Here is a 57,671-nt window from a genome sequence, read left to right as displayed (position 1 = left end):
GGCTCGGGCGGCGCGGCGTGGCCGCTTCGCGGTTGCCCGAGGAGACCACCCGGGCGCTGACCGACCTGGCGCGCTCATGTCACACCACCGTCAATACCGTGCTGCAGGCGGCGTGGGCGCAGCTGCTGATGGGGCTGACCGGCCACCATGACGTCACCTTCGGCACCGCGGTGTCCGGCCGGCCGACCGACGTGCCCGGCGCGGAAACGATGGTCGGCCTGTTGATCAACACGGTCCCGGTGCGCGCGACCATCACCCCGGCCACCAGCACCGTCGACCTGCTCGACCAACTGCGGAACGACCACAACCACACGCTGGAACACCAACACCTGGCGCTTACCGAGATGCACCGCGTCACGGGCCACGACCAGCTCTTCGACACCCTGTTCGTCTACGAGAACTACCCGATCGACACCGCCGCGTCGTTGGATGTCCGCGAACTGGCCATCACCGACGTCGCCACCCGCGAATCCACCCACTACCCGCTGACACTGCAGGCCATGCCGGGCGACGAATTGGGCCTGCGCATCGAATTCGACACCGACGTCTTCGACGCCGCCGGCATCGAAGCGCTGAGCGCGCGGTTGCAGCGGGTGCTGGTGGCCATGACCACCGATCCGGCGGCTCGGTTGTCGTCGACGGAGTTGCTCGATGCCGACGAGCACGCGCTCCTCGACGAGATCGGCAACCGCGCGGTATTGACCCAGCCCGCGACGCCGGTGTCGATTCCGGGACTGTTCGCCGCGCAGGCGGCGCGCACACCCGAGGCGGTGGCGGTCACCTTCGACGGCCACTCGAAGACATACCGCGATCTTGATCAGGCGTCAAACCGCCTGGCGCACTTGCTGATCGAACACGGCGTAGGACCCGGCCAGTGCGTGGCGCTGCTGTTCAACCGGTGCGCCGACGCGATCATCGCCATCCTGGCAACGCTGAAGGCGGGCGGGGCCTATTTGCCGATCGACCCGGCGCACCGGCCGACCCGTATCCAGTTCATGATGGCCGACGCCGCGCCGATCGCCGCGGTAACCACCACCGGGCTGGCCGACCGGCTGCGCGGGTACGACATCCCGGCCATCGCCACCGACGACCCCGCCGTTGACGCCTACCCGGACACGGGCCTCCCGCCACCCCGCCCCGACGACGTCGCCCACATCATCTACACCTCCGGCACCACGGGTGTCCCCAAGGGCGTCGCCGTCACCCACCACAACGTCACCCGGCTCTTCGACTCACTCGCCGTCGGCGTGGAGCCGGGGCCGGAACAGGTGTGGACGCAGTGCCACTCCTACGCCTTCGACTACTCGGTGTGGGAGATCTGGGGCGCCTTGCTGCACGGCGGCCGCCTGGTCGTGGTGCCCGAGGCGGTGGCGGCCGCACCGGACGACTTCCACGCCTTGCTCGTGGCTGAAAGGGTCAGCGTCTTGAGCCAGACCCCGTCGGCCGTGGCGACGCTCTCACCCGAGGGTCTGGGACCGGCGGCGTTGATGGTCGCAGCCGAGGCCTGCCCGGGCGACGTGGTGGACCGGTGGGCGCCCGGACGGGTGATGATCAACGGCTACGGCCCGACCGAGACCACGGTCTACGCCGCGATCAGCGCCCCGCTGACGGCGGGGTCGGCGGTGGTGCCGATCGGTACACCGGTGCCAGGGGCGGCCCTGTTCGTGCTGGACGGCTGGCTGCGGGCGGTGCCGTTCGGCATGGTCGGGGAGTTGTACGTGGCCGGCCGCGGCGTCGGGTGTGGCTATCTGCGCCGGACCGGGCTGACCGCGTCGCGGTTTGTGGCCTGTCCGTTCGGGGAGCCCGGAGCACGCATGTACCGCACCGGGGATCTGGTGCGGTGGGGCGCCGACGGGCAGCTGCAGTATCTCGGGCGCGCCGATGAACAGGTCAAGATCCGCGGATATCGCATCGAACTCGGTGAGATTCAGGCGGCGCTGGCCGCGCTGGACGGGGTGGAGCAGGCGGCGGTGATCGCCCGCGAGGACCGCCCGGGCGACAAACGATTGGTGGGTTACCTCACCGAGTCCGTCCCCGGGGCGGTGGACCCGGCCGCGATCCGTGCCCGGCTCGCCGAACGGCTACCGGCGTACATGGTCCCCGCCGCGGTGATGGTGGTTCCGGCACTGCCCCGCACGGTCAACGGCAAGCTCGACAGGCGCGCCCTGCCGGCACCCGAATACCGGGCCGGTCCTTACCGGGCCCCCGCCGACGTGGTCGAAGAGGTGCTGGCCGGCGTGTACGCCCAGATCCTGGGCCTGGAGCGGGTCGGGGTCGACGAGTCGTTCTTCGACCTGGGCGGCGATTCGCTGTCGGCGATGCGCCTGGTCACCGCGATCAACAAAACCCTGGATACCAACCTGGCGGTACGCACGATCTTCGACGCGCCGTCGGTGAGAAGCCTGAGCCAGCTGTTGGGTAGGGACGGCAGGCTGCTGGAAGCAGCCCCGGCCGTGAGCCCGGCCAGCGATCGGTGCTTCGCGTCCGTGCACGGTGGCGACACCGCCGAGCTGCGCGCCGTCGATCTCACGCTGGACAAGTTCATCGACGCCCCCACACTGTCGGACGCACCCGGCCTGCCCCGGGCCACGACCGAGCCGCGGACCGTCCTGCTCACCGGGGCCACCGGTTTCCTCGGCCGCTACCTGGTCCTGCAATGGCTCGAGCGAATGCAACTCGTCGATGGCACCCTGATCTGCCTGGTGCGCGGAACGTCCGCCGACGATGCGCGACGCCGGCTGGACAAGACCTTCGACAGCGGCGACCCAAAGCTGTTGCGGCACTACCAGGAAATGGCCGCCGATCATCTCGAGGTGGTCGCCGGCGACAAGGGCGAAGCCAACCTCGGCCTAAACCGGCAGACCTGGCAGCGGCTGGCCGACACCGTCGATCTGATCGTCGATGCCGCCGCGCTGGTCAATGCGGTCCTGTCGTACCGAGAGCTGTTCGGGCCGAACGTCATGGGCACCGCCGAGCTGATCCGGATCGCACTCACCACCAAGATCAAGCCCTACGCCTACGTGTCGACGTCGGACGTCGGCCGCCAGATCGAGCGGTCGCTGTTCACCGAGGACGCCGACATCCGGGTCATCAGCCCGATCCGCACCGTGGACGGAAGCCTGGCCAACGGCTACGGCAACAGCAAGTGGGCCGGCGAGGTGCTGCTGCGCGAAGCGCACGACCTGTGCCGGCTGCCGGTCTCGGTCTTCCGCTCCGGCATGATCCTGGCCGACACCACCTACGCGGGGCAGCTCAACCTGCCGGACACCGTCACCCGCATGATGCTGAGCATCCTGGCCACCGGCGTCGCGCCCGCCTCGTTCTTCCAGCTCGACCCCGACGGCAATCGGCAACGCGCACACTTCGACGGGCTGCCCGTCGGCTTTATCGCCGAGGCGATCGCCACGCTGGGCGCCCAGGCCGGCCGGGATTCTTCGAGTGGCTTCCAGACCTACCACGTGATGAACCCGCACGACGACGGCATCGGGCCCGACGAGTACGTCGACTGGCTGATCGAGGCGGGCCATCCCATCCGGCGCATCGACGACTTCGGGGAGTGGTTGCAGCGGTTCGAGGCCGCCCTGCGTGCCCTGCCGGATCGACAGCGCCGGTACTCGGTGCTGCAGATGTTGCTGTTGCGCAACGCTACTCAACTGCAGCCCCCCGAGCCGAGCCGCGGGTCCTACGCCCCGACCGAGGTGTTCCGCGCCGCGGTCCGGGAAGCGAAGATCGGCACCGACCAGGACATCGCGGACATTCCGCACGTGACGGCGCCGATCATCATCAAGTACGCCACCGACCTGCAACTGCTCGGACTGCTGGGTGCGGACCGGGTCGGAGCCGACGACTCGCGCCGAGATGCGGGTCGGCGTAAGCCGTTGGTGGCCGGTCCGCGGCCCGCAGTGGTCCCGCTGTCGTTCGCCCAAAGCCGGCTGTGGTTCCTCAACCGCTTCGAGGGCGGGGTTGCGACCTACAACATGCCGATCGCTTTTCGGATGAACGGGCCCCTGAACGTCGCGGCCCTGGAATCGGCCCTCGACGATGTCGTCGCCCGCCACGAATCGCTGCGCACTATATTTCCCGACATCGACGGTGTGCCGTTTCAGCAGGTGATGCCGCCCAAGGCGGGCATGTGGCGAGGCGGGGGCCCGGCGGTCACGCCTTTGCCGGAGCAGGATGTCGCCGCCCACGTGATCACGCTGGCGGGTCACCGGTTCGATTTGTCGGCGGAGATCCCGATCCGTGCGCAGATCTACTCCGTCGGGCCCGAGCGTCATGTGGTGACAATCGTGTTGCACCACATCGCTTTTGACGGATGGTCGTTCGCGCCGATGGTCAGGGACATCGCCGAGGCGTACCGGGCGCGGGCGCGGGGGGAGGCCCCGCGGTGGACACCGTTGCCGGTGCAGTACGCGGATTACACGCTCTGGCAATCGGACTTGTTGGGCGCTGAGTCCGATCCGGACAGCGTCATCGCGGGCCAGTTGCGGTACTGGCGGCAAGAACTGGCCGATCTGCCGGTAGTGGCGTCGCTGCCGACGGATCGGGCCCGCTCGCCGGAGCCCAGTTTCCGCGGTGATGCGATCGACGTGGCCATCGACCCGCGAACCTGGGCGGGCGTCAAAGGCGTTGCAGCAGAGCATAATACGACGGCATCGATGGTGCTCCAAGCGGTGGTGGCGGTGCTGTTGCACCGAGTCGGCGTCGGTGAGGACGTGGTGATGGGCACGCCGATCGCCGGACGGTTGGATCAGGCGCTCGACGACCTGGTCGGGTTCTTCGTCAACACCTGGGTGTTGCGGGTGGGGGTCACTTCTGCGCACCGGTTCAGCGATGTGCTCCAACAGGTGCGCCATAAGGCCCTGGATGCCTACGGCAATCAGGATGTCCCGTTCGAGCGGCTGGTCGAGCAACTGAATCCCGCGCGATCCACGGCACACCATCCACTGTTTCAGGTGTTCATGGCCTTTCAGAACAATGTGCGCCCCGAGGCGTTGTCGTTCGACGAGCTCAGTGTCGAGCCGCTGACGGCGGCGACAGGCACCGCCAAATTCGACCTGGAATTCGAGTTCAGCGAAGTGCCGACCGACGACCCGGCGGCGCCGATGGCCACCGGTGTGGTGACGTATGCGACCGATCTGTTCGACCGGGCCACCGTCGAGCGGTTGGTCGCCTGGCTTGGGCGCCTGATCGAGGCGGTGGTGGCGGACGCGTCGGTGGTGGTGGGGGACGTCCCGCTGCTCGATCGCCGCGAGCGGGACCTGGTGCTGTCGCAGTGGTCTGGCGCCGGCGTGGGAACGCCCGTGGAGGTGGCGCCGCACTTGTTGGCCGCGGCGGTGGCGGCCCGCCCCGACGCGGTGGCGGTGGTGGACGGCGCCCGTGAGGTGTCGTATCGAGAACTGGATGAGTGGTCGACGCGGTTGGCGCGGATGCTGATCGAGGCCGGGGTGGGTCCCGAGCATGCCGTCGGCGTGGCGATGGATCGGTGTCTGGAGCTGGTGGTGGCCTGGTGGGCGGTGGTCAAGGCCGGCGGGGCGTATGTGCCGGTGGATCGGGCCTATCCAGTCGAACGGGTCGCCACGATGCTGGACACGGTCGACGCGGAGTGGGTGTTGACGTGTGGCGCCGACACCGTTGCCGGGGCCGGGGCGCGCCCGGTGCTGCGCGTCGACGGGCTGGACCTGAGCGGGCGCTGCGCGGACGCGATCACCGACGCCGAGCGGCTGGCGCCGTTGGGGGTGGGCAACACCGCGTACGTGATGTTCACGTCGGGGTCCACCGGTGCACCCAAAGGGGTCGCCGTCAGCCACGCCGGTCTGCTGGCGGCGGCGCTCGGCGAGGGCGTCGGCTTAGGAACGGATTCGCGGCTGCTGATGGTGGCCTCGCCGACATTCGATGTTTCGGTCGGCGAGTTGTTGGCGGCGGTGAGGTCGCAGGCGGCGCTGGTGGTGGCGGGCAGGGACGCCTACGCGGGGGAGGCGTTGACCACGTTGCTGCAACGCCAGCAGGTCAATGCGGCGGTATTCACCCCGACGGTGCTGTCGTCGCTGGATCCGAACCGGCTGACGGGCGTGGACACGCTGATCACCATCGGGGAGGCCCTGCCGGCCGAGTTGGCGGCCACCTGGGCGCCGGGCCGGCGGATGTTCAACACCTACGGCCCCACCGAGACCACGATCTGGGTCACCTGCACCGCGCCGCTGTCGGCGGGCCAGCCGGTGGGCATCGGCGCCCCGCTGCCTGGAGCGTGCGCGGCGGTTCTCGATGCCCGGCTGAACCCGGTGCCCAGGGGAGTGGTCGGCGAGTTGTACGTGAGCGGGCCGGTGCTCGCGCACGGCTATCTGGGCCGGGTCGACCTGACCGCGGAACGGTTCGTCGCGAACCCCTATGGCGCTGCCGGCGCGCGGATGTACCGCACCGGTGATCTGGTGCGCTGGACGCCGGACGGAGCCCTGGACTACGTGGGCCGCGCCGATTCCCAGGTCAAATTGCGCGGACAGCGCATCGAACTGGGCGAGATCGAAAACACCCTGCTGTCATGCCCGCAGGTCACCCAGGCGGCCGCAACCGTGCACCACACCAAGACCGGAGCGCACCTCGTCGCCTACCTCACCCTCGAGCGCAGCGCCGGAGCCGACCATGACGCCGAAACCGTCGAAGAGTGGCAGCACGTCTGGGACGAGCTGTACGGCGCCGAGGGCGGCGAGTCCGTGTTCGGCATGGATTTTCGGAGTTGGAACAGCAGCTACACCGGGGATCCGATTCCGCTCGAGGAGATGGTGGAGTGGCGCTCGGCAACGGTGGATCGGATCGGCGCCCTGCGGCCGCGAAGAGTGCTGGAGATCGGCGCGGGCTCAGGGTTGGTGCTTTCGCAGATCGCCCCGCACTGTGAGCACTACGTTGCCACCGACACCTCGCCGACGGCCATCGAATACCTGGCCCGCTCGCTGGAGAGGTTGCAGATCCCTTGGCGCGACCGGGTCCAGCTGCTGACCCAACCCGCCCATGTGGTCGAGGGCCTGCCGCCCGGCTACTTCGACACCGTCGTTCTCAACTCGGTCATCCAGTACTTCCCCAATCGGCAATACCTGGCCGAGGTCATCGACAACGCCATGGACCTGCTGGCTCCCGGCGGGGCCCTCTTCCTCGGCGACGTCCGCAACCACACCCTGCAAGCCGCCTTCCAAACCGCGGTCGCGCTGACCCGCACCGACAGCACGGACACCGCCGAGATCCGCCAGTGGGTTCAGCGCGCCATGCTCAGCGAATCCGAATTGCTCTTAGCCCCAGAGTTTTTCCTTACCTGGGCCGCCGACCGCCCATCGGTGGCCGGGCTCGACATCGAAGTCAAACGCGGGCTCGCCGACAACGAAGTGAACCGGTACCGCTACGACGTTGTCATCCATAAGACCCCGACGCAGGCGCGCTCGCTGGCGACGGTGCCCACCTGGACGTGGGCCCAATGCGCGGGGCTGGACGGATTGCGCGCCCAATTGACGACGCAACGTCCCGCCACGATCCGCGTCGCCGAAATCCCCCATACCGGAGTGATCGCCGACGTCCACGTCGAACAGGCCCTCGCGGCCGGGCTACCGCTGGCCGACGCGCTCGCCCAAGCCATCTCGCCCCCCGATACCGCCACTCCCGAGCAATTGCACCGCGCCGGTGAAGCCGCCGGATATCACGTCGCGGTGACCTGGGGCGCCCAACCCGGCACCCTCGATGCCGTCTTCATCGGCCGCGAGCCGCACCGCCGGCACGCCCCACCGGTGACCGACCTCTATCTGCCGGACACCCGGGCCCGCCTGAACACCCCCCACTCCAACGAACCCCGCACCAACACCAACGTCAGCGCGGTGCGTCAGCGCCTGAGTGCACGGTTGCCCGACTACATGGTGCCGTCCCAGATCGTCGTGCTCGAGCGATTCCCGTTGACCTCCTCGGGCAAGATCGACCGAAAGGCGCTGCCCGCGCCGGTGTTTGCCGCCACACCCTTCCAGGCACCGCACACCCCGACGGAGAAGATCGTGGCCAGCGTCTACGCCCAGGTGCTGGGGCTCGATCGGGTCGGGGTCGATGAGTCGTTCTTCGACCTGGGCGGCGATTCGCTGTCGGCGATGCGCCTGATCGACTCGATCAACAAGGCCCTGGATACCGACCTGGCGGTGCGCACGGTTTTCGACGCCCCGTCCGTCAGAAGCCTGAGCGAGCGGTTGGATCGACACGACAGTCCGGCCGGCGATCTGCTCTTTGCAGCCGTGCACGGAAGTGACAGCACCGAGGTGCGCGCCGGCGATCTGAGGCTGGACAAGTTCATCGACGCCCCGACGCTGTCGGCGGCCCCGAGCCTGCCCCGGGCCACGACCGAGCCGCGGACCGTCCTGCTCACCGGGGCCACCGGTTTCCTCGGCCGCTACCTGGCTCTGCAATGGCTCGAGCGAATGCAACTCGTCGACGGCACCCTGATCTGCCTGGTGCGCGCGAAATCCGCCGACGATGCGCGACGCCGGCTGGACAAGACCTTCGACAGCGGCGACCCAAAGCTGTTGCGCCATTACGAGAAATTGGCCGCCGATCATCTCGAGGTCATCGCCGGCGACAAGGGCGAAGCCAACCTCGGCCTGGACCGGCAGACCTGGCAGCGGCTGGCCGACACCGTCGACCTGATCGTCGATCCCGCCGCGCTGGTCAACACCGTGTTGCCCTACCGCGAATTCTTCGGGCCGAACGTCATGGGCACCGCCGAGCTGATCCGGATCGCACTCACCACCAAGATCAAGCCCTACGCCTACGTGTCCACGAGCGCCGTGGGCTACCAGATCGAGCGGTCGCTGTTCACCGAGGACGCCGACATCCGGGTCATCAGCCGCACCCGCGGAATCGACCGCAGCTACGGCAACGGATACCCCAACAGCAAGTGGGCCGGCGAGGTGCTGCTGCGCGAGGCCCACGACCTGTGCGGCCTGCCGGTCGCGGTGTTTCGTTGCGACGTCATCCTGGCCGACACCGCGTATGCGGGCCAGCTCAATCTGCCGGACGTCTTCACCCGCACGGCGTTGAGCATCCTGGCCACCGGCGTCGCGCCCGCCTCGTTCTTCCAGCTCGACGCCGACGGCAATCGGCAACGCGCACACTTCGACGGGCTGCCCGTCGGTTTCGTCGCCGAGGCGATCGCCACGCTGGGCGCCCGGGCGGTCGAAGGATTTCAGACCTACCACGTGATGAACCCGCACGACGACGGCATCGGGCTCGATGAGTACGTCGACTGGCTGATCGAGGCAGGCCATCCCATCCAGCGCGTCGACGACTTCGGGGAGTGGCTGCAGCGGTTCGAGGCCGCCCTGCGCGCCCTGCCGGACCGACAGCGCCGGCACTCGGTCCAGGACGTGTTGCAGTTCGTGTTACAGGCGGCCGAGCAGTTGCAGCCCCCCGAGCCGAGCCGCGGGTCCTACGCGCCGACCGAGGTGTTCCGCGCCGCGGTCCGGGAAGCGAAAATCGGCCCCGACCATGATATTCCGCACGTGACGGCGCCGATCATCACCAAGTACGCCACCGACCTACAACTGCTCGGACTCCTCTAGCGCGTCCCCGCCCGTCAGCGAATTCCCTTGACTTCCAGGGGCTTTCGCGCCGACGCGATCACATAATCCGAGAAGCCGGTCGATCGTTCCCACAGCGATACACCGCGACAGTGCGCGCGATCGTCTTCCGTCACTTCCACAACCACTTCATTCATCTTTTTCTTCGCCTGAATGCGCTGCCGGGTGTACTTGGCCATGCCCGGGTACACGTCTTCCCGGATCGATTCCACCCGGATATCCCCGAATCCCGCGGCAGCCAGCCGGCCCGAGTATTCCTCGCGGTCGTAGTAATTGGCTTTCGGAATGTGTCCGTACTTTCGGCCGAACGCGGTCGTCAGGCCTGATTTCTTGCCAGGTTTGGGAAGCATATCGGTGAGCGCAATGGTTCCTCCGGGCTTGAGGACCCGAAACGCTTCGCGGATGAATTGGTCGCGTGTGTCGAAGTGGAATGCGCATTCCAGGGCCAAGACTTTTTCGAACGACACGTCGGGAAAGTCCATTGCAGTCGCGGAGCCGCGCCGGATATCGATTTGTTCCCCCAGCCCGCGCTTGGCGACGCGGTCTCGGCCCATGTCGACGTGGACCGGGGTGATGTCGATGCCCGTGATGTGTGAAACCTTGAAGCGCTCGAGAAGAACAAAGTCCTGCTCCCCGAAACCGATGCCGACGTCGAGGACTCTGTCGCCTGGTTTCAACCCGGCCCGCGTTCCCAAGAGTTCGACCATCGCGACGCAGGCGTCCGGATAGGTGCGGGCGGCTTTCCAGTAACCGAGGTTGAGCCACAGCGGCTTGGAGTTATCGACGTAACCCTCATTCATGAAATCGATGACGTCGTCGCCGATCATCGTGTAATAAGCAGCGGCGTCTTTTTGTCGCATCAGGCCACAGGCCTGGGAAACTGTCCGGAACGCCCGGTGGATCGCAGAGGAATTTCCGCGCATTGTCTTCCCTTCGGGAAACCGGCAATTCATGGTAGCGCGGGCCTCGGCACGGCAACCCGGATCTAGCACTTCTGTGGCCACGGATTGCGCGTAAAACTCGGTCGATCGGTGCGGCCATGGTCCATGATGATCTACGTGGACAACAGCGCCCACGACATCGCGAACATGCCGCGGGGCGGGCCGAACGCCTCCTGGCTGGACCGTCGGTTGCAGACCGACCGATTGGAATACCTCGACCGCGACGATGTCGACGATCTGAAGCAAAAGGTCGTCCACGCGCTCGACCGCGCGGGGCGGCGACGGTTCTTGGGCGCTCATGAGAAGTTGGCCAGGATCGTTCTTGCTGAGCTGGCCGATGTGCCCTCTCCGAAAATCCTCGAGCTGGGGGCCGGCCTCGGCGGGCTGTCGAGCAAGCTGCTCGAGATGCACCCCGCCGCACACGTGACGGTCACCGACGTCGACCCCACGTTCGTGGCCGCCGTCGCCGCCGGGGACCTCGGCACTCATCCACGGGCCACGGTGCGGGAGATGGACGCGACCGCGATCGACGCCCCGGACGGGCAGTACGACCTGGCGGTCTTCGCGATGTCGTTACATCACCTGCCGCCCGCGCGGGCCGCCCGGGTGTTCGCCGAAGGGACCCGGGTCGCGAACAAGTTGTTGATCATCGACCTCCGCCGGCCCGCGGCGGCGCTGCACTCGGTGGTGTTGGCGGCGACGTGGCCCTTTACCCGGGTGAGCCCGCTGGCACACGACGGTTTCATCAGCCAGCTACGCACCTACAGCCCGTCGGCGCTCAGCGCGCTCGCCCATTCCGCCGACCCGTCGATCACCGTCGAATTCCCCAACCAACGCTTGGGCCCGACGGTGGCGGTTGCCAGCCGCGGTTTTGGCCCGGGCTAGCTTTCCAGTTCCCGCTTCAGGTTGGCCAATACCTCGCCCTGAATCCTCTTCAACCCCAACGGCGCAAAGGTTTTCTCGAAGAAGCCCTTGACGCCGCCCGCACCGGTCCAGGTGGTCTTCACGGTGACGCTGGACCCGGGTCCGGCGGGGGCCACCGTCCAGTTGATGATCATCGACGAGTTGGCGTCCTTCTCGATGACGGAATGGCCGGCGACGTCGACGTTGACCTGCACGTCGCGGACGCGAGATTTGGTGGCCTGCAGCTTCCATTTGGCGACGGTGCCCGCGCCCTGGCCGCCCTGTAACACCTGGTAATCGCTGTACTGGGGGGACAGAATCCTCGGGCGCACCTGCTGATAGTCCGCGACGGCCGCGAGGGCGGCGGCCGGCTCGGCGTTGACCAAAATTGTGCTGGCAGCACTCACCTGTCCCAAAACAACTCCTGAAGCTATGCGGCCCACGCGCGGGTGCACGGGCTGTGGTCGAAGACTAGGGTATATGTGGTGCCTGTCCCTGGATCTGCACTCTCGGCGCACAAGTCGGGCGTTGACCGGTTGATGGCGAGTTATCGATCCATCCCCGCAACGTCCGTTGTCAGGCTCGCCAAGCCGACCTCAAACCTGTTCCGCGCCCGCACTAAACGCGACGCCCCCGGCCTGGACACGTCGGGGCTGACCGGAGTGCTGAGCGTCGATCCCGAAGCCCGCACCGCCGATGTGGCCGGCATGTGCACCTATGAGGATCTGGTGGCCGCGACGCTGCCTTACGGCCTTTCGCCACTGGTCGTCCCGCAATTGAAGACGATCACGCTCGGCGGTGCGGTCAGCGGCTTGGGCATCGAGTCGGCATCGTTTCGCAATGGCCTGCCGCATGAATCGGTGCTGGAGATGGACATCCTGACCGGCGCCGGCGAGTTGCTCACCGCGTCGCGCACCCAGCATCCCGACCTGTTCCGCGCCTTCCCCAATTCCTATGGGACGCTGGGGTATTCAACGCGGCTGCGGATCGAGCTGGAGCCAATCGCGCCGTTTGTCGCGTTGCGGCACGTCCGGTTCCGCTCGCTGCCTGCGCTGATCGCGGCGATGGAACGCATCATCGATACCGGCGGGCAGGGCGGCACGCCGGTCGACTATCTCGACGGTGTGGTGTTCAGCGCCGACGAGAGCTACCTGTGCGTGGGCCGGCGAACCACCACCCCGGGGCCGGTCAGCGACTACACCGGAAACAGCATCTACTACCAGTCGATCCGGCACGACTCCCCCGGGGTGGAAGCCACCAAAGACGACCGGCTGACGATGCACGATTACTTCTGGCGCTGGGACACCGACTGGTTCTGGTGCTCGCGCGCGTTCGGTGTGCAAAACCCCCGGCTGCGGCGCTGGTGGCCGCGCCGCTACCGGCGCAGCAGCGTCTACTCGAAGCTGGTCGCCATGGACCAGCGCTTCGGCGTCGCCGACCGGATCGAGAAACGCCATGGGCGTCCCTCGCGTGAGCGGGTGGTCCAGGATGTCGAGGTGCCGGTCGAACGGACCTGCGAGTTCCTGGAGTGGTTCCTGCAGAACGTGCCCATCACCCCCATCTGGCTGTGTCCGCTACGGCTGCGCGATCACGGGGGCTGGCCGCTGTATCCGATGCGGCCGGACCACACCTACGTCAACGTCGGCTTCTGGTCTTCCGTGCCGGCGGGGGCCACGGAAGGCGCCACCAACCGGTCGATCGAAGCGAAGGTGAGCGAGCTCGACGGGCACAAGTCGCTGTATTCCGACTCCTATTACGCCCGCGAGGAATTCGACGAATTGTACGGCGGCGAGGCCTACAACACGGTCAAGAAAACCTACGATCCCGATTCCCGGCTACTCGACCTCTACGCAAAGGCGGTGCAACGGCGATGACTTCTATTAGCGAAACCAAGGAACCCCGCGGCGCCACGGCCGGAAAACTCAGCATGGCGGAGATCCTGGAGATCTTCGCCGCGACCGGGCGCCACCCGCTGAAGTTCACCGCCTACGACGGCAGCACCGCCGGCAGCAAGGACGCGGAACTGGGCCTGGATCTTCGGACCCCGCGCGGCGCCACCTACCTGGCCACCGCTCCCGGTGAACTAGGTCTGGCCCGCGCATACGTGGCGGGCGACCTGGACCTGTACGGCGTGCACCCCGGTGACCCCTACCAGCTGCTCAAGACGCTGACCGACCGCGTCCAATTCAAGCGGCCGCCGGCGCGAGTGCTCGCCAACGTGGTGCGCTCGATGGGGCTGGAGCGGCTGGTCCCGGTCCCCCCGCCGCCGCAGGAAACGCCGCCCCGGTGGCGGCGGATCGCCGACGGGCTGATGCACACCAAGACCCGCGACGCCGAGGCCATCCACCATCACTACGACGTCTCCAACACCTTCTACGAATGGGTGCTCGGCCCGTCGATGACCTACACGTGCGCGGTCTACCCCAACGCCGACGCGACGCTGGAGGAAGCCCAGGAGAACAAGTACCGGCTGGTCTTCGAGAAGTTGCGGCTGCAGCAAGGGGATCGGTTGCTGGACGTCGGCTGCGGTTGGGGCGGCATGGTGCGGTTCGCCGCGCGACGCGGCGTCCGGGTGATCGGCGCCACCCTGTCGGGCGAGCAGGCGCAGTGGGCGCAACGGGCGATCCAGGATGAGGGTCTCGAGGACCTGGCCGAAGTCCGGCATTCGGACTACCGCGACATCCGCGAGGCCGGGTTCGACGCGGTGTCCTCGATCGGGTTGACCGAGCACATCGGCGTCAAGAACTACCCGGCCTACTTCGGGTTCCTGAAGTCGAAGCTGCGCACCGGCGGGCTGCTGCTGAACCACTGCATCACCCGCCACGACAACAAGTCGACCTCCTTCGCGGGCGGTTTCACCGACCGGTATGTCTTCCCGGACGGGGAGTTGACCGGCTCGGGCCGCATCATCACCGAGGTCCAGGACGTCGGCTTCGAGGTGCTGCACGAGGAGAACTTCCGGCATCACTACGCGATGACGCTGCGCGACTGGTGCCACAACCTGGTCGAGCACTGGGACGAAGCGGTCGACGAGGTCGGCTTGGCCACGGCCAAGGTGTGGGGCCTGTACATGGCGGCCTCGCGGGTCGCCTTCGAGCAGAACAACCTGCAACTGCACCACGTGCTGGCGGCCAACGTCGACGCACAGGGCGGCGACCACCTGCCGCTGCGGCCCTGGTGGACGCCCTAGTTCTCTGGCGCCGACCCGCCGCGCCCGAGTCCGCCGCCCTTGCGATCGCCGCTAGCTCTCTGGCGCCGACCCGCCGCGCCCGGCTCCGCCGCCCTTGCGATCGCCGCTAGCCCTCCGGCAGTCGAGCTCAGGCGTTATCGATCCGGCGGGCGCCGAGCTCGTTCTGTAGCAGCTCGAGCGCGGCCTCCTCGGGGTCGCGGCGCGGCGCCGACGACTCCGTGTGGCCGGCTTCGGCGAGCATGTGTTCCTCTTCGTCGCGCTGCGCCACGTCGGGCGGGGGCTCTGCGGCCCTGGGGGTCGGCGCGGCCGACTCGACCGGCGCCGCCGCGCCCACCTCGCAACGCACCCGCCAGTTGACGCCCAGCGCATCTTTGAGCGCTTCGGCGATGACGTCGGCGTTGCGCTGTTCGCACAGCCGCTTGGCCAGCGGCGCCGACGAATGCGTCAGCACCAGCGTGTTCTCCTCGATCGCGCGGACGGTGGCGCCCGCCAGCATCACCTCGGTGGTGCGGCTGCGCTGGCGCACCTTGTCGCGCACCGTTGGCCACATGGTCCGCACGGCGGCCGCGTTGAGTTCACCGGGCGTGGCCGGTTCGGCGATCGGCGCTGCGGCCGGTTCGGGCACGGGGGGCGACGGGACCGGTTCGGGGACCGCCTCCGGCTTGGGAACGGGCGGAGCGGACCTTGGCGGGGCGGGCTCCTTGGGCGGCGGCGGCTGCTTGCGTGGCCGCGCCGGCTGGGTTGCCGCGGGCGGGTGCGCGGCCGCCGCCTCGGCGGCGGGAATGGACATGTCCAGCCGCGTCTCGATCCGTTCGACGCGCTGCAGCAGCGCCGACTCGGTGTCGCTGGCCGAGGGCAGCAGCAGCCGTGCACAAACCACTTCGAGCAACAGGCGCGGGGCAGTCGCGCCGCGCATCTCGCCCAGCCCCGCCTGCACGGCCTCGGCGTAGCGGGTCAGGGTGGCCGACCCGAGGCGGGCGGCCTGGTCGCGCATCCGGTCGAGCACATCCTCCGGGGCGTCCACCACGCCGCGGCTGACAGCGTCGGGAACCGCCTGCAGCACGATGAGGTCGCGGAACCGCTCCAGCAGGTCGGTGGCGAAGCGCCGCGGGTCGTGGCCCGCATCGATCACCGACTCCACCGCGCCGAACAGCGCCTCGGCGTCCGACGCGGCGAGGGCGTCCACCGCGTCGTCGATCAGCGCGACGTCGGTGGCGCCCAACAGCCCGAGCGCCCGCGGATACGTGACATGGTCTTCCTCGGCGCCCGCCAGCAGCTGGTCGAGCACCGACAGCGTGTCGCGTGGTGACCCGCCGCCGGCTCGGATCACCAGCGGGAACACCGCGTCGTCGACGGCGACGCCCTCCTGCTCGCAGATCCGCCCGATCAACGCCCGCATGGTCTTCGGGGGCAGCAGCCGGAACGGGTAGTGGTGGGTGCGCGACCGGATCGTCGGCAGCACCTTCTCCGGTTCGGTGGTGGCGAAGATGAAGATGAGGTGCTCGGGCGGCTCCTCCACGATCTTGAGCAGCGCGTTGAATCCCGCGGTGGTCACCATGTGCGCCTCGTCGATGATGAACACCCGATAGCGGGACTGCGCCGGCGCGTAGAACGCGCGGTCCCGCAGCTCGCGGGTGTCGTCCACGCCGCCGTGGCTGGCGGCGTCCAGCTCCACCACGTCGATGCTGCCGGGGGCGTTCGGGGCCAGCGCCGTGCACGAGTCGCATACCCCGCACGGATTGGCCGTCGGCCCCTGGGCGCAGTTCAACGACCGCGCCAGGATCCGCGCCGACGAGGTTTTTCCGCAGCCGCGCGGCCCGGAGAACAGATAGGCGTGGTTGATCCGGCCCGCTTCCAGGGCGATCGACAGCGGTTCGGTGACGTGCTCCTGCCCCACCACCTCGGCGAAGGTTGCCGGTCGATACTTGCGGTAGAGGGCCACGGTCAGCAGGCTACCGGCGCGCGCTGACTGGAGCCCGGCGGGCGTGTCGTCGCCGTCAGCTCACACTGGACGCGGCGGAGACGAGCAACGACTCCGTGGCCGCCAGCAGCGCGCACGTGGCCAGCCCGTCGACCGCGTCGCGCAGGTCCGGCAGCGACGGGAACGTGGGCGCGATCCGGATGTTCTTGTCGTCCGGGTCTTTTCGGTACGGGAACGACGCGCCCGCCTCGGTCACGGCGATGCCCGCGTCCTTGGCCAGCGCCACGGTCCGGCGCGCCGTACCGGGCAACACGTCGAGGCTGATGAAGTAACCCCCCTGCGGTTCGGTCCACGAGGCGATCTTGGAGTCACTCAGCCGCTTGTCCAAAATGTCCAGCGCCAACTCGAATTTCGGCGCCAGGATCTGCTGGTGACGCAGCATGTGCAGGCGTACCCCGTCGGCATCGCGGAAGAAGCGCAGGTGCCGCAGCTGGTTGACCTTGTCCGGGCCGATCGACTTCTTCCCCGCGTACTGCAGGTACCACGCGATGTTGCCCAGCGATCCGCCCAGGAAGCTCACGCCGGCGCCGGCGAAGGTGATCTTCGAGGTCGAGGCTAAGACGTAGGGCCGGTTCGGGTTGCCGGCAGCGGCGGCCAGCCCCAGCACATCGATCTGGTGCGGGAAGTCATGCGTCAACGTGTGCACGGCGTACGCGTTGTCCCAAAACAGCCGGAAGTCCGGCGCCGCCGTCCGCATCTGGACCAGCCGGCGCACCGTTTCCCAGGAGTAGGTGATTCCGGTGGGGTTGCCGAATACCGGCACCGTCCACATGCCCTTGATGGCGGGGTCGACGTCGACCAGCTCCTCGATCAGGTCGACGTCGGGACCGTCGGCCGTCATCGGGACGGGAATCATCTCGATGCCCATCGTCTCGGTGATGGCGAAGTGCCGGTCATAGCCGGGAACGGGGCACAGGAATTTGACGCTCGCCTCGTCCTTCCAGGGGCGCTGCGAGTCGACGCCGCCGTACAACATCGAGAAGGCGACCAGGTCGTGCATCAGCTCCAGGCTGGAGTTGTTGCCGGCGATCAGGTGGGACACTCCGATGCCGAGCAGCTCTCCGAAGATGGCCCGCAGCTCGGGCAGGCCGTGCAGGCCACCGTAGTTGCGGGTGTCGGTGCCCTCGCCGTCGCGATAGTCGTCACCGGGCAGACTCAGCAACCGGTTGGACAGATCGAGCTGCTCGGGCGCCGGTTTGCCGCGGGTGAGGTCGAGGGCCAACTTCTTGGCCTGCAGATCCGCGTAGTCCTGCTGGTTGCGGGCGTGTAGAGCCGCTAACTCTTCAGGTCTGAGGGAATCGAAAGACACCATGGGCCCCTTCGCCTTGAACGCTGGAACACTAGTGGCGATCGCAAGCGCGGCGGAGCCGGGCGAAGCGGGTCGCCACTCATCGGACATAGGGGACCCCGCGCACCCGACAGAGCCCATTGACCCTTGCTGCCTTCCGGCCCTGGGGGAGTTCACAGGATAGACGCCGCGCGGGGTCCACGGCGAGTCTAATACCCGGCGCGAACTAGTCGACGTGCGACTCCAGGGCCAAGGCGGCCTCGGTTACCATGGCCACGGAGGATTCGCCTAGTGGCCTATGGCGCTCGCCTGGAACGCGGGTTGGGTTAACAGCCCTCGCGGGTTCAAATCCCGCATCCTCCGCAATAGGTCCGCCACGCGGGCAGCACGAATTGGTCTGGAATCGGGTCGGCCGCCTTTAGGCTGGCCTGAGCTGAGCCAACCAGCATGAGGAGGCTTATGGGGCGCAAGGTCGCCATCCCGTGGCACGCGTCGTTCTCGATCGCTGCCGGCGTCCTCTACTTCTTTTTCGTGTTGCCCCGTTGGCCGGAGCTGACGGGTGACACCACGCATTCGATGGGGACGGCGCTTCGGATCGCGACGGGAGCGCTGTTCGCCCTGGCCGCGCTGCCCGTGGTGTTCAACCTGTTGCGGGTGCGCAAGCCGGAGTTGGGGACGCCGCAGCTGGCCCTGACCCTCAGGGTCGCCTCGATCGTGGCCCATGTGCTGGCCGGCGTGCTCATCATCGGCACGGCGATCAGCGAGATCTGGCTGAGCCTGGACGCCGCCGGGCGGTATCTGTTCGCGATCTATGGCGCGGCGGCCGCGATCGGATTACTCGGGTTCTTCGCGTTCTACCTGTCGTTCGTCGCCGAGTTGCCGCCGCCACCGCCGAAACCGATCAAGGCGAAGAAACCCAAGAAGCGTCGGTTGCGCAAGGCCGGGGAGGAAGACGGCGAACCCGCCGACGATGCGGAGACCGACGAGGCGGAAGCCGACGAGGCGGAGGCCGAGGAAACCGAGTCAGAGGCCGACGAGGCCGAGGCCGACGAGTCGGAGGAAACCGAGGCGGTCACGGCCGAGTCTGCCGAAGAGACGGCCGAGGTGGCCGCGGCCCCCGAGGCGGCAGAAGAACCCGCCCAGGAGGCCGAGGAGACCGAAGCGGCCGAGCCCAAGCTGCGCAACCGCCGCCCGACGGGCAAGGGGTCGCACCGGATGCGGCGCCGGCGCACCAGGGGCGGCGTCGCCGTCGAAGAAGCCCTCGACGAGGAATAGTCAGTCGCGCCGCCGCAGGCGCTCCACGTATGCGGCGATCCGTTGCAGGGTCCCGCCCGCTCCCCACATCTGGCGGACCTCGTCGTCGACACCCCGGCCGTCGCGGATCCGCGCCATCGTCGGGGCCCGCAGCTGCGTCTTGGTCTGCCGATAGGCGTCGGCCGGGATGTCGCCGAGATCCGACGCCTCCGCCACGGCCGCCTCGAGGAGATCGTCCTCGACCACGCGATGGGCCAGCCCGCGGGCAACGGCCTCGGCACCGCGATAGGTGCGCCCACCCAACAGCACCTCCTCGGCGCGATCGCCGCAGGCATAGCGCATGACCTCCAGCGCGGCGACCGGAAAGGGCACGCCGACGCGCACCTCCGCCGCCCCGATCTGCGCCTCGGGACCGATGAGGCGGCGGTCGCAGGCGCACGCGAGCACGCATCCGCCCGCGATGGCGGCGCCGTTGATGGCGGCGACGGTCGGGCCCGGGTAGGCGAACATCGCCTCGAACGCCGCCGACAGAGCGGGGACCAGCCGATCGGTGTAGTCGGCGCCGCCCTCCACCACGCGGTTGAGGTCGACCCCGGCGCTGAACGCCCGGCCGCCGCCGGTGACGACCAGCGCGCCGGCCTTCGAGCGCTCCAAATCGCGCACCGCCAAGGTCAGCTCGTCGAGCAGCTCGACGTCCTGGGCGTTGACCGGACCCGACGACAGGGTCAGCACCTGCACGGTTCCCACAGTCTTGATGTCGATCATGGTCACATCCTCGATCAGCGGCTCACGGCCGCGATGACGACCGGAATGTCGGTGTTCTCGTCGGTGTGATAGCTCGCGCACACGCGGTGGTAGCCGTCGGCGATCTGTAACGGGGCACCGGTCGGGAAGTCACCGCGCACCAGCAGGATGGGTGACAGCGGTTGGTCCTTCTCGATCTTGGTCAGGTCGGCCGCGACGTGGGGATTGTCGACCGATAACAGGCCCAGCCGCGCCGCCCGGAGAATGTCTTTGGCCTTGCGGTGCGTGACGGTGCCGGCCTTCAGTTTCTTGATCGCCTTCTTGACGGTCGCCGAGTCCGCCAGCATGGTGAGGTAGTCCGCCGCCGCCGGAAAGTCATGGGCCTCAGGCTTTTCCAGCCACTTCACGCTCAGCATCGCGCGCTCCCTTCGCCTGCGCCCGCCCCGACGCAGCCTACCGGCTCGATGCCGCGAAATTTGGGATCGGTAGCGAATCGGCCGGTCTCTACTTGCGCCATGGCGACGCCATCGGGGCGGCGCATGAAGGAAGGAAACCTCAAGTGAAACGTCTTCTCGCGGCTGCGATTGGGACACTGGGCGCCGCATCGGTGCTGGTGGGGTGTTCCAGCGGCGGCCACACGGCCGGCCCGGCATCGAGCACCGCACCCAGCGTCGCCAACGGCGGCGGGGCGCAGGTCAAGGTTGGCGGCACTGACCTGGCGGGCCTGGACCCGGCCTCGGTGACCTGCGTGCGGACCGGCGGCAAGATCGACATCGGCAGTGGCTCCAGCGGCGGACGGCAGGCGCTGGCCGTCGTCATGACCGACGAGGCCACCCCCAAGGTCGAGTCGCTGGCAATGGTCGTCGACGGCAACGCCCTGTCGGTCAGCAACAACATGGGCGCGAAGGTCGGCTCTGCCAACGTGGCGGTGGACGGCAAGTCCTACACCATCACGGGCCAGGCGCAGGGCGCCGACCTGAAGAACCCGATGGCCGGCATGATCAGCAAGGACTTCAGCATCAAGGTGACCTGCGGCTGATCGGTTGCGGACCGGGCGGCGGACGTTCCTGGATCAGCGTCCGCCGCTCGCCGCTTTCCCCGCCCGGGCGGTGCCGGCGGACTTATGATGCAGCCGTGTCGATCCCCGACGAGTTGGACAACGCGCGCCGCCTGGCGTACGCGGCCGACGAAGCCGGGGCGCGCGATCTGCTGCTGTCCTTGATACCGCGCATCGAGCGGGAAGACCGGGACGATCTGATGCTGGAAGTCCTCGCGCAGCTCGGCGAAATCTACCTTGAGCGCGGCGCGAATGACGGCGTGCGCGAATCCATCCGGCGCATTCAAGACTGCGTGGCGATCTACGCGAGCATGCCCGCCGATGCCGGAACCACAGACATGATCCGACGGTACTCGCGCCGGGCCCAGTTTCTGCAAACCGGCCTGGCCGCGGCGATCGGCGATCACGAGGGCGCGGCCGCGGCGCTGGCGGTGCTAAATGACGACGCGGACGTTCCCGCCCTGGCCGACGAACACACCCGCCTGCGCATCCACGCGCTGGTGTGGTGCGCGACCGCACTGTGCGACGACGACCTGCATGCCCGGTCGGTCCCGTTGTGGGAGAACGCTATTGGTGCGATGGCAGACTACGGCGGGAGCGGCGATGCCGCCGACCACCTTCGGGTCGTCGCCGGCATCGGGTATGGCAGGTTCTGCGTTCAAACGGGCCGGCTGCCGGAAGCAGACCCCTGGCTGCGACGCGCGGAAGCACGGGCACAGGCCAACGGCTGGGAACTGGCCACGGCGCAAGCACGATTGGAGCGGGCGGCGGCGTGCTGGGCGGCCAACGACCACGCCGGCACCGAGCAACTGGTGTCGGAGGCCTATCCCGTCATCGCCCGCCACGCCCGGGCCCACGAAGTCGCCCGTTGCTGGCTGTATATGGGGCTCACCCGGCTGGGCGCCGGCGCCCTGGAAGCCGCCGACGAATGCTGGGAGCATGCGGAGCGGCACTGGCGCGAATTGGGCAAGCCGCTTCATCTACACCGTATCTTGTTGCAGCGCAGCTGGATAGCGATCTTCTGGAGCCGCTTCGCCGAAGCGGTCGAGCTGATCGCCGAGGCCCGGGAACTGCTCGACTCGTCGCCGCGCAGCAGCTGGCTGCAGTACGCGCTGCTCGACAATCATCTCGGCACGGTGTGGCGCGCGGACGCGTTGGCGGACCTCGGCTTCGACAGCTCGGGCGATCCCGACGAGACGCTGCAGGAGACCGAGGCTCGACAGGCGGAGGGACTCGGCATCCTCCATGGCGAGATCGGCACCGACGAATACTGGCGCGGCATGACCAAGCTGCAGCAGGCCGCCGAGCTCAAGGTCGCCGCCGCCCTGGCGGTCGACTCGGTGCGGTACTCCATCGCCGACGCCGACGCGAGATCACGCTGGGCCGCCGGCATTTCGGCCCCCGTCCTGGCCGGCGCCTTCGCCGTCGCCTGGGAATGGGAGAACACCGAACTGATCAGTCAGCTGGTCGAATATCACAGCGCCCGAGGGACTTTCGGTACTGGTTTGCAGCGGCCACAAACCGGCGAATGGGCGTCCACGGCCACCGCCCCCGTCCCCCTCGACGCCGACCCGGAGCCGGTCCCCGCGCTGGCCGCGGCCGGCTCGCCGGCCCCCGGCGGCCCATCGCTGACCCGGCTCGGACCGTTGCCGCCGTTGCGGATGCAGCCGGACACCGAGCCGATCCTGAGCCACTATCGGGCGCTGGCATTCCAGCGCTACGGCCGTGACGTCACCGCGACCGAGCCCGCCTGGTCGACCTGGCCGTGAGCGACACCGACCGGGCCACCCTGATCCTGCGGTACGCAGACGTCGGGATCGCCACCTACGCCAGCCTGCGGGTCGTCGGACAGCCATCCCGAACCGTCAACTGGGTCATCGAAGAGCCACTGTTGCTGGCCGCGCTGGAAGAACTGGCGAACGCCCTGCCCGAGCCGCACGGCTCCGAGAGCCCGGCGGACGCCATCGAGCGCGCGCTGACCACCGGGCCGTTCGCGACGGCGGAGAGCGAGCTGACGCTCGCGTACATCCTCGGGGTGCTGCTGATCGGCTCGGCCGGCTGGCGACTGTTCGCCGAGTGCGTGGCCACGCCGCGCGCCGCCCTGTTCGTCTCGCCCAGCGCCCGGCTTGCCCGGGTCCCGTGGGGGCTGCTGGCGGTGCCGAAATCGGGCCCCAGCAAGGAAGAATTGGTGCGCGCCCGCCAGGAGGCCATCACCGCCAGCGGCCGGGCCGCGGCCCGCATCCCCTGGCAACTCGCCGATATCGGGAAACACACCGACGGCTACCGGCTGATGGAACTGGTCGACGTCCTGATGGCGGTCCCGCCGAACATCGTGCACGCACCGCGCGCGCCGGCCGGATGGGACGCCAGGAAGGACGGTCCGCCGCTGCTGGTCCTCGACCCCAGGGTGCCGGGGCAGCGCCCGGACTCCGCGCTGGGGTCGGTACTGGGCAGGCCCGCGCCGGACACACCGTTGGCGCGGCACTTCGCCGGCGTGCTTGAACACCGGCCGGTGCTGCCGGCCATTGAATCTCCGGCAGCCGCGGTCGAACTGTTCCGCCGCCAAGACGCCGATCGCACGTGGCTGGCCAAGCTGCTGGCTCAGACGCCGAGCAGGCTGCTCTACGTGGGCCACGCGAGTTCGGCGGACGGCCAAGCCGATCGGGCCGCGTTGCACCTGGCCGATACCGCCGACGTCCCGGGCGACGCCGACACCGTCGGTGATCACCGTCCGCTGACCGCGTCGGACCTGATGGCCCTGCAACTGCCGATGCCGCCGCGGGTGGCCCTGCTCGCGTGCGGGTCGGGCGGGGACTACCAGTTCGACGAGGCCACCGGGCTGGTGGCGGCGACGATCCTGGGCGGCGCGCAATTGGTGACCGCCACCCTGTGGTCGCTGCCCACCACCGCGGCGTACCGCCAGTTCACCACGGCCACCGCCGATCCGATGGCCGACGTCGTGGCCGCCGTGGATCACGCGCATGCCGCGGAAGGCGACGCCGGATGCGCGGTGAACCGTTGGCAGCGCGAACAGATGCGGCGCTGGCGCGACGGTGATACCACGGCGAACCCGCTGTATTGGGGTGCGGTGGTCAGCTTCGCGGTGGACGGCGCACGGTAGCGCTCACAGCGACCCGACGAAGGCTGCGTGCACTGCCAGCACGTCGTCGGGCAACGAAAGTTCCTCGCGCGCAGCGGGATCGAACGCCACCAGAACGACCAGGCCGGGCCGCAACACCGACACGTCGACATCGTCGCCGCAGCGCGCCAGCTTGCCGATGAAGGTCTCCCCGGAGACGGCGACCACCTCGATGAAAACCTGACGTTCGACGGTGCGCACGGTGCCGACCCCGACGGCGCGGTCCCCGCCGCCGCGACGCCGGGCGCACCTGAGCCGGTCAACCAGTACCAACAGCTTGTTCATGCGACCAGCGTGAAGCCACCGGCCGGCTACCGAACCCAAGTTTTCGGCTGCCGCGTTTCGCGCGATGCCCCTATTCTGTGCAGATGAGCGCGGATTCGCAGCTGGCCCTCGCGGTCGGCCACCCACGCCGGTCGGTGATCGACACGGCATGGCGGGCGATCGGCCCGGGTGTGGAGGTGCTCAGCAGCGACGACGGCGGTCCGTTGAGCCGCACCGTCAAACGCATCATCGACCCCTTGGTCCTCCGGTTGCGGTCGAACCCGCAATATTCGGCCCCCGTCGTCACCCCCGAGACGGCCGCGGCGATGCGTGACCTGATCGTCGGCAGTGGCGCCGAATTGCGCTCGGCCGCAGCGTGGTTCGAGATTCTCAAAATGGAGCGCCGCCGGCAGCGCATCCGCACCGGAAATGCCCAGGAGCTGTACTTCCCGGTGTGTTTCGAGCTCGCGGTGACGAAAGGCCCACCGGCACCGCAGGATCGCGAAACGGCCGCGGCGGTGCTGGGCGACGTCCACCAGGGCCGCGACCGCACCGCCATCGAGGTGCTGCACCAATACGTGGCCGATCCCGAAACGGTCGCGAAGCTGGCCGACCAGCTCGGCCGCAGCTGGCGCGACGTGCGGTCCGGTAACACCGTCACCGCCCCCTTCCTGGCCGAGCTCACCACCGTGCTGGGGCCGGCCAACAGCCACCGCACCGCGACGGCGCGGCAGCGCGTCTGGTCGGCGATGATCGCCGACGCCACGCCGTACAACCTCGGGGCCCGGGCCCGCGTCGAGGCGGCGGAACTGCCGTGGTCGATCGTCGAACTCGGCCTGAGTTCCGCTGCCCCGCAACGCCCCCCGCAAGTCGCGGGCGACTCCGAGAGCGACCGGCCGCTGGACCGCAGCGTGGTGGACCGGGTGCGCGCGACCCTGCGCCGCGCCCTGGACCGCGACGCGCTGCCCGATATCCCCCTGCTCTGCGAGGAGGAGGTCGACCGGGCCTGCGCGCCCTGGGGGCTGATGGCCGAGGACAAGCAGGCCACGCTTGTCGCGGGGATCGAAGTGGCGGTGGAGCTGGCCCCGCTGGACCCGTCCGTGGCCAGCCGCTACGCCCTGGCGGCGCAGATTCAGGCGCGGTTGCGCAAAGAGGCCTACGTGCTGCACGCCAGGCGCTACCTCGCCGAGGGCGGCCCCATCCATCCACGCCAACGGCAGGTGGTCGACGACCTCGCCGCCTACGCGCAGCCGTACCTGAGCCGGCTCTGGGCGCGGCTGCACGGGCGCGACGTGTGGCAGGAGCCCTGCGACGACGTCGATGACGTGCGATCGCTGCTCGAGGGCGTCGCGCGCTCGGTGAGCCTGGACCACCGACAGCGGATCAAGGCGATGCTGGAATTGCAGGTGGCCGGATGAGATTGGTTGCCGATTCCGGTCTGTGGAGCACCGGACCCGTCAGCGAGGCGACGCCGCTGGCCGCGGTGCTGGAGATCAGCGGCGCGGTGCTGTCGTGGACTTTGGACCAGCCAGGCGAGCCGGACGCTGCGACCACCCACATCACGTTCACCGATTTCGGCCGCGCCGACTGGCTTTGGCGGATCCTCGGCGAATCCGGACACGTCGCCCTGGCTTCGGCGGTGGCGTCGGCGGACGACCCGCACGGCATCGACCTCGCCGGCGTGGACATCCTGCCCGGCTCCGTCGCCACGCTCCGCAGGCTCGCCGTGGGCCATTGGCTGCGGCGCTGGTGGCCCGCCAGCCGGCGCGACGGCATCGCCGGGCTCGACCGCGCGCTGCTGGACCTCGAGGTCGCGTTGCTGACCGCCGGCGCGCAGGTCTTCTTCGCCGACGACACCTTGGATTCCGACGTCGCGGGATTGCTGGCGCCGCATGCCGACGCCCTGGCCGCCCACCTCGCCGACGGTGATCCGCGCGCACTCGATCTGGTGCGCGCGGGCGCCGGCCTGGCCGACGAACTGGGGGTGGACAGCCCCGGCTGGCCCGAACTCTTTGCCGCCCTTGATGATTCGAGTATGCCCTTGAGCGTGCCGAGCGGCCGCCGCGACGACTACGCCCTGGCCGCCGGGGCGGGCGCCGGCCCGCGTGCCGTGGCTCCGATCGCCCGCGGCACCGCGTCCGTCAACTGGGGCGGGGTGCCGCCCGGCATCTTCGACGCGGGCGAGAACACCGTCGACTGGACGATCGAGGCGGCCGGGACCTCCGCCGCGGCACTGGTGCGGGCGGCCGTCATCGGCCCGGACGCGCCCATCGGCGTGCAGGTGCGACTGCGTTCCGGCGCCGTTTCCGGCACCGGGGCCTTGGACGCCGACGGCCGAGCGACCCTCCCCCTGATCGACGGCGCGCAACGTCCGCTCACGGAATCGGCGGCGTGGGACCACGATTGGTCGGCGACGTCGGTGCTCGTCGGGGTCGAAACGACGGAGTCCCCCGAAACCCGGGAACGCGCGCGGCGGTGGGCGCGGGCGCGACTGGACCGGCCGGCCCGCGACGCGTTCCTCGCCGAAATTCTGGCGGCCGAATCCGCCTACTAACGCCGGTCCCGATTCCCTATGCTGAGCGAGTGCCAAACAACTATCGAGTGGTTCAGTGGAACACCGGCAACGTCGGCAAGAGCTCGCTGAAGTCGATCGTCGCCAACCCCACCTATGAACTGGTGGGCTGCTACGCCTGGTCGGCGGAGAAGGTCGGCCGCGACGCCGGCGAACTTGTCGGGATCCCCCCGCTGGGTGTGCCGGCCACCAACGACGTCGACGCGCTGCTCGCGCTGAAGCCGGACTGCGTGGTCTACAACCCGATGTGGATCGACGTCGACGAGCTGGTCCGCATCCTGTCCGCGGGCGTCAACGTGGTGACCACGGCGTCGTTCATCACCGGAGGAAACCTCGGGAACGGCCGCGAGAAGATCGCGGAGGCCTGCGAAAAGGGCGGCGCCACCATTTTCGGGTCCGGTGTGAGTCCGGGTTTCGCCGAGCTGCTGGCCATCGTGTCGGCGATGGTGTGCAACCGGATCGACAAGGTCACGGTGAACGAGGCCGCCGACACCACGTTCTACGACTCACCGGAGACCGAGAAGCCGGTGGGCTTCGGCCAGCCGATCGACCACCCCGAGCTGCCGGCGATGGCGGCGAAGGGCACGGCCATCTTCGGCGAGGCCGTCCGGCTGGTGGGCGACGCGCTCGGCGTCGAGCTCGACGAGGTGAAGTGCGTGGCCGAGTTCGCCCAGACGACGGCGGATCTCGAAATGGCGTCCTGGACCATCCCCGCGGGATGCGTGGCGGGCGTCTACATCAGCTGGCGGGGCATCGTCGGTGACACCACCCTGATCGACCTGAATGTGCGGTGGCGCAAGGGACAGACGCTCGAACCCGACTGGAAGATCGAACAGGACGGCTGGGTCATTCAGATCGACGGGCAGCCGACGGTGACCACCAAGGTCGGCTTTCTGCCGCCGCCGTACTTCGAGGCGACGACGATCGAGGAGTTCATGGACCTCGGCCACATCATGACCGCGATGCCGGCGATCAACGCGATCCCCGCCGTCGTCGCGGCGGCGCCGGGCATCGTCACCTACACCGATCTTCCGCTGACGCTGCCGCGTGGGAACGCCTATGTCAGCATGGAGCGGTGATTGCGAAGCGCATCGTCGTCGGTGTTGCGCTCGCGGTGACCTCGGCGGCATCGGGCGGGTCGCTCAACAGCCCTGGCGCGCATGCCGATCCGTGTCCGGCCGTCGAGGTGGCGTTCGCCCGCGGCACCGGCCAACCCGCGGGTGTCGGCAACGTCGGCCAGGCGTTCGTCGACTCGCTCGGCTCTCAGCTTTCCGGCCGATCGATGGGTGTCTACCCGGTGAACTACCCCGCGACTGAGGCTTTTGCGGCGAGCGCCCAAAACGGTGCTGATGACCTGGTTGCTCACGTGCAGGACACGATCGGACGCTGCCCCGACACCCGGATGGTGCTCGGGGGATTTTCGCAGGGTGCGGGTGTGATCGATTTGGCCACGCCGGCCATGCCGCCGCAAGCGGCCGATCATGTCGCGGCGATCGCCGTCTTCGGCAATCCGACGAGCGCACTCGCGAATCGTCTGTCGGGCACCGTGTTTCCCCCGATCGGTCCGCCCTACGCCGCGAAGACCATCGACATGTGCGCCGCCGGTGACCCGGCGTGCTCCGACGGCTCCACCATCAACGTCTTCGCGCACGCCTCGTATGTGCAGTCCGGGATGACCGCGCGGGCCGCAACTTTGGTCGCCGCCCGGCTATAGAACCGCCTTGCGCCGCGCGGGCTTGGCGTAGGTGGCCCCCAGCTGCGGCACTTGCAGCGGTCCCTGATCGCGGGCCGCCAGGATGGCGTTGCGCAGCGGACGGGCCAGGACCGCAAAGGATCCCATGTCGAACAGCAACGGGGTCAGCAACCGGTTGTGGACGAAGCCGAACGAGCTGCCGGCCTCCGGGTCGGCCCAGCCGAGCGTCCCGCCGAGACCGACGTGGCCGAAACCGCGCAGCAAACCGGGCACCGGCGATTCGTGGTAGCCGAGGTGAAATGGCATGGGCACCACCATGTTCGCGTCCGGCCACTTGCGCTGCGCCTGCCCGGCCAGGCCGCGCGCCAGCTCCTCGGACAGGTACTTCTTGCCGTCGATGCGGCCGCCGTTGGCCAGCACGGCATACATCTTCGCCAGCCCGCGGCCGGTCACCACACCGTTGGCGGCGGGGACCTCCCCGTCGAGGAAGGGGGTGTCCCCCTTGATCAGGGAGACGACGCCGGGAAAGTACATCGCGCCCAGCGCCGGAGAACGGCAGGCCGGCCATCTTGGGTGCGATGAAGTTGAACACCGGGGCGCGCAGCCTGCCCTGCGGTATCAGGATTTCCGCGGGCTTGGTCGGCGAGCCTTCCGGAGGGCGGCCGAGGTGCAAGCCGTCGGTGTTGAGGGGACGCGCGACCTCCTGGCGGATCAGGTCCCGCATGCCCTTGCCGGTCACCGCCCTGGCCAGCCCGGACAACAGCCATCCGTAGGTGAGGGCGTGATAGGCCTGCACGCCGCGCAAGTGGTCGACCGGCGCGGCGGCGAGGCGTTCCTCCATTAGGGCGTGGTCCATCAATTGCGCCTTGGTGACGCCGCGCAGGTGCGACAACCCGGAGCGGTGCCGCAAGACGTCGCGGACCGTGATTTCCGCCTTGCCGTTCGCCGCGAACTCGGGCCAGTATTCGGCGACGGGCTCGTCATAGGACAGCAGGCCGCGGTCGGCCAGCCGGTGGATCACCGTCGACGCGACACCCTTGGTCGCCGAGAACACCATCGCGCCGGTGTCGGCCGTCCAGAGCTGGGTGCCGGCCCGATCCGACCAGCCCGTCCAGACGTCGACGACCGGCACGCCGTCGATGTAGACGCTCAACGCTCCGCCATCGAACCGGCGCCCGGGAAACAGCTGCGCGAACAGCTTGACGACATTGCCGAAATGGGGGTCGGCCGCACCGGAGACACCGCGTGGCAGACCATCGCCGGCGACCAGAAGAGCCGACGGTTTCACGGTGCCGCGCCGCCCCGTTACCACGAGGACGAAGCTATCAGCCGCCCCCGGCGAATTCGGGCGATTCGGCTAGGCGGGCGGCTCCGGGGGCTCCGGGGCGGGCGGTGGACCGGCCGGCGAGTCGTTCAGATACCTGCGCAGCCGAAGCAACTGGTTGACCACCATGCCGACGCCCAGCAGCATCAGCCCCACCACTATTGCGACCACGATTGCGGCGCTCACACCCTCCATGATGACAGGACGGGGTTTCAACCTCTCCCATTGCTGGGTAGCCACAGCGGCATGAGTAACGAGGACAAGCTGAAGAACAAGATCGAAGACCTGGGCGGGCGGGCCAAAGAGGCCATCGGCAAGGCGACCGGGGACCACGACACCAGGGACGAGGGCCGGGCGGATCAGGCGAAGTCCAGCCTCAAGGACGCGGGCGAAAAGGTGAAAGACGCGTTCAAGAAGTGATCGGGCGCTCCGGGTTGCGCCGGCTGCCTGCGCTCGTCGGACTGGCGACGCTGGCGGCCGGCGCCCTGGTGTCGAGCGCGGCCAGCCCTTCGGCCTCCGCGGAACCGTGCCCCGACGTCGAGGTGGTGTTCGCCCGCGGGTCGGGCGAACCGCCCGGCATCGGCGGTATCGGCGGGTCGTTCGTGGACGCGCTGCGCTCGCAGATCGGCTCGCGCTCGCTCGGCGTGTACGCGGTGAATTACCCTGCCAGCACCGATTTTTCGGATCCCAGCTTCCCGCAGACGGTGGTCGACGGCATCCGTGACGCCAGTTCGCACGTCGAAGCCACGGCCAAGAACTGCCCTAACACCCGTGAGGTGCTCGGCGGGTACTCGCAGGGCGCCGCCCTGGCCGGGTACGTCACCTCGGCGGCCGTGCCGCCGGGCGTGCCCGCGTCGGCCGTGCCCCCGCCCATGCCGACCGATGTCGCCAACCATGTCGCCGCGGTCACCCTGTTCGGAACGCCGTCGGGTGACTTCCTGCAGAAGTACCACGCACCGCCGCTGGCCATCGGCCCGCTGTATCAGCCGAAGACCATCGAGCTGTGCGCCCAGGGCGACCCGGTGTGCGGCAGCGGCAACGGCAACGACCTTGCCGCGCACACCTCGTACGGGATGAACGGCATGACGGGCCAGGCCGCCAACTTCGCCTCCAGTCACCTGTAGCCGGGACGGCCCTGCAAAGATCGCAGCATGCGCGTTCTGATCACAGGCGGTACGGGATTCGTCGGGGGCTGGACGGCCAAAGCCATCGCAGACGCGGGCCACTCGATCCGATTTCTGGTGCGCAACCCCGGGAAGCTGGAGACTACGGTGGCCGAGCTGGGGGTCGACGTCTCCGACTTCGCCGTCGCCGACATCACCGATCGCATCGCGGTGCGCAAGGCGCTGGACGGCTGCGAAGCCGTCGTGCACAGCGCCGCCCTGGTAGCCACCGACCCGCGCCAGACGACGGAAATGCTTACCACCAACATGCAGGGCGCCCAGAACGTCCTCGGCCAGTCGGTCGAGCTGGGCTTGGACCCGATCGTCCACGTGTCCAGTTTCAGTGCGCTCTTTCATGCCGGCCTGGAAGAGCTGTCGGCGGACCTGCCGGTCGTCGGCGGGGCGGACGGCTACGGGACGTCCAAGGCGCAGGTCGAGATCTATGCCCGCGGCCTGCAGGATGCGGGCGCGCCGGTGAACATCACCTACCCGGGCATGGTCATCGGTCCGCCGGTGGGTGACCAGTTCGGGGAGGCCGGCGAAGGCGTCAAGGCCGCACTGCAGATGCATGTGATCCCGGGGCGCAGCGGGGCCTGGTTGATCGTCGACGTGCGCGATTTGGCCGCGTTGCATGCGGCGCTGCTGGAGCCCGGCCGCGGCCCGCGCCGGTACATGGCGGGCGGCCATCGCGTTCCGGCGGCGGAGTTGGCAAAGATGCTCGGTGAGGTGTCCGGGTCGGCGATGGTCTCGGTTCCGATTCCCGACACCGCCCTGCGCGTCGCCGGCGCGGTAATGGATCGCGCCAGCCGGTTCGTACCCTTCGATACGCCCTTCACGTGGGCCGGGATGCAGTACTACACGCAGATGCCGGCGTCCGACGATTCGCCCAGCGAGCGCGAGCTCGGCATTACCTACCGGGATCCGCAAGAGACTCTGGCTGACACGTTCGAAGCCCTTCGCGCCGTGAGCTGAGCGGGGCGCGGCGCGTCAGCTGAAGGACCAACGACTGCCGTAAACGGGGTCCTAATGCCCTCGCCGGGCGTGGGCGGCGGAGAGACCATCGCCGTATCGATTCGAGTCATGCGCGCCCAGGCAGGGCCGGACTTCGGATTGGAGGTACGGCATGACCAAACCCATTCCACCCCTGGATCTTTCATGGCTGTTGATCGAGTCGCCGGCCGGTACGACGCACGTCGGCGCCATGCTGTTGTTCAAGAAGCCGGCCGGCCGCGCACCCATAGTGCGCGAGATCGTGAAGGCGTATCGAGCGTGCACGCCGGCGCCGCCCTTCAACTACGTTCCCGAGCTGCTCGGTCGGGGGGCGCCCCATTTCCGAGAGGTGACGCACTGGGACCCCAACTATCACGTCGGACACCTGGCCCTCCCCGCTCGCTCCTCCTACGACGACCTGCTGCGGCTCGTCGCGGATCTGCACGAGCCGCAACTCGACCGTAACCGGCCGCTGTTTCGCTGCTGGGTGATCGACGGGGTGCCGGACGGCATGTTCGCGATCTACACCAAGACCCATCACTCGATCATCGACGGTGAATCCGGCCTCAAGCTTCTCTACGCCGGGCTGAACACGACCGGGGAGTGCACCGTCCCGACACCCGCCTTCGCGCTGGGCGCGCCGGAACCCACGCCGCACCCTCCGACACCCCTCACGTCGCGGATCGCCGACTCGATTCGCGCGACCCTCACGCAGGTCGAGGCGCTCAGCCAGATTTCGGTCGGCGCGCTGCGCAAGCTCTTCGCGACTATCGTCCAATCGCATCTGGAGGGCAGTCTGCCGTTCGGGGCGCAACACGCCCCGACCAACGCCCCGCTGCAGATTGGGCGAAGCTTCGCGACGCTTTCCTTGCCGCTCGAAGAGATGCATGAGGTCGGGCGGCGCCTCGGGGCGACCCTGAACGACGTGGCTGTCACGGTCATCGACGCCGGACTGCACACCTACCTGCGCGAGACGGGCCAGGCCTTCGCACACCCTTTCATTGCGATGTGCCCGGTGTCGCTGCGCGGCGGCCGGGACACGACAATCGGCACGCGGGTGTCGGCGGTGTTTCCGCGACTCGGAGAGCCCGGAGCGAGCATGCCGGAACGGATCCACCAGGTGGTGGACTCGGTCGCCGCGTGCAAGAAGGAGCTCAGCCGCATGTCCAGCGGGGCGGCACTCACCTATGCGGCCGGGCTGGTGGCGCTCGCCGGGCTGGGTTCGTCCACGCACCTGGACCGCGTCGCGCACCCGGCGTGCAACCTCGTGATCTCCAACGTGGCGGGTGCAGCGGAGGTCAAATACCTCAACGGTGCGCGCCTCCTCGGCATCTACCCGGTTTCCGCCCTCGCGGCCTCGATCGGACTCAACGCCACCTTCGCGTCCTACCACGACAGCATGGACTTCGGTTTCGTCGCCAACGCCGCGGCACTCGATGACCTACCGCGCCTGGCCCAGTGCACCCGACGGGCCTATGGCGAGCTGAAAGAGGCGGCAGGACTGCAACCTTCGAGTCCCAAGTCGGCCACCGTGTAGGAGGATCGACTGATGAAGAGCGTAACGTGCACCAACGCGAGGCTGGACGTCGTCGATTTACCCGCACCGACGCCGGCCAAAGGCCAGTTGCTGATCGACGTCCTCCGATGTGGCATCTGCGGATCGGACCTGCACGCGCGCCGGCACTGCGACGAACTCGCCGACGTGATGGCCGAGTCGGGATATGACGCGTTCATGCGATCGGATCAGCAGGTGGTGTTCGGCCATGAATTCTGCGGCGAGGTACTCGATTACGGTCCCGGCACCCGCAAGGCCCCGCGGCCCGGGACCCCTGTCGTCGCCCTGCCGCTGCTGCGGCGCGGCAAGGAGGTGCACGGGATCGGGTTGTCGACCATGGCGCCGGGCGCCTACGCCGAGCAGCTTCTGGTCGAGCAGTCGCTGACGTTCGCCGTTCCGAACGGCCTCTCCCCCGACGTCGCCGCGTTGACCGAGCCGATGGCCGTCGGGTGGCACGCCGTTCGGCGCGGCGAGGTGGGCAAGGGTGACGTCGCCATCGTCATCGGCTGCGGGCCAATCGGTCTCGCGGTTATCTGCATGCTCAAGGCGCATGGGGTGCGCACCGTCGTCGCGAGCGACTTCTCGGCGGGCCGCCGTGCACTCGCGACGGCCTGCGGCGCCGATATCGTCGTCGACCCCGCACAGGACTCGCCGTACGCAACCCAGGCCGGACGCAAGCATCTGCAAGGCATCCTCGAGGCATTCGACCTCGCGGTCGGCACGATCGAGAAGCTACAAAGGCTGCGGCTGCCGTGGTGGCACGTCTGGCGCGCCGCCGAAGCCGCCGGCGCGGCAACGCCCAAGCATCCCGTCATCTTCGAATGCGTCGGCGTCCCGGGCATCATCGACGGCATCATCTCCAGCGCGCCGCTGTTCTCGCGGGTCGTCGTCGTCGGCGTCTGTATGGGTGCCGACCGCATTCGACCGGCCATGGCGATCAACAAAGAAATCGACCTGCGGTTCGTGCTCGGCTACACGCCACTGGAGTTCCGCGACACCCTGCATATGCTCGCCGACGGCAAGGTCGACGTCGCGCCGCTGATCACCGGGACGGTCGGGTTGTCCGGCGTCGAAGCCGCTTTCGAGGCACTCGGTGACCCCGAGGCGCACGCGAAAATCCTGATCGATCCGAAGAGCGACGCTAAGCGGCCGGCTTGATCTCTAGTCCCACGTGCACCTTGTCGATGCCGCCGCGCACGATCGAGTGCGCATAAAACCACCACGCGTGGTACCAGTACCGCTTGAGCACGGCGTTGTACACCCGCCGGGTCTCCGACTTCGGCAGGACCCGCGCGATCGCTTCGACCGGCTCGCTCTTCGGCTTGCCCAGTGCGCCGCTCTTGGCGATCGTCACCCGGGGCGTGTTGTTGATCCGCTTTGTTTTCCACGACCCGTCGTCGGTGATGACCAGGAGCTTCTCCCCGTCGGGCACACCCCAGATCGCCGTCGGTTTCGGGCGGCCGTCCTTGGTAAACGTGGTCAAAAGCAGGTACTTGGATGCGATGACGTCTTTGAAGCTTGGAGCCACGATTTTTTTCCTTCACTTTTTGAACTGTCCGGATGACAATTCCCCACCCGCCGATTCCCTAATCATGGCGGCCTGCGCCTGTTCAACCCGCCGTGTTGATTTTTAGCGATCGCCCAAATTAGGGTCCGTTGATGGCCAGGGACTCTACGACGCGCGACATGCTGATCGACGCGACGATCCAGATCATGGTCGACGAGGGTTACGCGGCGGCGACGTCGCGCCGGGTGGCGGCCGAAGCCGGCGTGAAACCCGCCTTGGTGCACTATTACTTCCCGACCATGGACGATCTCTACCTGAACGTCTTCCGGCGCGGCGCTGCCGCCTATCTGGAGCGCCAACAGCGGGCGTTGGCGTCCGACCGCCCGCTGCATGCCTTCTGGGACACGCTCATCGAGCCGAAGGACACCCGCCTGCTGCTGGAGTTCATGGGTCTGGCCAACCACCGCAAGGAAATCAGGGCGGAGATCGCGGCCTGGTCGGAGCGTTGGCGCGACATGCAGATCACCGCGCTGAATTTCATCGTGCGCGAGCACGATTTGGACACAGGAGATTTCCCGCCGGCCGGCCTCGCGGTCGTCATCGCCGCGGTCGGTCGCATGCTGATCCTGGAGCAGGCACTGGGCGCGACGACCGGCCACTCCGAGGCGGTCGCGCTGGTGAACCGGATCATCGACCGATTCGAGATGCCGAGTTAACCCGTTTCAGGGCAACACGACTCGCAACCGCTCCCAGCCGCGGACGGTCGATGTCGAGGCCAGTTGGGCCGTGTCGTAGTCGATGCCCCATTCGGGCCAGCGGTTGAGAATCTCGTCCAGCGCGACCCGGCCCTCGAGGCGGGCCAGGTTGGCGCCGAGGCAGTAGTGCACACCCTTGCCGAACGTGATGTGCGAGATGTTGTCCCGGCGGATGTTGTAGGTGTCGGGATCGGTGTAGCGGCGGTGGTCGCGGTTGGCGGCGCCGAACAGCAGCAGCATGGCGCTGCCAGCCGGAACCGTCGTGCCGTAACACTCGAAATCCCTTGCCATCCAACGGGCGACGTGCGGCCCCGTCGGTTCGAATCGCAGCGTCTCGTCGACGGTACGGGTCAACAGTGACCGATCCTCAAAGACGGCGCGCCGCTGGTCGGGATGCTCGGCGAGCACCTTGGCCAGCCAGCCGATCAGCCGGCCGGTCGTCTCGTTGCCCGCCCCGGCGACCACCTGGGTGTAGTGCAGCACTTCCTTGCGGGTCAGCTTCCGGTGCACCCCGTGCTCGTCGTCGAACTCGACGTTGAGCAGCGTCGTCATCAGGTCGTCGGAGGGATTCTTGGACCGCCATTCCACGTAGTCGGCGTAGATCCGGCCGTCGGCGATGGAGTCGGCGTCGGCGACCTTCAACGGTGCGCCCGGCTTGGTGCGCAGGTTGGCATCGTTGGCGTCACGGACCGAGACTTGTTCGGATTCAGGGATTCCCAGCAGCATCCCGATCACCCGCATCGGCATCATCGAGGCCAGCTCGGCGATGATGTCGAAGCTCCCGGAGCCGACGAGCGGGTTCAGGCACCGCACGCAGTACCGCCGGATCTGGTCCTCGAGCTCTGCCATCCGGCGCGGCGTGAACACGCGCGACATCAGGCCGCGCAGCCTGGTGTGCTCGGGCGGATCCTGGAACATCATCACGCCGCCGGGCATGTCGAATTTCGACTTGATGAGCTCGAGGATGTCGCTGCGCTTGTTGGAGAACGTCTCCCAGTTGGCCAGCGCCCGCTCGACGTCGGAATGCCGGGACAGCGCCCAGAAGTCATAGCGCTCGTTGTAGTAGATCGGTGCCTCTTCGCGCAGCCGCGCGTAGGTCGGATACGGGTCGGCGTTGATGCCGACGTCGTAGGGGTCGTAGTAGACGTCCGTGTCGCTGGCGACGGTCATCGATGCTTCACCTCCTCGCTGTTTGGGCGATCGCCCAAATTCGTGGCGCACCCATGTCTAGCAGCAGGTAGACCGGGCAGTCAAGACGCCGGCGAGGGATGATGTCGGCGTGACATTTGGCAAGGACACCACCGGGCTGGTGGTGATCGATCCGTACAGCGACTTCATCGCCCCCGGCGGCAAGGTGTGGGAACGCCTGAAGGGCGTCATCGAGAGCAACGACTGCGTCACGCACATGAGGCAGGTGCTCGACGCCGCGCGGGCCGCGAATATCCGGGTGTTCTACGCGCTGCATCGCCGATACCGCCCCGGCGATTACGAGACGTGGAAATACATCGCCCCCGTTCAGAAGGCGGCGTGGTCGCGCAAGACCTTCGAATTCGGCACCTGGGGCGGTGAGCTTCGTGACGGGTTCGAACCGCAGCCCGGCGACGTCGTCGCCCATGAGCACTGGTGCTCAAGTGGTTTCGCCAACACCGACTTGGACCTGCAGCTCAAACGGCACGGCATTCATCGGCTCATCGTCATGGGGCTGATCGCCCACACCTGCCTCGAGGCCACGGTGCGGTACGGCGCGGAGCTTGGTTACGAGGTCACCGTGGTGCGCGACGCAACGGCGGACTATTCGGACGTGGAGATGCGCGCCGCGCTCGAGGTGAACATCCCGAATTACGCGACCGCGATCCTGCCGGTGGACGAGGTGATCGCCTCGATCGCGGCCGGTGTTCCGGATCTGTGAAGATTTACCGCCCGGGTGTGAAGGCTTCGTTAAGAAGGCGGCACGCCCGCGGCCGGACCGGCACCGTGGAGGTATGACGCTCTTCGAGCTGCTTCCGTCGGTGAGGCACGGGTTGAACCCGCACCTCGATCGCGCGGTCTGGCCGCTCAGCGCGTACGTCGACGACCTGGGCCGATTGTGCGTCGGGGACGTCGCCGCCGACGATATCGCCGCCGAGTACGGCACCCCCATCCAGGTGGTGGACGAGGAGGATTTTCGCGCCCGCATCCGCTGCTATCGCGCGACGCTTCCCGATGCCGAGCTGATCTACGGCGGCAAGGCGTTGTTGAGCGTGGACGTGGCCCGCTGGGCCGCGGACGAAGGGGCCGGCGTGAAGGTCTGCTCGGCCGCCGAGTTGGCCACCGCGCTGGCTGCCGACGTCCCACCCCAGCGGATCGTCCTGGCCGGCGCGAAGACCGCGACTGAGCTCGGTGACCCGATCGCGGCCGGGGTCGGGCGGATCGTGATCGACTCACCCAGCGAGATCTCGCTGCTCGCCTGCCGGGTGGGTCATCGTCAGCGCGTCCTGGTGCGGGTCATTCCCGACGTCGGGACGCCCGACCAAAAATTCGGCTTCGCCCTGTCGGGGGGCCAGGCGGCACTCAGGCGTGTCGTGGACCAGCCGTCGCTCGACTTGGTCGGGCTGCACTGCCAACTCGGGGCGCAACTCACCGACGCCTCGCTCTACGGTGCGGCTATCCGGCAGATGATCGGCGTGATGGCCGAGGTCCGCGAGCACCATCAGGTCGTGCTCACTGAACTCAATCTCGGCGGCGGTCACGCGATCCCACATCGTTCGGGCGAGCCGGAACTCAACCTGCGGTCACTCGGGGCCACCGTCGATGCCGCGTTGGAATCCGCTTGCGCGGAGCACGGATTCCCGCGGCCGAAGATCGTGATCGAGCCAGGCCGGGCGATCGCCGCACGCGCCGGGGTGACCCTGTGCCGGATCACCGCTGTGAAACGGCAGCCGGGCGGGCACACCTTCGTCGCGGTGGACGGCGGCCCGGCCGGCAACCGGCGGGGTTTGGGCGCGAAATACACGGTGGCACTGGCCAACCGCCACCGCCCGACCGCCAGCGCACCCGTCACCGTCGTGGGCCGGAATGGACACGGTGACGAGATCGCCCGCGACGTCGAGCTGCCCGCGGACATCCATCCCGGCGATCTGCTAGCGGTGGCCTGCACCGGCGCCTATCAGCACTCGACGGTATCGAGCCTCAGCCTGGTGGGTCGGCCGCCGCTGGTCGCGGTCTCCGGCGGCCGCTCTCGAGAACTGGTGCGCCGGGAGACCGTGGCCGACCTGCTGGCCCGCGACCGCGGTTGGAACGGCCAATGACGTCTTCCAGCACGAACGTTCGCGCACGCGCCGACCGCTTCCGTGTCACTGTGGCGTACGCCGTCCTATTGCTCGCGGTCTCCGTCACCCTGACCGCCATGGGTGCGCGCACCCGCGCCTCGGTCGTCAGCGAAATGAGCACCAACCTGCACAACCTGGCACACGGCCACCTGGCCGCCCTGGTCGGTAGCGCATTCGTCAACGACGGGGGCGACGTCTACCTCTGGTTGCCCGGGCTGGTGTGCCTGCTGGCGCTGGGCGAACTCATCTGGCGCGGTAGGGGTTTGCTGATCACCTTTGCCGTCGGGCACATCGGCGCCACCTTGATCCTCGCGGTGGGGCTGGTTGGCGCGGTGGAGACGGGATGGTTGCCGTTCTCGGTCGCGCGGGCCACCGATGTCGGGATCAGCTACGGCGCGGTGTGCGTGCTGGGTGCCCTGACCGCATCGATACCGTTGCGCTGGCGTCCAGCCTGGATTGGTTGGTGGCTTGGCATCGGGTTGGTGGCCACCTCTGGCGCGGACTTCACCGCGTTCGGTCACGTTCTCGCGCTGCTGCTTGGCATGGGCTTGTCGTTCCGGTTGCCGTCGATGGCGCGCTGGACGCCCGTTCACGCGGCCTTGCTCACCGTCGGCGCCGCGTTCGGGTTCTTCGTGCTGTCGGGATGCTCGTCGTTGATGGCTCCCGTCGGCGGGTTGACGGGTGTCGTGATGGCCCTGCTCGCCAATCGGGTGGTGCGGTCGGCCGCCGTCTAATCGGTTGAACCGGTCAGCGTCTCGATCTCATAGCGGCTGGCCGTCCACGGCGGGGAGTCGGGTGTGGGCGTGAGGGTGATCGTCAGCTGCGCTTTGCCCGCGGTTACCGATTGCGGCAAGAGGTAGGTGTCGTCGAGCCAGCGATGAAAGCTGTTGCTGCGGGGCTGCAGCCAATTCCCGACGGGGACGCCGTCGATCGCGACGTCTGCCGACTGGAAGCCGTCCGCCTGATCCGACGTGCGGCGCAGCAGGATGCCGCGGTTGTCCGGGTCGGTCTCGAGGTGGAACGTGACCGCGGCGTTGGTGGCGCGGACCGACCCGATCACCGGATGGGTGTCGTCGGCGCCTTCATATTCGCTGACCAGCAGCTGATCGGCGCCGTCAGTGTCGGCGTAGCCGTGCAGGAGTCGACTGACCGGGTCGCCCGGGCGAATGTTGTCGCCAGGCGTAAGAGTGTCGTTCGGCTGCGTGTAGAGGAAAGCTGTTGAGCTGTAGTCGGGTTGAACCATGTTCCGTTTACCGTGCTCGATGCCGAAGCGGATCGCGGAGTGGTAATCGATGGCGTCGGCGAGCATGAGCCGATAGACGGCGACACAGTAGTCGGCGCAGCCGGCGGTGGCCGTGCGCCGGTCCGGTTGTCCGGTGAGCGGGTCGCTGAAGCGGGTGCCGTCCTTGAAGTACCAGCCACCCTCGTAGAGGTCCTCGGTACCGGTGCCATACCACTGCGGCGACCCGGCGCCGTCCGTGTAAACGCGTTCGGCCCCTTCGAGAAAGTAAGGGGCGGCGTCACTGAACGCGGTCCTGATTCGAGAACCGCGGATGGTGTGGCTGACCCCGACGAATTTCCCGTGGCCCTGTTCGTCGGCGAACAACCAGTCCTGGCCGGGGACCGTCGGCCCGGCATGCGAGCGAGCGGTGAAGTAGCCGGCGCGACCGCTGGCCAGTGCGGGCGCCCATTGGGCATCGGGGGCGGTGGTCACGTCGCTGTCGATTCCGGCTACCGGGTCGTCGGTGGTGTTCACAAGCGTGATGCGGGCCGCGTGGGCGAAAGGCATGGGCCACCATGCGGACAGCGACAGCGGTCCCCCGGGCTGCTGGACCATGGCGAACATCAGGGACCGCACGGTATTGGCACCCAGCCCGGCGCCGAAGAACTCCCCGAGCGGGGAGTCGACCATGGTGCGGCCGTCGAAGTCCATTTGCAGCCGCAAGCCGCTCAGCAGTTGGTCCGCCGGTTCGGGCAGTTGCAGCCATAACGCCGAGATAGTGCCCGGGCCGGTCGATTCCGCGATGGTCGTCGCGGCCCGGGCCGGGACCTCGACAACCCTGTTGTCGTGAACCGCCGCAGCAGCAGACGGTTTGGGGTCGACGGTGCCCGCGGCGCGCAGCGTGGCGAGCACGTCGAGCGCGGGGTCGGAGGGCGAGAAAGTGGACACGCGCACGGCGCTCGAGAATTGACGATAGTCGACGTGGTAGTACTCGAGATTCGATGCGACGCTGATCCGCATCGACTGGCGATAGGGCATCGGCACCTTGATGTACACACCGCCCGGCGACTGCGCCGCATTCGCAACGAGCGGCCATTCGAACGGCGCACCCAACGCACCGTCGACCACCGATTGCAGTGGAGCATCGAGCACCGTACGTCCGTCCAGTTCGACGCGGATGTTCCCGATCCGGGTCACCTTGCCGCCATCGCGGGTGAGCCAGATCGAATCCACCTCGCCGGCACCGCGGTCTTCCGCGATGACGCAGCCGGCACCGCCGGAGGCCAGACATCCTCCGGTGCCGTTGCGGTTACCGGTCGAGAGGTCGAAATCACCGCCGCTGCGGTCGAAACTGGAAAGCTGCAGGGCCTGCGTGTCAGTACGCAGATACGGCAAACGGTCCAGGCGCCGATAGGTGTCCCAGCCGACCAGCCGGTCGCCGGCGTCGTCGCCGATCGGCGCCGCGAGCGCCGTGCCCGCAGCGGCAATACCGGCCGGGACCGAGAGCACAAAAGCTAACGTTGCGCACCACGCACGAATAGCCACCGGCATAGCGAAGAAGCTTACTTTTCCCGGTCGGGTTGACCGGATTTGGAATCTAACGACGGTCTGGCCACAGGGCGCGAATGATCCTTCTGCGTGAAATGCATTCATGATGCGGGTAGTTCGGGGAAGAGCGGACCGAAATTGGCACGAGCGGATACGCCGGCGCGGTCGGTGTGGTCGTGCGGGTAGCCTACCGAGTTCACCGGCAGGGCTGCAATGGGCACGCCAGATGCCGGGATCGCCGACAATCGTCAGCACTGCCGCTACCCAGAGCCCGTATCTCGGTTCCCCCGAACACGTTTCGCATCGCCCTGCATTGTTGGAAATGTAGGTCGGATCGTGCGCTCCTGCCTATATTATCCCCCTACCCGCCCATCCGGAAGATTTCGGAAAATGAATGCAAATCAGGCTCTCGGTCGCCATCAAGGACGCATCCGCCGGCCATGCTGCCGGTGACTATGCCGCGCTTTCAATCAGTTGAAGTAGACCGCCGCAAATTTAGTGAATCCCATAGCATTCCGCATTGCACTCACGTAATATAACTCCCCTCGGGCGTACATCTCTCCTCTAACGGATGGAGTGGTTCATGTCTCGTATGAAGTACAAGGTTGTCCTCGGGCTGATTCTGGCCGCCACCGCGTTAACATCCTCGGGTTGCACGGTGCCGCTCGTCATCGACTGCAGCACTTCAGTCACTGGAGTCACCTGCACGCCGTAGGGTCGTTCGGCCTTCGAGGGGTTGCGCTGCTGGCACGCATTCCTTGGTACGACCCGCTTTGGGGTCTATCGAGTGCTTGGCGTGTCAGTTAGCGCACCGACTCTCGTCGTCCTGCTCAAGATGAGACTGCCTGCAAGTCAAGCAGTTATCTGAGCAGCGAGCCGCGCGCGTCGCTTGGTGCGCGCGCAGGCGACGAAAGCGATTCGCGCGATCCAGGCGTCCGCAGTGTGCTTTTGGCGCGCATCCGCACAGTCGCGTCGAAATCCGTTGCCGCCGAACGTCCGTTCGGGGGCCGCTGCCGTCTGTGGCCGCTCCACTAAACAAGTGCGGACATCACCGCGGATCTCCTTAGTCGCTGCGGCACAGGGAAATCCGGTGCGGGAATCTTGCGTGGTCGTTTCGCCGATAGGCGTTAGCGGACCAGATCGTCGCAATTCCGTTTAATCCCATAGCATTACGGATTGTACTCACGTAATATAACTCGTCCCGGGCGTAACATTTCTCCTCAGATGGATGGAGTGGTTCATGTCTCGTATGAAGTACAAGGTTGTCCTCGGCTTGGTCCTGGCCGTCACTGCATTGACAAGCTCCGGATGCACATTGCCTACCTTCTCGTGTAGCGGCGGAGCGACCGGAATCACCTGCTCGCCATAGGCGGTCTTATCGCCGTCGGGGTTGCGCTACTGGCACGCTCTACTTTGCAGGCTTGCCTTCGGCCGTGGGGCGTGCCAGTCAGCGCACCGACGTCACTGTGACAAATCGCCGCACGCCCTGTGCCACAACGAAATCGCAGCTGTGCAGTCCGCGGCGCCCACGGGACGAACCTCTGTTACTTCGCCTTGCCGTTCTTCTTCAAGTCCGTATCCCGGCTGGGCTGAACACGTTTCGGTTCTCCGGGCATTTTCGGGTAGTTCGGCGGATACGGCATATCGCCGAGGCCGCGCTCTTCGTCGGCGTCGGCGATCTCCAGTAGGGGCGCGATCGACTGCGCCGCGTCGTTCATTGCGGCCCAGGGGTCTTGGCGGCGCTTCACCAGATCGGGAACGGTTGCGATGGTGTAGTCGTCCGGTTCCGCGCCGGCCAGTTGGTCCCATGTCAGCGGCGTCGACACCGTCGCGATCGGGGTGGGGCGTACCGAGTACGCCGATGCCATGGTGCGGTCCCGGGCGTTCTGATTGAAGTCGATGAAGATGCGCTCGCCGCGTTGCTCCTTCCACCACGCGGTGGTGACGGCCTCGGGCGCGCGCCGCTCTACTTCACGGGCCAGCGCGATGCCGGCCCGGCGTACCTCGATGAAATCCCAGTCGGTGGCGATGCGAAGGAAGACGTGGATTCCGCGCCCGCCGGATGTCTTGGGATATCCCACCAGACCGAGCTCGTCGAGCAACGGTCGCAGCACGTCGACCGCAACCTCGCGGGCCTGCTCGAAGGCGACGCCGGGCTGCGGATCCAGGTCGATGCGCAACTCGTCGGGATGATCGGTGTCCGGGCAGCGCACCTGCCACGGGTGCAAGGTGATGGTGCCCATCTGCGCCGCCCACACGATGGCGGAGGGGTGCGTCACCTTCAGCGCGTCGGCGGTGCGTCCGGAGGGAAACGTCACCCGGCACGTCTGCAGATAGTCGGGGTGGTGCTGCGGGACCCGCTTCTGGTAAATCTCCTCACCGTCGATGCCATCCGGAAAGCGTTGAAGATGGGTGGGCCGGTCACGGAGCGCGTCGAGCATCGGACCACCAGCCACGGCGAGGTAGTACTCGACGAGCCGCCGCTTCGTGCCTTTCGAACCCAACTTGGGGAAATAGACCTTGTCCGGACTGGTCAAGCGAACCGCAATACCGTCGACGTCGAGCTCTTCTGCAGCGGCCATACCAAAGATTCCAGCACAATCGGCCTATGGACTTACCCGTCATGCCCCCGGTGTCGCCGATGCTTGCGAAATCGGTGCGGTCGATCCCGCCCGATGCGTCATACGAACCGAAATGGGACGGATTCAGGTCCATCTGCTTCCGTGACCGCGACGAAGTGGAGCTGGGCAGCCGCAACGAACGGCCCATGACGCGCTATTTCCCCGAGTTGGTGGCCGCGGTCCGCGCGGAGCTGCCCGAGCGTTGCGTGATCGACGGGGAGATCGTCATCGCAACCGACCACGGCTTGGACTTCGAGGCGCTACAACAGCGCATCCACCCGGCAGATTCGCGGGTGCGGATGCTGGCCGAGGCGACACCGGCGTCCTTCATCGCATTCGACTTGCTCGCCCTGGGCGACGAAGACTACCTGCGGCGACCATTCAGCGAGCGGCGCGCCGCCCTCGTCGATGCCCTGGCGGACTCCGGGCCGTCTATCCATGTCACGCCGGCCACCACCGACATCGATATTGCGTGGCGCTGGTTCGACGAGTTCGAGGGAGCCGGCCTCGACGGTGTCATCGCCAAGCCGCTGACCGTCACCTACCAGCCCGACAAACGCGTCATGTTCAAGATCAAGCACGAGCGGACCGCCGACTGCGTGGTCGCCGGCTATCGCGTGCACAAGTCCGGCGGCGACGCCATAGGCTCGCTGCTGCTCGGGCTCTATCAGGACGACGGCCAGCTGGCGTCCGTCGGAGTGATCGGCGCCTTTCCCATGGCCGAGCGGAGACGCCTGTTCGCCGAGCTGCAGCCGCTCGTCACCGATTTCGAGGACCACCCATGGAACTGGGCCGCCCACGAGGCAGGCGAACGAACGCCGCGCAAGAACGAATTCTCGCGCTGGAACGCCGGAAAGGATCTTTCGTTCGTGCCGCTGCGTCCGGAGCGCGTCGTCGAGGTCCGCTACGACCACATGGAAGGCCGGCGCTTTCGTCACACCGCGCAGTTCAATCGGTGGCGCCCCGACCGCGAGCCCCTCTCGTGCACATACGAACAACTCGAACAGCCGGTGACTTTCAGCCTCGGTGACATCGTGCCCGGCCTGGGATCGGGCTAGAAGGGTGGCGGCTGATTGCGTTCGGCGATGTGCGCGGCATTTAGTGCGCGTTCGGCGTTGATGCGGCGGGCCCGGTCTTGCTGTCGGGTCCGGCGGCGTTTGGGCATCATGACTCCGCGATCGCCGGGAGATCGATATTGCGTTGAGGCGACTCGTAATTCGCACGTCGGCACGCACAGCGCGGGAAACAACAGCCGGCTGCCCGGACGGGTGGTGTAGGTCTGCCCGGTCGGCGACGTCCACACCACGGTACCGTCCGGCCGTTGCTCGTCACGCCAACCCGTCCAGAAAGTTTTCAAAAGATGGTGTTTTCTGCATAGGCATTTGAGGTTGGACGCGTGGGTTGGGCCGAGCGGGTAGGGCACCGTGTGGTCGATGTCGGCAAACTCGGCGGGTCGATCGCAACCGGGGAACCGGCACGTGATGTCGCGGCACCGGATAAACCGCTCCAGTTCGGCCGAGGGGCGATACCCCGGCTCAGGCTTCGCGTCGGCGGGATGGCGCACCGGCCGGACCTTGGCGCCGCCGCGGATCAGCTCGGCGACGAGCGCCGGCGATATCACGCTGCCGCCGGTGATCAGCGCGGGCGGCCGGGGTTGCGGCACATCGGGCTCGGGATCGGGCGCCAGCGCCTCGGCGAGTGTGGTCTGGTCTGTGATGGGCCTGCGCGCTGGCCGGCCCACCATGTGCGGGTCCGGCTCGGCATCCAGCGCCGAAGCGTCGGCAACCACGTGGATCACCAAGCTGGCCGCCCGCTCGTCCTTAGCGCCGCCGGCCAGACAGGCCGGGTCACCGCAGCCACACGCCAGCCGGTCCGCGCCGGCCGCCAGCGCACCCAACGCGTCGGCGCGGCGCTGGGCGACGGTGCGCGGGTCGTCGTCGCACACACCGTGGGCCATCTGCAGCAGGCGCCGTTCCAGCACGGCCGCATCATGCGCATAGAGCCGACCCCAGATAGCCGCGGTGCCCGACTTGTCGTCGGATTGATCGATGACGACGTCGCGGCTGCGGGCCGCGGTGCGAGTGCGGCGCAAGGCGCCCGGATCGTATTGCTCCACCACCGCGTCGATTGCTTGCGCGGTCTTGCTTGCGGACATCGGCCCGAACCGCGCCGCGTCGTCGGCCAACGTCTTATCGATCAATTCCAATGTCTCGCGGTCTTTTACGAGGTCGGTGTGCCAAACGATGGCCGCCGCCAGCCGGGCGCTGATCGTGCCCTCGGCGAAGAGCGTCCCCACCCGCGGAAGCCGGTTGCGCAGTGCCGCGGCCAGATACATCTGGCCCGAGGCCATCGCGTGGCTGATGTTCTGTGCGGCAGCGACTTCGGCCGCCATGGCATCCCAGTTGTCGCATGACCAGTGAGCGGAAATCGTCGGACCGTCGGCGTGGCGGTGCACGAGCTCCGCGACCGCCGCCAGCTTGCGCGCCGCCGCCTTCGCCTCAATCCGCGCGCACTCCGCGACCGCGGCCGCCACTTCCGCGTCATCGGCGCGCGCCAGCGCCTCAACGGTCGGCAAGACATCATCGAACATAGTTTCGAATATATCGACTGCGCCTCAGCGCGAACACCGCCCAAATCCCAGGCTGTGGATGAACTTCCAACTGTGGATAACTCCAAAGAAAACGTTTAATCTCCGCCGCGGCGGGCACGTGAACTTACATGTCTGTGACAGCGTTTCAGGATCTGCCGTTGGCTGATCGCGACCGCAAATGGGACGGTGACGCGGCCGAAAAGCGGGTCCGCAACTGGGCCGGGGCCAAGGACGCGCCCAACCAGAAGTACCGCGACGCCCACGTCTGGTACGACAACGCCAAGAAGGACAACTTTACGGCGTACAAACTGTTGATCGCCGATGTCGTCGGCGGCGACCTCAAGGCCATTCCCCGCGGGGTGATGGCGGCCGGCGCGATCATGGGCGGCGCCCGCGGCGGCATCGACCTGCCGAAGACTGACGTCGACCGGGTCAAGAGCCACCTGGCCAAGTACTACAAGAAGATGGGCGAGAGCCCACCGTGGGAGCGCGGGTGACCCAGACGGCGATCATAGGAATGGCAGCAACCGATCGGTCGCACCTGGCTTCGTCACATCGGCCAGCCCAGACTTGAATCCGTCCAGCCCACCCTTTGCCCTCGCTTCGGCGATCCGCCGCTGGGCATCGTCGGGAAGGTGCTCCATTCGGTCAGGCTTGTCCCACAGCTCGATAGTCTGCACCACCCAATATATGGCGAACTCGATGATCAGCAGCGCCTCGACCAGCAAGACCCACAACTCCCAGCCGCGGTGCACGAGATGCGCTGTGACGATTGCGATTAACGTCACCAGCATCACCACGGCCATTGCCCGGTAGAACTGTCGATACGCGCGGGGATGAGATGATTTGGACTCATCCTCTCGCTTGACGAGGTATCCGGTGCAAAACACGGTGGCGATGAATGTCGAGAGGAGCAGGAACCCGGCTGCGCCGTGTGCCTGCGCCAAGAAGAACTTGTGATCGAAGATGAAGGTAAGCAGGCCGACCGCCATGATCAGCCAGAACAAACCCAGCGCCAGTATGCCGCCCGGGCTTCTTGTCTGCTCGGTGCGGTTGTGCGGGGATTGCCACAAAACAATGCCCCAACCCAAAAGCAGTCCGATGACCACCGCCCAGACGTTGGGCCGAGTGACTGCGTCGACGTTGTATTCGGGCGGCAAATCAGCTCGTCCGCACAGTGACGAGGGCCGACCCTGCGGCACGATCGCGGCTATCAATGCAGAGACCCCGGCCAAACTCAACAGAGCATCTTCGGTGTCGCTGCTGCCCTTGTACATGATGAATAGAGCGCCGAGCGCCAGAAGCGCGGCGATGACGATGCTGTGGGCGGAGGTGTAATAGTAAGCACTGATGGCCAATTGCCAGCACGTTGCCGAAAGCCTTTCGATGAGCACGGCCGCGGCGAGCATCACCATGATGACCACCATGCCGACGCGTAAATCACGGTAGACGGCGAGCGTGATCGGAACCAGGCGACGACCGGGAGTGGCCGGCCCGTTTGATTTCTTCGCGCTCCCGGTTCCGGGATCGGGAGTGCCGTCGCCCTTTTCGTTCTCTTCGGTCATGTCCGGTACCTACTTATGACTGCGTCGTGATACGGCTGACCAATGGATTTTAGGACTATTGCTGTACCGCCGTGCGATAATCAGCTTTTGGTCTAGGCGCCGCGGCGATCACCTGCCCGAAGCCCGACGCGCCGGTCAGACCGCGATCATGAGCTGCGACAAACCACGCAACGTGACGTTGGCCTTGTATTGCGGCTCACCGTCCAGCCGCGCGTCCGGAAAGCGTGCGGTCACCGCCGCCAGCGCCACGTCGGCTTCCAGCCGGGCCAGCGGGGCGCCCAGGCAGTAGTGGGCTCCCCTGCCAAATCCCAGGTGCCGCAACACCTTCCGGTCCGGGTCGAAGAGATCGGGCCGGTCGAATTCCGCAGGGTCACGGTGGGCCGCGGCCAGCAACAACATCATGATATCGCCCGCAGGCACCTCGACTCGACCAATCATTATGTCGGCGAGAGCAATTCGCCCGACCAGTTGCACAGGCGGGTCGTAACGCAGGGTCTCTTCCACAATCGCCGGTGCTCGACCGGAGTCGGCACCCAAGGCGGTCCACTGCCCGGGATTGCGCAGCATCGCCAAGATGGCGTTCCCGATCAGGTTCACCGTGGTCTCATGTCCGGCGATCAAGAGGAGATTGCAGGTGGAGACGATCTCCTCCTCGGTCAGTTGATCTCCGGACTCCTCCACCGCGATCAGCCCCGACAGCAGGTCGTCACCGGGTTTCGAACGGCGGCGGTCGATCAGACCGTGGAAGTACGCCCGCAGCCACGTCGCGGCCTCTTGGCGTTGATTCGCAACTTCCGGCGGCACGCCGGTGATCGTCGAGAACGGGTCCAGCGCCTGAGCGAGCAACGCCGACGCGTGGCTGAATTGGGGCTCGTCATCCAGGGGGACGCCGAGTAGCCGGCAGATCACCGCGACCGGCAGCGGATAGGCGAAATCTTCGACGACGTTGAAGTGGCCCTTCTCGGCGACCCGATCGAGCATTCCGTCGACCAGCGAGCGAATATCGGGTTTCAGCGCGTTCACCACCTTGGGCGCAAATGCCTTGCTGACCAGCTTGCGCAACCGGGTGTGATCGGGTGGGTCGAGAAAGAGGAAGCCCGGTGGGCCCTGCCTGCGCGGCGCCGTGCCGGCCTCGGCCTGCCGCTTGGCGACCGTCGAGTTGACGTTGTCGCTGCTCGACAATGGTTGCCGCAATACCTCGTCGCACTCTCGGTAGCTCGAGAAGACGGTCAGGTTGGCGCCGGGTAGCTGCAGCGCCCCGCCGTCGCGAAACTGCGCACAGAGTCGGTACGGGTCGGGCCGGTTGGCCGGGTCCAGCAGTTGCAGCAGCAACCCCTGGGAATCGGTCGGCGCGGTCGTCATGCGGCCATTCTGCCCGGAGCGGCGCAGTTTCAGCGACGGAGGAACTCGACGATGTGGCCCGCGAGCTCCTCGCCCGCGTCCTCCTGCAGGAAGTGTCCGGCGCCGCGGATCACGGGATGATCGACTCCCTGCGCGCCGCGCATCTCGCGTTGGAAGATCGCGCCCATCGGGCCGGTGATCGGGTCGCTGTCGCTGAAGGCAACCAGCATGGGGGTGGGGCTCGCGGAGAGTTTCGCCCACGCCGCTTTGTTGGCCGCCGCCGCGGGGTCGTCCGGCGAGGTCGGCACCAAGCCCGGCATGGCGCGCGGGCCCGCGCAGTACTCGTCGCTGGGGAACGGCGCGTCATAGCTTGCTCGCACGTCGTCGCTCATCGGCTGGCGACAGCCGCCCTGCACGAACGCGCCGACATGTAGCTCCGGCGCGGTGGTGATCGCCTCGCGGAAGCGCCACCAGACGTCGGGCATCGGCAGCTCCCCCGTCGGCAGGCCGGTGTTGGCCACGACCAGCTGGGCGAATCGATCGGGGTGTTCGGCGGCGAGGCGCAAACCGATCAGCCCGCCCCAGTCCTGGCCGACCAGGGTCACGTTTCGAAGATCGAGGACGTCGAAGGCCACCGCGCGCATCCACTCGACGTGGCGCGCGTAGCTGTGATCCTCGCGGCGGGTCGGCTTGTCCGAGCGACCGAACCCGACCAGGTCGGGGCAGATGACCCGGTGTCCGGCGCCGACAAGTACCGGAATCATCTTGCGGTACAGGAACGACCACGACGGTTCGCCGTGCAGCATGAGAATCGGGTCGGCTCGTTCGGGGCCGTCTTGCACCCACGCGACCCGCAGCGTGTCTCCTTCGCCGTCCGATATTTCGCAGTACCTGGGCGCATACGGAAAGTCGGGCACGCGGTCGAACGACTCGTCGGGTGTGCGTAACGTCTGCATGTCAGGCCCCTTCGTGTAACCCCGCCAGCTCAGGATGTGCCATCAACCGGTCCAGAAAGCCGAGCTGGCCCTTCAGCAGCTTGACTCGCGCCTGCGCCACCGAAAACCAGCTCACCCGATCGACTTCCGGAAACTCACGCAATTTGCCCGAACCCTTCGGCCATTCCAATTCGAAGGTGTTGCTGCGCGTGTCGGTCACGTCCAAGTCGCCGCAAACCGCGAAGGCGGTGACCAGCTTGCCGCCGGACTGCTTCAGTTGGCCGAGGTCCAGCCGGGTCCCGGCCGGCGCCGAAAGCCCGAGTTCTTCGAAGAACTCGCGTTGGGCGGCGGTCCACGGGTCTTCGCCCTCGGCGTACTCCCCTTTGGGAATCGACCAGGCCCCATTGTCTTTTCGCGCCCAGAACGGGCCTCCCGGGTGGGCGATCAGGACTTCGACGACGCCGTCGCGGGTCCGGTACAACAGCACACCGGCACTGAGTTTCGGCATCCGCTCAGGACCCGACCGACCGTTCCAGGTCCTTGAGCGAGGACTCCAGATGCGCGAGCAGGCGCTGTAGGTGCGGCACGCTGCGCCGGCATCCCACCAGACCGAAGTCCAGGTTTCCGGCGTTGTTGGCCAGCGTGATGTTCAGCGCCTGCCCGTCCAGCGCGATGGACAGCGGGTAGTTGCCGTCGAGCCGAGCGCCGCCGTAGTAGATCGGCTGGGTGGGCCCCGGCACGTTCGAGATGATGATGTTGAACGGCGGCGACGTCGACGCCACCCAGCCCGGAACCGCCGCCAACGCCAGTGCTGACGTATTGGCGGCGGACAGCGCCAGCGCCTGGAATCGAGGCAACTGCGAGAACACGTTCTTGTTGCTGCGCATCGATTCGCTGATGGTCTGCAATCGTTGTGCCGGGTCGTCGGTATCGGTGGCGAGGTTGCACAGGATGGCGCCGACGAGGTTGCCCCCGGCGTCGGCCTCGTCTTCGGTGCGCAGGCTGACGGGGACCATCGCGATCAGCGGCGTGTCCGGTAGCGCGTTCTGCTCGAGCAGGTAGTAGCGCAGGGCACCCGAGCACATCGCCAGGACGACATCGTTGACCGTCACGCCGGCGGCTTTCTTGACGCTCTTGATGCGGTCCAACGACCAGGACTGCGCGGCGCAGCGGCGCGCGCCGCCTATCTTGACGTTCAGCATGGTGCGCGGCGCCCCGAAAGGCAGCGTCAGCTGCTGCTCGAAGAGCGCCGCCCGGGCCAGCGAAAGCGTCGATGGGGCAAGCGCCGCAAGGGATCCCGCCGCATGCAGTGCCGACGTCAGCGGGCTTACCCGGTTGCTCTTGCGCTTGCTCTTGGGCAGGCTCCACGGCGCGCGGATCTCGGAATCATCGGGGTCGGTCGACAACGCGCGCTGCATCAGCTTCTGCGCGGAGACGCCGTCGATCAGTGCGTGGTGGATCTTCGTGTAGATGGCGAACCGGCCGTCCTTGAGGCCCTCGATGATGTGCGTCTCCCACAGTGGGCGATGACGATCGAGCAGGCTGCTGTGCCACCGTGAGGTCAGCTCGAGCAGTTCACGGATCCGACCGGGCGACGGCACGGCCGAGCGCCGGACGTGATAGTCGACGTCGACGTCTTTGTCGTAGGACCAGCCCAGGTTCGCGATTCCGCCGACGAACGCCGCCGGATGCTTGCGGAAAGTGGGCTGGAAATCATCCTGCGCGACCAAGCGGTCGTAGAGGTCACGAACGAAGCCGCGGCCGGCGCCCTTCGGCAGCTCGAACAACTGCAGACCGCCGACATGCATAGGGTGTTCCCGCGACTCCCCCAGCAGAAATATCGCGTCGGTGGGCATCATCAGTTCCATGCACCAATTAGACCCCGACTGACGCCGGGGCGAAGGCGCTCTTTAGAACATCGCGGTCTTTCGGCCCCTCATAAAGGACAAAAGCCTGTAGCCGTGGGGCCGCGGCCGCGTGGCAGCATGGGTTCGTGGCGACACCATCGTTGAGCTGGGACGTGGTGGCCGTTGACAAGCCTGAGGATGTCAACGTGATCATCGGCCAGGCGCATTTCATCAAAACGGTCGAAGACCTGCACGAGGCCCTGGTCGGCGTGAGCCCAACGCTGCGGTTCGGCGTGGCCTTCTGCGAGGCGTCCGGACCGCGGCTGGTTCGCCGCAGCGGCAATGACGCGGACTTGGTCGACCTGGCAACTCGCGCCGCGCTGGCCATCGCGGCCGGACATAGCTTCGTGATCTTCCTGCGGGAGGGCTTTCCCGTCAATGTCCTCAACCCCGTGAAAGCGGTGCCCGAAGTCTGCGGGATCTACTGCGCCACAGCCAATTCAGTTGAAGTCATAGTCGCGGAGTCCCCGCGCGGTCGCGGCATCGTGGGTGTCATCGACGGTCAGACTCCCGTCGGAGTGGAAGGCGACCGCGACGCGGCCGACCGCCACGACCTGCTCCGCGCCATCGGTTACAAGCTCTGATTGTCAGTCGGCCGCGAGTGACCATACCGACGTAGCGATCAGATCACCCCGATCGAGCCCGGCGGCGCGGTGTTGGTGCACCTCGGCGTACTCGGCAGTGGTCACCATATCGATGAACGCCTGCGGCGTCGGGTATTCAACGATGAGAACGGCGTCCCACCAAGGTCTTTCACCATCACCGATGACAAACGTCGGCGCAGTTCCCGCATAGCGGACGGTGGCACCCACCCGCTGCAGGTGCGGGGCGACCTCCTGCCCGTAGCGCCGGTAGGACTCCAGACCGCCCGGGGTCTTGAACTTCAACAGGTTGACCATCACCACCGGTGCGTCGGCGGGCCGCGCGGCCAGGGCCGCGAACTGTTCGGCGGTGGGCTCCAAGTTGCTCATGGTGACGATTAGAGCAGATCGGTGATGGTCTTCAGGCCCGCTTCGTACAGCACGCCGGGCAGCATGCCACCGTCGTGCTCGATGGTGGTGCCGTTGACGAAGTCGGCCTCCCCGCCTGCCAGGAACACGCAGACCCTGCCCACCTCCGCGGGGTCGCCCGCACGCCGCAGCGGAACCGCGGCGAAATACTTTGCGCCCGTTGGATCGTCCTTCGGCAAAACGAACGACCGGAAGTTCTCGGTCATCGTTGGCCCCAGCGCGATGCAGTTGACCCGCACCTTGGGGCCCCATTCCTCGGCCAGCGAGCGGGTGAGGTGGTTGAGCCCGCTCTTGGCCGCGCCGTAGGAAACCAACGTCGGTGACCCGGCCGGATGGCCGGCGCCGCTGGAGATGTTGATGATGCAGCCAACGCCGCCTTGGGTGCGCATCTGCCGGTAGACGCGGATGGCGAACCAGAGCGGGCTGATGAGGTTCATCTGCACCGCGTACGCATGGAAGAGTGCGGTGCGCTCATATTCGTCGTCGCTGGCGGGCGCCCCCTGAATGCGTTGCACCAGCTCGGGAATGCTCTCGGCGTGCGGCGCCGGAACCGTCCCGCCGGCGTTGTTCACCAGGATGTCGATCCGGCCGTGCTCGGCGACGACCTCGGCGACGAAGGAATCGATCGCGAGGTAGTCCCCTTGGTCACAAACCTTCTGGGAGGCCCGGGCGACCCAGTCGGTTTCGCAACCGGGGATGGCGTCCAGCGGCGAACGCGAACAGCCGACGACCGTGGCGCCGGCGCGGAGCAGTTCGTGGGCGATGCCGACGCCCACGCCGCGGCTGGTTCCGGTGACGATCGCGACCTTGCCGTCGAGGATGCTCATGACAGGCCTTCCCGTAGTCGATGTTGACAGTCACTGTCAGCGGGTCATACTGTGCCAGTCCGGTCGTGGGCGTGTAAAGGCATGCAATTCGGAGGTCAGCAGATGAGTAGTCCGTCCAAGCTTCGCGTCATCCAGTGGGCGACGGGAGGCGTCGGCAAGGCGGCCATCGCGTGCGTCCTGAACCATCCGCAGCTGGAGCTGGCGGGCTGCTGGGTGCACAGCGCCGACAAGAACGGCGTCGACGTCGGGCGGATCCTCGGATTTGAGGACCTCGGTGTCACCGCAACTTCCAGCATCGACGAGATCCTGGCGTTGGACGCCGACTGCGTCATGTACAGCCCGCTGGTGCCCAACGACGACGAGGTGATCGCGATCCTGCGATCCGGCAAGAACGTTGTCACGCCCGTCGGCTGGGTGTATCCCGATCCGGGTAACCGCCGGCACCAGGCCGTCGCCGAGGCGGCGGTGGAAGGCGGGGTTACCCTGCACGGTTCGGGGATCCACCCCGGGGGCATCACCGAACGATTCCCGCTGATGCTGTCGTCGCTGTCATCGGCAGTCACCCACATCCGCGCCGAGGAATTCTCCGACATCCGCACCTACAACGCCCCGGACGTCGTGCGCCACATCATGGGCTTCGGCGGTACCCCCGAGGAAGCCATGCAAGGTCCCATGGCCGGCCTACTCGAGGCCGGATTCAAACAGTCGGTGCGAATGATCGCCGACCACATGGGATTTCGCATCGAACCGAGCATCAGGACCATTCAGGACGTCGCCGTCGCGACCGCCGACATCGACTACGCACCGTTCCCGATCACCACCGGAACGGTGGCCGCGCGCCGGTTCCGCTGGCAGGCCCTGGTAGACGGCGAACCGGTCATCACGGCCGCGGTCAACTGGCTGATGGGTGAGGAAAACCTGGAGCCGGCCTGGAATTTCGGCGGCCGGGGCGAACGCTTCGAGGTCGAGATCACCGGGGACCCCACTGTGAGCCTCACCTTCAAGGGCCTGCAGCCCGAGACGATCGCCGAAGGGCTGGTGAAGAACCCGGGCGTGGTGGCCACGGCCAATCACTGCGTCAACGCCATCCCCGACGTCTGCGCCGCCGAACCCGGCATCAAGACCTACCTGGACCTGCCCATGTTCGCGGGCCGCCCGACACCCGGGCTCGCATCGTCATGACCGGCGCCCTCGGCGACGTATCGTTCTGTCACCTCGTCGTCGGTGTGACCGACATGGACGCGCCCTGACGTTCTACCGCGACCTACTCGGCATGGACGTCGTGTTCGAAACCCTCATCTCCGGTGAGCCTTTCGACGCGGTGCTGCACGCCACCCGCAAGCAGGAGGGCCGGGTGGTGGGCGGCCTGCTCGGCGGAGTGATGGTTGAGCTGCTGTCACTGGGTGCGAGTCCTGCCGATCAGAAGGCCGCGCGCCGCGGCACGACCGGGATCCACAACGTCTCCCTGTCGGTGACCGATCTCGACGACACCCATCGCCGTGTTACCGCGGCCGGCTACACGCCCGACCAGGAGCCCTTCGAAATCGGCCGGGTGCGAATGTTTTTCGTCAAGGATCCGGACGGAACCCCGGTCGAGTTCATCGAGCTGCCCGACGGTGTACGCAGCACCTACGAGATGCATCGTGGGACCCCGCTGCGGATGGGACCGGTCACATGACCTACAGCCATCCCTCCTCGATGCGCGACCACGTCGCGATCGTCACCGGCGCCGCCCAAGGCGTGGGCAAGGGCACCGCCGCGGCGCTGCTGGAACGCGGGGCAGCGGTGCTGCTGGTCGACATCCAGGACGAGTTGCTGGGCAAGACAGCCGCCGAGCTGTCGTCGTTGGGACGCGTCGAGAAGCTGACGGCCGACCTGCGCGACCCGGACAGCGCCCAACGGATTGTGACGGCCGCGGTCGATGCCTTCGGTGCGGTGCACGGCCTGGTCAACAATGCGATCGCCACCAACGAGCCCAAGGCGTTCGTCGATATCACCACGGAGGACTTCGCGCTCGGTCACGACGTAGGCCCGCGGGCGACCTTTCTGCTCATGCAGGCAGTGCACCCCGTGATGGTCGAGGCGGGTGGCGGCTCGATCGTCAATCTCGGCTCCGGGACCGGCACCGGCGGCGAACCGAAATGGGGCGGATACGCCGCCGCCAAGGAGGCCATCAGGGGGCTGTCGAAGGTCGCCGCCTTGGAGTGGGGGCGCGACAACATCCGGGTCAACGTCATCTGCCCGTTCGCCGAATCGGACGGTGTGAAGTTCTGGAAGTCATTCGCCCCCAAAGAGTACGAGAAGGCCGTGCGACGCGTGCCGATGAAGCGGATCGGGGATGTCCGAACCGACGTGGGTGCGCTGGTGGCCTTCCTACTGGGCAGCGACGCGACGTTCATCACCGGGCAAACCATTCACGTCGACGGTGGAATCGGCTGCTTCCGGTGACCTTTCCCACCAGAGGAGAATCGCTGCGGGACCGGCAGCGCGCCCAGATCCGGGCCGACATCAGGCGCGCCGCGTTTCGGCTCTTTGTCGAGCGCGGATACGACGCCGTGACGACGGAAGAAATCGCGGCTGCCGCAGGCGTTTCGCCACGGACGTTCTTCCGGCACGTGCCGACGAAGGAAGAGCTGTTGCTCGCACCCGTTCGCCATGGCGGCGCAGCGATCGTCAACCTGCTCGAGCAGCGGCCCGCCAGTGAGTCACCCGATGTCGCGCTGATCAACGCCATCATCACGCGGACCCGATCGTTTGAGCAGGCGGACACCGACGAGTGGCGAGAAGCGCTGCTGGTGGCCCCCGATCTGCTGCGTAAGGTGACCGTTCACACGCCCGCCGACAAGGAGCGGGCGGCCAAGCTGATCGCCGAGCGCAT

At 67.4% G+C, this 57,671-nt stretch carries 48 protein-coding genes, 1 tRNA gene, 1 other RNA gene and 1 pseudogene (2 of these 51 running past the window's edge); 29 read left to right on the top strand and 22 right to left on the bottom strand.

Annotated features, from left to right (window positions below):
- Positions 1-9,581, top strand: partial view of a non-ribosomal peptide synthetase gene (locus tag H7J89_RS10775; protein ID WP_372513759.1) — the 3' portion only. 7,030 nt of this gene lie to the left of the window's left edge; the window shows 9,581 of its 16,611 coding nt (coding positions 7,031-16,611); the start codon falls outside the window, past its left edge; it ends in the stop codon at positions 9,579-9,581.
- A 14-nt stretch (positions 9,582-9,595) separates the two neighbouring features.
- Here the strand turns inward: H7J89_RS10775 and H7J89_RS10770 are convergent, their stop codons facing one another.
- Positions 9,596-10,603, bottom strand: a complete 1,008-nt coding sequence (locus H7J89_RS10770; RefSeq protein ID WP_264043266.1) for a class I SAM-dependent methyltransferase — start codon at positions 10,601-10,603, stop codon at positions 9,596-9,598.
- A gap of 45 nt (positions 10,604-10,648) precedes the next feature.
- Here H7J89_RS10770 and H7J89_RS10765 point away from each other — a divergent pair, with 45 nt between their 5' ends.
- Complete coding sequence (locus tag H7J89_RS10765) at positions 10,649-11,425, top strand: methyltransferase domain-containing protein (protein ID WP_264043816.1); 777 nt, start codon at positions 10,649-10,651, stop codon at positions 11,423-11,425.
- Here H7J89_RS10765 and H7J89_RS10760 read toward each other — a convergent pair.
- Entirely contained in the window at positions 11,422-11,859 is a 438-nt protein-coding gene (locus tag H7J89_RS10760) for an SRPBCC family protein (protein WP_264043264.1), read from the bottom strand. The two genes, H7J89_RS10765 and H7J89_RS10760, sit on opposite strands and share 4 nt — an antisense overlap.
- Before the next feature lie 66 nt (positions 11,860-11,925).
- Between H7J89_RS10760 and H7J89_RS10755 the strand changes: the two genes are divergently transcribed.
- Complete coding sequence (locus H7J89_RS10755) at positions 11,926-13,317, top strand: FAD-binding oxidoreductase (protein ID WP_264043262.1); 1,392 nt, start codon at positions 11,926-11,928, stop codon at positions 13,315-13,317.
- A 5-nt stretch (positions 13,318-13,322) separates the two neighbouring features.
- Positions 13,323-14,633 (top strand): class I SAM-dependent methyltransferase, encoded by a 1,311-nt coding sequence (locus H7J89_RS10750; RefSeq protein WP_372513766.1) that lies wholly within the window; start codon positions 13,323-13,325, stop codon positions 14,631-14,633.
- Between the two features lie 127 nt (positions 14,634-14,760).
- On the opposite strand, the gene H7J89_RS10745 is transcribed toward H7J89_RS10750, so the two are convergent.
- From H7J89_RS10745 to ffs, 3 genes are all read right to left on the bottom strand, one after another.
- Entirely contained in the window at positions 14,761-16,575 is a 1,815-nt protein-coding gene (locus tag H7J89_RS10745) for a DNA polymerase III subunits gamma/tau (RefSeq protein WP_264043257.1), read from the bottom strand.
- Between the two features lie 55 nt (positions 16,576-16,630).
- Entirely contained in the window at positions 16,631-17,923 is a 1,293-nt protein-coding gene (locus H7J89_RS10740) for an aspartate aminotransferase type Ic (protein WP_264043255.1), read from the bottom strand.
- Between the two features lie 87 nt (positions 17,924-18,010).
- Positions 18,011-18,105: signal recognition particle sRNA small type (ffs, locus tag H7J89_RS10735), an RNA gene on the bottom strand.
- A gap of 74 nt (positions 18,106-18,179) precedes the next feature.
- Between ffs and H7J89_RS10730 the strand changes: the two genes are divergently transcribed.
- Positions 18,180-18,265: transfer RNA gene (locus H7J89_RS10730), tRNA-Ser, on the top strand.
- 96 nt (positions 18,266-18,361) lie between these two features.
- Positions 18,362-19,177 (top strand): lipid uptake coordinator LucA, encoded by an 816-nt coding sequence (lucA, locus tag H7J89_RS10725; RefSeq protein ID WP_264043252.1) that lies wholly within the window; start codon positions 18,362-18,364, stop codon positions 19,175-19,177.
- On the opposite strand, the gene H7J89_RS10720 is transcribed toward lucA, so the two are convergent.
- Positions 19,178-19,921, bottom strand: a complete 744-nt coding sequence (locus tag H7J89_RS10720; protein ID WP_264043250.1) for an enoyl-CoA hydratase/isomerase family protein — start codon at positions 19,919-19,921, stop codon at positions 19,178-19,180.
- Between the two features lie 14 nt (positions 19,922-19,935).
- A complete protein-coding gene (locus H7J89_RS10715; RefSeq protein ID WP_264043248.1) occupies positions 19,936-20,316 on the bottom strand; it encodes a hypothetical protein in 381 nt (126 codons plus the stop codon).
- Positions 20,317-20,459: 143 nt separating this feature from the next.
- On the opposite strand from H7J89_RS10715, the gene H7J89_RS10710 reads away from it, so the two are divergent.
- From H7J89_RS10710 to H7J89_RS10700, 3 genes are all read left to right on the top strand, one after another.
- Entirely contained in the window at positions 20,460-20,939 is a 480-nt protein-coding gene (locus tag H7J89_RS10710; protein WP_372513758.1) for a lipoprotein LpqH, read from the top strand.
- Between the two features lie 95 nt (positions 20,940-21,034).
- Complete coding sequence (locus tag H7J89_RS10705; RefSeq protein ID WP_264043246.1) at positions 21,035-22,726, top strand: hypothetical protein; 1,692 nt, start codon at positions 21,035-21,037, stop codon at positions 22,724-22,726.
- Positions 22,723-24,078, top strand: a complete 1,356-nt coding sequence (locus H7J89_RS10700) for a CHAT domain-containing protein (protein ID WP_264043244.1) — start codon at positions 22,723-22,725, stop codon at positions 24,076-24,078. Before H7J89_RS10705 ends, H7J89_RS10700 begins: the two co-directional genes overlap by 4 nt.
- A gap of 3 nt (positions 24,079-24,081) precedes the next feature.
- On the opposite strand, the gene H7J89_RS10695 is transcribed toward H7J89_RS10700, so the two are convergent.
- The gene (locus tag H7J89_RS10695) at positions 24,082-24,420 is read right to left on the bottom strand and encodes a hypothetical protein (RefSeq protein WP_308205115.1); all 339 of its coding nucleotides are present in this window, start codon (positions 24,418-24,420) and stop codon (positions 24,082-24,084) included.
- A gap of 44 nt (positions 24,421-24,464) precedes the next feature.
- On the opposite strand from H7J89_RS10695, the gene H7J89_RS10690 reads away from it, so the two are divergent.
- From H7J89_RS10690 to H7J89_RS10675, 4 genes are read left to right on the top strand one after another with little or no spacing between them, the layout of a single operon-like run.
- On the top strand, positions 24,465-25,778 hold the full coding sequence (locus H7J89_RS10690) for a hypothetical protein (protein ID WP_264043240.1): 1,314 nt from the start codon (positions 24,465-24,467) through the stop codon (positions 25,776-25,778).
- A complete protein-coding gene (locus H7J89_RS10685) occupies positions 25,775-26,914 on the top strand; it encodes a hypothetical protein (RefSeq protein WP_264043239.1) in 1,140 nt (379 codons plus the stop codon). The genes H7J89_RS10690 and H7J89_RS10685 overlap by 4 nt, the downstream gene beginning before the upstream one ends.
- Before the next feature lie 29 nt (positions 26,915-26,943).
- Complete coding sequence (locus H7J89_RS10680; RefSeq protein ID WP_264043237.1) at positions 26,944-28,011, top strand: NAD(P)H-dependent amine dehydrogenase family protein; 1,068 nt, start codon at positions 26,944-26,946, stop codon at positions 28,009-28,011.
- Entirely contained in the window at positions 28,008-28,646 is a 639-nt protein-coding gene (locus H7J89_RS10675; protein WP_264043235.1) for a cutinase family protein, read from the top strand. Before H7J89_RS10680 ends, H7J89_RS10675 begins: the two co-directional genes overlap by 4 nt.
- Here the strand turns inward: H7J89_RS10675 and lipL are convergent.
- Together lipL and H7J89_RS10665 are read right to left on the bottom strand one after the other, a co-directional pair.
- Positions 28,641-29,913: pseudogene (gene lipL, locus H7J89_RS10670) on the bottom strand (esterase/beta-lactamase LipL). The gene H7J89_RS10675 and the pseudogene lipL overlap by 6 nt on opposite strands.
- A 69-nt stretch (positions 29,914-29,982) precedes the next feature.
- Positions 29,983-30,135, bottom strand: coding sequence for a hypothetical protein (locus H7J89_RS10665; RefSeq protein ID WP_264043858.1), 153 nt, complete (start codon positions 30,133-30,135; stop codon positions 29,983-29,985).
- A gap of 60 nt (positions 30,136-30,195) precedes the next feature.
- Here H7J89_RS10665 and H7J89_RS10660 point away from each other — a divergent pair, with 60 nt between their 5' ends.
- From H7J89_RS10660 to H7J89_RS10640, 5 genes are all read left to right on the top strand, one after another.
- On the top strand, positions 30,196-30,369 hold the full coding sequence (locus H7J89_RS10660) for a CsbD family protein (protein ID WP_046182002.1): 174 nt from the start codon (positions 30,196-30,198) through the stop codon (positions 30,367-30,369).
- A 41-nt stretch (positions 30,370-30,410) separates the two neighbouring features.
- Positions 30,411-31,073 carry a cutinase family protein gene (locus tag H7J89_RS10655; RefSeq protein WP_264043812.1) on the top strand — a complete coding sequence of 221 codons (663 nt, stop codon included), beginning with the start codon at positions 30,411-30,413 and terminating at the stop codon, positions 31,071-31,073.
- A 27-nt stretch (positions 31,074-31,100) separates the two neighbouring features.
- A complete protein-coding gene (locus H7J89_RS10650) occupies positions 31,101-32,084 on the top strand; it encodes an NAD-dependent epimerase/dehydratase family protein (RefSeq protein ID WP_264043232.1) in 984 nt (327 codons plus the stop codon).
- Between the two features lie 151 nt (positions 32,085-32,235).
- Positions 32,236-33,639 carry a wax ester/triacylglycerol synthase family O-acyltransferase gene (locus H7J89_RS10645; protein ID WP_264043230.1) on the top strand — a complete coding sequence of 468 codons (1,404 nt, stop codon included), beginning with the start codon at positions 32,236-32,238 and terminating at the stop codon, positions 33,637-33,639.
- Positions 33,640-33,651: 12 nt separating this feature from the next.
- The gene (locus H7J89_RS10640; RefSeq protein ID WP_264043228.1) at positions 33,652-34,815 is read left to right on the top strand and encodes a zinc-binding dehydrogenase; all 1,164 of its coding nucleotides are present in this window, start codon (positions 33,652-33,654) and stop codon (positions 34,813-34,815) included.
- Here the strand turns inward: H7J89_RS10640 and H7J89_RS10635 are convergent.
- Entirely contained in the window at positions 34,799-35,185 is a 387-nt protein-coding gene (locus H7J89_RS10635) for a PPOX class F420-dependent oxidoreductase (protein ID WP_264043226.1), read from the bottom strand. The genes H7J89_RS10640 and H7J89_RS10635 overlap by 17 nt on opposite strands.
- Before the next feature lie 158 nt (positions 35,186-35,343).
- Between H7J89_RS10635 and H7J89_RS10630 the strand changes: the two genes are divergently transcribed.
- Positions 35,344-35,880 carry a TetR/AcrR family transcriptional regulator gene (locus H7J89_RS10630; RefSeq protein WP_264043810.1) on the top strand — a complete coding sequence of 179 codons (537 nt, stop codon included), beginning with the start codon at positions 35,344-35,346 and terminating at the stop codon, positions 35,878-35,880.
- Positions 35,881-35,886: 6 nt separating this feature from the next.
- Here the strand turns inward: H7J89_RS10630 and H7J89_RS10625 are convergent, their stop codons facing one another.
- Complete coding sequence (locus H7J89_RS10625; RefSeq protein ID WP_264043224.1) at positions 35,887-37,089, bottom strand: cytochrome P450; 1,203 nt, start codon at positions 37,087-37,089, stop codon at positions 35,887-35,889.
- 109 nt (positions 37,090-37,198) lie between these two features.
- On the opposite strand from H7J89_RS10625, the gene H7J89_RS10620 reads away from it, so the two are divergent.
- The 3 genes from H7J89_RS10620 (at position 37,199) to H7J89_RS10610 (ending at position 39,961) form a co-directional block, all read left to right on the top strand.
- Positions 37,199-37,828 carry a cysteine hydrolase family protein gene (locus H7J89_RS10620; RefSeq protein ID WP_264043221.1) on the top strand — a complete coding sequence of 210 codons (630 nt, stop codon included), beginning with the start codon at positions 37,199-37,201 and terminating at the stop codon, positions 37,826-37,828.
- Positions 37,829-37,901: 73 nt separating this feature from the next.
- Positions 37,902-39,206, top strand: coding sequence for a diaminopimelate decarboxylase family protein (locus H7J89_RS10615; RefSeq protein WP_264043219.1), 1,305 nt, complete (start codon positions 37,902-37,904; stop codon positions 39,204-39,206).
- Positions 39,203-39,961 (top strand): rhomboid-like protein, encoded by a 759-nt coding sequence (locus tag H7J89_RS10610; RefSeq protein ID WP_264043217.1) that lies wholly within the window; start codon positions 39,203-39,205, stop codon positions 39,959-39,961. The genes H7J89_RS10615 and H7J89_RS10610 overlap by 4 nt, the downstream gene beginning before the upstream one ends.
- On the opposite strand, the gene H7J89_RS10605 is transcribed toward H7J89_RS10610, so the two are convergent.
- Complete coding sequence (locus H7J89_RS10605) at positions 39,958-42,000, bottom strand: glycoside hydrolase family 172 protein (RefSeq protein ID WP_264043215.1); 2,043 nt, start codon at positions 41,998-42,000, stop codon at positions 39,958-39,960. The two genes, H7J89_RS10610 and H7J89_RS10605, sit on opposite strands and share 4 nt — an antisense overlap.
- Before the next feature lie 1,541 nt (positions 42,001-43,541).
- A complete protein-coding gene (ligD, locus tag H7J89_RS10600; protein WP_264043213.1) occupies positions 43,542-44,579 on the bottom strand; it encodes a non-homologous end-joining DNA ligase in 1,038 nt (345 codons plus the stop codon).
- 26 nt (positions 44,580-44,605) lie between these two features.
- On the opposite strand from ligD, the gene H7J89_RS10595 reads away from it, so the two are divergent.
- Complete coding sequence (locus H7J89_RS10595) at positions 44,606-45,676, top strand: ATP-dependent DNA ligase (protein WP_264043211.1); 1,071 nt, start codon at positions 44,606-44,608, stop codon at positions 45,674-45,676.
- Here the strand turns inward: H7J89_RS10595 and H7J89_RS10590 are convergent.
- The gene (locus H7J89_RS10590) at positions 45,673-47,208 is read right to left on the bottom strand and encodes an HNH endonuclease signature motif containing protein (protein ID WP_264043209.1); all 1,536 of its coding nucleotides are present in this window, start codon (positions 47,206-47,208) and stop codon (positions 45,673-45,675) included. The two genes, H7J89_RS10595 and H7J89_RS10590, sit on opposite strands and share 4 nt — an antisense overlap.
- A 128-nt stretch (positions 47,209-47,336) precedes the next feature.
- Between H7J89_RS10590 and H7J89_RS10585 the strand changes: the two genes are divergently transcribed.
- A complete protein-coding gene (locus tag H7J89_RS10585) occupies positions 47,337-47,705 on the top strand; it encodes a hypothetical protein (RefSeq protein ID WP_264043207.1) in 369 nt (122 codons plus the stop codon).
- A gap of 12 nt (positions 47,706-47,717) precedes the next feature.
- On the opposite strand, the gene H7J89_RS10580 is transcribed toward H7J89_RS10585, so the two are convergent.
- The 5 genes from H7J89_RS10580 to H7J89_RS10560 form a co-directional block, all read right to left on the bottom strand.
- Positions 47,718-48,773, bottom strand: a complete 1,056-nt coding sequence (locus H7J89_RS10580) for a hypothetical protein (protein WP_264043205.1) — start codon at positions 48,771-48,773, stop codon at positions 47,718-47,720.
- A 135-nt stretch (positions 48,774-48,908) separates the two neighbouring features.
- Positions 48,909-50,135, bottom strand: a complete 1,227-nt coding sequence (locus H7J89_RS10575; protein WP_264043204.1) for a cytochrome P450 — start codon at positions 50,133-50,135, stop codon at positions 48,909-48,911.
- Between the two features lie 29 nt (positions 50,136-50,164).
- The gene (locus H7J89_RS10570) at positions 50,165-51,070 is read right to left on the bottom strand and encodes a haloalkane dehalogenase (RefSeq protein WP_264043202.1); all 906 of its coding nucleotides are present in this window, start codon (positions 51,068-51,070) and stop codon (positions 50,165-50,167) included.
- A gap of 1 nt (position 51,071) precedes the next feature.
- A complete protein-coding gene (locus tag H7J89_RS10565; RefSeq protein WP_264043200.1) occupies positions 51,072-51,557 on the bottom strand; it encodes an NUDIX hydrolase in 486 nt (161 codons plus the stop codon).
- 4 nt (positions 51,558-51,561) lie between these two features.
- Positions 51,562-52,917, bottom strand: a complete 1,356-nt coding sequence (locus H7J89_RS10560) for a WS/DGAT/MGAT family O-acyltransferase (protein WP_264043199.1) — start codon at positions 52,915-52,917, stop codon at positions 51,562-51,564.
- 125 nt (positions 52,918-53,042) lie between these two features.
- Here H7J89_RS10560 and H7J89_RS10555 point away from each other — a divergent pair, with 125 nt between their 5' ends.
- Positions 53,043-53,540 (top strand): adenosine-specific kinase, encoded by a 498-nt coding sequence (locus H7J89_RS10555; RefSeq protein ID WP_264043197.1) that lies wholly within the window; start codon positions 53,043-53,045, stop codon positions 53,538-53,540.
- A 3-nt stretch (positions 53,541-53,543) separates the two neighbouring features.
- Here H7J89_RS10555 and H7J89_RS10550 read toward each other — a convergent pair whose 3' ends face one another.
- Both H7J89_RS10550 and H7J89_RS10545 read right to left on the bottom strand, forming a co-directional pair.
- Positions 53,544-53,927 carry a DUF1330 domain-containing protein gene (locus tag H7J89_RS10550; RefSeq protein WP_264043196.1) on the bottom strand — a complete coding sequence of 128 codons (384 nt, stop codon included), beginning with the start codon at positions 53,925-53,927 and terminating at the stop codon, positions 53,544-53,546.
- Between the two features lie 8 nt (positions 53,928-53,935).
- Positions 53,936-54,793: an SDR family NAD(P)-dependent oxidoreductase gene (locus H7J89_RS10545; protein ID WP_264043194.1), complete on the bottom strand. Its 858-nt coding sequence runs from the start codon at positions 54,791-54,793 to the stop codon at positions 53,936-53,938.
- A gap of 102 nt (positions 54,794-54,895) precedes the next feature.
- On the opposite strand from H7J89_RS10545, the gene H7J89_RS10540 reads away from it, so the two are divergent.
- The 4 genes from H7J89_RS10540 to H7J89_RS10525 all read left to right on the top strand — a co-directional run.
- A complete protein-coding gene (locus tag H7J89_RS10540) occupies positions 54,896-55,975 on the top strand; it encodes an NAD(P)H-dependent amine dehydrogenase family protein (protein ID WP_264043193.1) in 1,080 nt (359 codons plus the stop codon).
- A 91-nt stretch (positions 55,976-56,066) separates the two neighbouring features.
- Positions 56,067-56,471, top strand: coding sequence for a VOC family protein (locus H7J89_RS10535; protein WP_264043191.1), 405 nt, complete (start codon positions 56,067-56,069; stop codon positions 56,469-56,471).
- Positions 56,468-57,241 (top strand): SDR family NAD(P)-dependent oxidoreductase, encoded by a 774-nt coding sequence (locus tag H7J89_RS10530; RefSeq protein ID WP_264043189.1) that lies wholly within the window; start codon positions 56,468-56,470, stop codon positions 57,239-57,241. The genes H7J89_RS10535 and H7J89_RS10530 overlap by 4 nt, the downstream gene beginning before the upstream one ends.
- Positions 57,238-57,671: the 5' portion of a TetR/AcrR family transcriptional regulator gene (locus tag H7J89_RS10525; protein WP_264043188.1), read on the top strand. The gene runs 181 nt beyond the window's last position; only the first 434 of its 615 coding nucleotides appear in the window; the start codon lies at positions 57,238-57,240; the stop codon falls past the right edge of the window. The genes H7J89_RS10530 and H7J89_RS10525 overlap by 4 nt, the downstream gene beginning before the upstream one ends.

The organism is Mycobacterium paraffinicum, from assembly GCF_025822865.1.
In the GTDB taxonomy this organism is placed as follows: Bacteria; Actinomycetota; Actinomycetes; order Mycobacteriales; family Mycobacteriaceae; genus Mycobacterium; species Mycobacterium paraffinicum.
The sequence above is the reverse complement of the archived record's forward strand: the minus strand, read 5'-3'. Positions and strand labels throughout refer to the sequence as shown.

Bases quoted from the DNA above. Each gene is read 5' to 3' on its own strand.
- H7J89_RS10765 (WP_264043816.1), top strand. From the start codon at position 10,649: ATGATCTACGTGGACAACAGCGCCCACGACATCGCGAACATGCCGCGG.
- lucA (WP_264043252.1), top strand. From the start codon at position 18,362: ATGGGGCGCAAGGTCGCCATCCCGTGGCACGCGTCGTTCTCGATCGCT.
- H7J89_RS10720 (WP_264043250.1), bottom strand. From the start codon at position 19,921: ATGATCGACATCAAGACTGTGGGAACCGTGCAGGTGCTGACCCTGTCG.
- H7J89_RS10715 (WP_264043248.1), bottom strand. From the start codon at position 20,316: ATGCTGAGCGTGAAGTGGCTGGAAAAGCCTGAGGCCCATGACTTTCCG.
- H7J89_RS10690 (WP_264043240.1), top strand. From the start codon at position 24,465: ATGAGCGCGGATTCGCAGCTGGCCCTCGCGGTCGGCCACCCACGCCGG.
- H7J89_RS10685 (WP_264043239.1), top strand. From the start codon at position 25,775: ATGAGATTGGTTGCCGATTCCGGTCTGTGGAGCACCGGACCCGTCAGC.
- H7J89_RS10660 (WP_046182002.1), top strand. From the start codon at position 30,196: ATGAGTAACGAGGACAAGCTGAAGAACAAGATCGAAGACCTGGGCGGG.
- H7J89_RS10650 (WP_264043232.1), top strand. From the start codon at position 31,101: ATGCGCGTTCTGATCACAGGCGGTACGGGATTCGTCGGGGGCTGGACG.
- H7J89_RS10645 (WP_264043230.1), top strand. From the start codon at position 32,236: ATGACCAAACCCATTCCACCCCTGGATCTTTCATGGCTGTTGATCGAG.
- H7J89_RS10640 (WP_264043228.1), top strand. From the start codon at position 33,652: ATGAAGAGCGTAACGTGCACCAACGCGAGGCTGGACGTCGTCGATTTA.
- H7J89_RS10630 (WP_264043810.1), top strand. From the start codon at position 35,344: ATGCTGATCGACGCGACGATCCAGATCATGGTCGACGAGGGTTACGCG.
- H7J89_RS10625 (WP_264043224.1), bottom strand. From the start codon at position 37,089: ATGACCGTCGCCAGCGACACGGACGTCTACTACGACCCCTACGACGTC.
- H7J89_RS10615 (WP_264043219.1), top strand. From the start codon at position 37,902: ATGACGCTCTTCGAGCTGCTTCCGTCGGTGAGGCACGGGTTGAACCCG.
- H7J89_RS10610 (WP_264043217.1), top strand. From the start codon at position 39,203: ATGACGTCTTCCAGCACGAACGTTCGCGCACGCGCCGACCGCTTCCGT.
- H7J89_RS10605 (WP_264043215.1), bottom strand. From the start codon at position 42,000: ATGCCGGTGGCTATTCGTGCGTGGTGCGCAACGTTAGCTTTTGTGCTC.
- ligD (WP_264043213.1), bottom strand. From the start codon at position 44,579: ATGGCCGCTGCAGAAGAGCTCGACGTCGACGGTATTGCGGTTCGCTTG.
- H7J89_RS10595 (WP_264043211.1), top strand. From the start codon at position 44,606: ATGGACTTACCCGTCATGCCCCCGGTGTCGCCGATGCTTGCGAAATCG.
- H7J89_RS10590 (WP_264043209.1), bottom strand. From the start codon at position 47,208: ATGTTCGATGATGTCTTGCCGACCGTTGAGGCGCTGGCGCGCGCCGAT.
- H7J89_RS10585 (WP_264043207.1), top strand. From the start codon at position 47,337: ATGTCTGTGACAGCGTTTCAGGATCTGCCGTTGGCTGATCGCGACCGC.
- H7J89_RS10580 (WP_264043205.1), bottom strand. From the start codon at position 48,773: ATGACCGAAGAGAACGAAAAGGGCGACGGCACTCCCGATCCCGGAACC.
- H7J89_RS10575 (WP_264043204.1), bottom strand. From the start codon at position 50,135: ATGACGACCGCGCCGACCGATTCCCAGGGGTTGCTGCTGCAACTGCTG.
- H7J89_RS10570 (WP_264043202.1), bottom strand. From the start codon at position 51,070: ATGCAGACGTTACGCACACCCGACGAGTCGTTCGACCGCGTGCCCGAC.
- H7J89_RS10565 (WP_264043200.1), bottom strand. From the start codon at position 51,557: ATGCCGAAACTCAGTGCCGGTGTGCTGTTGTACCGGACCCGCGACGGC.
- H7J89_RS10560 (WP_264043199.1), bottom strand. From the start codon at position 52,917: ATGGAACTGATGATGCCCACCGACGCGATATTTCTGCTGGGGGAGTCG.
- H7J89_RS10550 (WP_264043196.1), bottom strand. From the start codon at position 53,927: ATGAGCAACTTGGAGCCCACCGCCGAACAGTTCGCGGCCCTGGCCGCG.
- H7J89_RS10545 (WP_264043194.1), bottom strand. From the start codon at position 54,793: ATGAGCATCCTCGACGGCAAGGTCGCGATCGTCACCGGAACCAGCCGC.
- H7J89_RS10540 (WP_264043193.1), top strand. From the start codon at position 54,896: ATGAGTAGTCCGTCCAAGCTTCGCGTCATCCAGTGGGCGACGGGAGGC.
- H7J89_RS10535 (WP_264043191.1), top strand. From the start codon at position 56,067: ATGGACGTCGTGTTCGAAACCCTCATCTCCGGTGAGCCTTTCGACGCG.
- H7J89_RS10530 (WP_264043189.1), top strand. From the start codon at position 56,468: ATGACCTACAGCCATCCCTCCTCGATGCGCGACCACGTCGCGATCGTC.